At 37.9% G+C, this 57,671-nt stretch carries 58 protein-coding genes (2 of these 58 running past the window's edge); 27 read left to right on the top strand and 31 right to left on the bottom strand.

The window, feature by feature from the left end; all coding sequences use genetic code 11:
* The 13 genes from ilvD to ACUN24_RS25530 form a co-directional block, all read left to right on the top strand.
* A protein-coding gene (gene ilvD, locus ACUN24_RS25470) for a dihydroxy-acid dehydratase (protein ID WP_445565025.1) crosses the window boundary here: on the top strand, window positions 1–172 show its final stretch. 1,511 nt of this gene lie to the left of the window's left edge; the window shows 172 of its 1,683 coding nt (coding positions 1,512–1,683); the start codon falls outside the window, past its left edge; it ends in the stop codon at window positions 170–172.
* Window positions 173–219: 47 nt separating this feature from the next.
* Window positions 220–789 carry an ORF6N domain-containing protein gene (locus tag ACUN24_RS25475; protein ID WP_445565026.1) on the top strand — a complete coding sequence of 190 codons (570 nt, stop codon included), beginning with the start codon at window positions 220–222 and terminating at the stop codon, window positions 787–789.
* Window positions 790–810: 21 nt separating this feature from the next.
* The gene (gene ilvB / locus ACUN24_RS25480; RefSeq protein ID WP_445565027.1) at window positions 811–2,562 is read left to right on the top strand and encodes a biosynthetic-type acetolactate synthase large subunit; all 1,752 of its coding nucleotides are present in this window, start codon (window positions 811–813) and stop codon (window positions 2,560–2,562) included.
* Between the two features lie 130 nt (window positions 2,563–2,692).
* Window positions 2,693–3,331: an acetolactate synthase small subunit gene (gene ilvN / locus ACUN24_RS25485; RefSeq protein ID WP_445565028.1), complete on the top strand. Its 639-nt coding sequence runs from the start codon at window positions 2,693–2,695 to the stop codon at window positions 3,329–3,331.
* A 98-nt stretch (window positions 3,332–3,429) separates the two neighbouring features.
* Window positions 3,430–3,828: a glyoxalase superfamily protein gene (locus ACUN24_RS25490; RefSeq protein WP_090499005.1), complete on the top strand. Its 399-nt coding sequence runs from the start codon at window positions 3,430–3,432 to the stop codon at window positions 3,826–3,828.
* Window positions 3,825–4,286 (top strand): DinB family protein, encoded by a 462-nt coding sequence (locus tag ACUN24_RS25495; RefSeq protein WP_445565029.1) that lies wholly within the window; start codon window positions 3,825–3,827, stop codon window positions 4,284–4,286. Before ACUN24_RS25490 ends, ACUN24_RS25495 begins: the two co-directional genes overlap by 4 nt.
* A gap of 327 nt (window positions 4,287–4,613) precedes the next feature.
* Window positions 4,614–6,095 (top strand): ketol-acid reductoisomerase, encoded by a 1,482-nt coding sequence (ilvC, locus tag ACUN24_RS25500; RefSeq protein WP_445565030.1) that lies wholly within the window; start codon window positions 4,614–4,616, stop codon window positions 6,093–6,095.
* Window positions 6,096–6,201: 106 nt separating this feature from the next.
* Entirely contained in the window at window positions 6,202–7,608 is a 1,407-nt protein-coding gene (gene leuC, locus ACUN24_RS25505) for a 3-isopropylmalate dehydratase large subunit (RefSeq protein ID WP_445565031.1), read from the top strand.
* Window positions 7,609–7,691: 83 nt separating this feature from the next.
* Window positions 7,692–7,985, top strand: a complete 294-nt coding sequence (locus tag ACUN24_RS25510) for an antibiotic biosynthesis monooxygenase family protein (RefSeq protein ID WP_193420532.1) — start codon at window positions 7,692–7,694, stop codon at window positions 7,983–7,985.
* 78 nt (window positions 7,986–8,063) lie between these two features.
* Window positions 8,064–8,651 (top strand): 3-isopropylmalate dehydratase small subunit, encoded by a 588-nt coding sequence (leuD, locus tag ACUN24_RS25515; RefSeq protein ID WP_445565032.1) that lies wholly within the window; start codon window positions 8,064–8,066, stop codon window positions 8,649–8,651.
* Between the two features lie 114 nt (window positions 8,652–8,765).
* The gene (locus tag ACUN24_RS25520; protein ID WP_445565033.1) at window positions 8,766–10,229 is read left to right on the top strand and encodes an ATP-binding cassette domain-containing protein; all 1,464 of its coding nucleotides are present in this window, start codon (window positions 8,766–8,768) and stop codon (window positions 10,227–10,229) included.
* 142 nt (window positions 10,230–10,371) lie between these two features.
* The gene (leuB, locus tag ACUN24_RS25525; RefSeq protein ID WP_121284576.1) at window positions 10,372–11,463 is read left to right on the top strand and encodes a 3-isopropylmalate dehydrogenase; all 1,092 of its coding nucleotides are present in this window, start codon (window positions 10,372–10,374) and stop codon (window positions 11,461–11,463) included.
* A gap of 10 nt (window positions 11,464–11,473) precedes the next feature.
* Window positions 11,474–12,634, top strand: a complete 1,161-nt coding sequence (locus tag ACUN24_RS25530; protein WP_445565034.1) for a 2-isopropylmalate synthase — start codon at window positions 11,474–11,476, stop codon at window positions 12,632–12,634.
* Between the two features lie 60 nt (window positions 12,635–12,694).
* On the opposite strand, the gene ACUN24_RS25535 is transcribed toward ACUN24_RS25530, so the two are convergent.
* Complete coding sequence (locus tag ACUN24_RS25535; RefSeq protein WP_445565035.1) at window positions 12,695–12,931, bottom strand: hypothetical protein; 237 nt, start codon at window positions 12,929–12,931, stop codon at window positions 12,695–12,697.
* A gap of 52 nt (window positions 12,932–12,983) precedes the next feature.
* Between ACUN24_RS25535 and ilvA the strand changes: the two genes are divergently transcribed.
* Together ilvA and ACUN24_RS25545 are read left to right on the top strand one after the other, a co-directional pair.
* Window positions 12,984–14,234 (top strand): threonine ammonia-lyase IlvA, encoded by a 1,251-nt coding sequence (gene ilvA / locus ACUN24_RS25540; RefSeq protein WP_445565036.1) that lies wholly within the window; start codon window positions 12,984–12,986, stop codon window positions 14,232–14,234.
* A gap of 137 nt (window positions 14,235–14,371) precedes the next feature.
* The gene (locus ACUN24_RS25545; protein WP_445565037.1) at window positions 14,372–14,722 is read left to right on the top strand and encodes a cupin domain-containing protein; all 351 of its coding nucleotides are present in this window, start codon (window positions 14,372–14,374) and stop codon (window positions 14,720–14,722) included.
* A 176-nt stretch (window positions 14,723–14,898) separates the two neighbouring features.
* On the opposite strand, the gene ACUN24_RS25550 is transcribed toward ACUN24_RS25545, so the two are convergent.
* Window positions 14,899–15,459 (bottom strand): DUF4230 domain-containing protein, encoded by a 561-nt coding sequence (locus ACUN24_RS25550; RefSeq protein WP_445565038.1) that lies wholly within the window; start codon window positions 15,457–15,459, stop codon window positions 14,899–14,901.
* 137 nt (window positions 15,460–15,596) lie between these two features.
* Here ACUN24_RS25550 and ACUN24_RS25555 point away from each other — a divergent pair, with 137 nt between their 5' ends.
* The gene (locus ACUN24_RS25555) at window positions 15,597–15,968 is read left to right on the top strand and encodes a hypothetical protein (protein WP_445565039.1); all 372 of its coding nucleotides are present in this window, start codon (window positions 15,597–15,599) and stop codon (window positions 15,966–15,968) included.
* Window positions 15,969–16,105: 137 nt separating this feature from the next.
* Here the strand turns inward: ACUN24_RS25555 and ACUN24_RS25560 are convergent, their stop codons facing one another.
* The 16 genes from ACUN24_RS25560 to hemA form a co-directional block, all read right to left on the bottom strand.
* The gene (locus ACUN24_RS25560) at window positions 16,106–17,098 is read right to left on the bottom strand and encodes an ABC transporter ATP-binding protein (RefSeq protein WP_445565040.1); all 993 of its coding nucleotides are present in this window, start codon (window positions 17,096–17,098) and stop codon (window positions 16,106–16,108) included.
* 172 nt (window positions 17,099–17,270) lie between these two features.
* Window positions 17,271–18,056: an outer membrane beta-barrel protein gene (locus ACUN24_RS25565; RefSeq protein ID WP_193420520.1), complete on the bottom strand. Its 786-nt coding sequence runs from the start codon at window positions 18,054–18,056 to the stop codon at window positions 17,271–17,273.
* Between the two features lie 105 nt (window positions 18,057–18,161).
* Entirely contained in the window at window positions 18,162–18,917 is a 756-nt protein-coding gene (locus ACUN24_RS25570; RefSeq protein WP_445565041.1) for a hypothetical protein, read from the bottom strand.
* Window positions 18,898–19,467, bottom strand: a complete 570-nt coding sequence (locus tag ACUN24_RS25575) for an RNA polymerase sigma factor (protein WP_025146912.1) — start codon at window positions 19,465–19,467, stop codon at window positions 18,898–18,900. Before ACUN24_RS25575 ends, ACUN24_RS25570 begins: the two co-directional genes overlap by 20 nt.
* Window positions 19,468–19,940: 473 nt before the next feature.
* The gene (locus tag ACUN24_RS25580; RefSeq protein ID WP_445565042.1) at window positions 19,941–21,098 is read right to left on the bottom strand and encodes a hypothetical protein; all 1,158 of its coding nucleotides are present in this window, start codon (window positions 21,096–21,098) and stop codon (window positions 19,941–19,943) included.
* Window positions 21,099–21,287: 189 nt separating this feature from the next.
* A complete protein-coding gene (locus ACUN24_RS25585) occupies window positions 21,288–21,848 on the bottom strand; it encodes a CopD family protein (protein WP_445565043.1) in 561 nt (186 codons plus the stop codon).
* Window positions 21,849–21,864: 16 nt separating this feature from the next.
* Window positions 21,865–22,152 carry a type II toxin-antitoxin system RelE/ParE family toxin gene (locus tag ACUN24_RS25590; protein WP_445565044.1) on the bottom strand — a complete coding sequence of 96 codons (288 nt, stop codon included), beginning with the start codon at window positions 22,150–22,152 and terminating at the stop codon, window positions 21,865–21,867.
* Window positions 22,140–22,319, bottom strand: a complete 180-nt coding sequence (locus ACUN24_RS25595) for a hypothetical protein (RefSeq protein ID WP_445565045.1) — start codon at window positions 22,317–22,319, stop codon at window positions 22,140–22,142. The genes ACUN24_RS25590 and ACUN24_RS25595 overlap by 13 nt, the downstream gene beginning before the upstream one ends.
* Window positions 22,320–22,408: 89 nt before the next feature.
* On the bottom strand, window positions 22,409–23,434 hold the full coding sequence (gene hemE, locus ACUN24_RS25600) for a uroporphyrinogen decarboxylase (protein WP_121283714.1): 1,026 nt from the start codon (window positions 23,432–23,434) through the stop codon (window positions 22,409–22,411).
* 203 nt (window positions 23,435–23,637) lie between these two features.
* Window positions 23,638–24,153 carry a hypothetical protein gene (locus ACUN24_RS25605; protein ID WP_445565046.1) on the bottom strand — a complete coding sequence of 172 codons (516 nt, stop codon included), beginning with the start codon at window positions 24,151–24,153 and terminating at the stop codon, window positions 23,638–23,640.
* Window positions 24,153–24,857: a response regulator transcription factor gene (locus ACUN24_RS25610; RefSeq protein ID WP_025146905.1), complete on the bottom strand. Its 705-nt coding sequence runs from the start codon at window positions 24,855–24,857 to the stop codon at window positions 24,153–24,155. Before ACUN24_RS25610 ends, ACUN24_RS25605 begins: the two co-directional genes overlap by 1 nt.
* A gap of 8 nt (window positions 24,858–24,865) precedes the next feature.
* Window positions 24,866–25,732, bottom strand: coding sequence for a sensor histidine kinase (locus tag ACUN24_RS25615; RefSeq protein ID WP_445565047.1), 867 nt, complete (start codon window positions 25,730–25,732; stop codon window positions 24,866–24,868).
* A gap of 108 nt (window positions 25,733–25,840) precedes the next feature.
* Window positions 25,841–27,211, bottom strand: coding sequence for a glutamate-1-semialdehyde 2,1-aminomutase (hemL, locus tag ACUN24_RS25620; RefSeq protein ID WP_445565048.1), 1,371 nt, complete (start codon window positions 27,209–27,211; stop codon window positions 25,841–25,843).
* A 97-nt stretch (window positions 27,212–27,308) separates the two neighbouring features.
* Window positions 27,309–28,277, bottom strand: coding sequence for a porphobilinogen synthase (gene hemB, locus ACUN24_RS25625; RefSeq protein WP_445565049.1), 969 nt, complete (start codon window positions 28,275–28,277; stop codon window positions 27,309–27,311).
* Window positions 28,278–28,475: 198 nt separating this feature from the next.
* Window positions 28,476–30,056, bottom strand: a complete 1,581-nt coding sequence (gene hemC / locus ACUN24_RS25630) for a hydroxymethylbilane synthase (RefSeq protein WP_445565050.1) — start codon at window positions 30,054–30,056, stop codon at window positions 28,476–28,478.
* A gap of 344 nt (window positions 30,057–30,400) precedes the next feature.
* On the bottom strand, window positions 30,401–31,627 hold the full coding sequence (gene hemA, locus ACUN24_RS25635; protein ID WP_445565051.1) for a glutamyl-tRNA reductase: 1,227 nt from the start codon (window positions 31,625–31,627) through the stop codon (window positions 30,401–30,403).
* 135 nt (window positions 31,628–31,762) lie between these two features.
* Between hemA and ACUN24_RS25640 the strand changes: the two genes are divergently transcribed.
* The 3 genes from ACUN24_RS25640 (at window position 31,763) to ACUN24_RS25650 (ending at window position 33,697) form a co-directional block, all read left to right on the top strand.
* Entirely contained in the window at window positions 31,763–32,119 is a 357-nt protein-coding gene (locus tag ACUN24_RS25640) for a DoxX family protein (protein WP_445565052.1), read from the top strand.
* A gap of 300 nt (window positions 32,120–32,419) precedes the next feature.
* A complete protein-coding gene (locus ACUN24_RS25645; RefSeq protein WP_445565053.1) occupies window positions 32,420–33,247 on the top strand; it encodes an alpha/beta hydrolase family protein in 828 nt (275 codons plus the stop codon).
* 9 nt (window positions 33,248–33,256) lie between these two features.
* Window positions 33,257–33,697, top strand: coding sequence for a UPF0158 family protein (locus ACUN24_RS25650; protein ID WP_445565054.1), 441 nt, complete (start codon window positions 33,257–33,259; stop codon window positions 33,695–33,697).
* Here ACUN24_RS25650 and ACUN24_RS25655 read toward each other — a convergent pair.
* The 8 genes from ACUN24_RS25655 to ACUN24_RS25690 form a co-directional block, all read right to left on the bottom strand.
* Window positions 33,694–34,032 (bottom strand): hypothetical protein, encoded by a 339-nt coding sequence (locus tag ACUN24_RS25655; protein WP_445565055.1) that lies wholly within the window; start codon window positions 34,030–34,032, stop codon window positions 33,694–33,696. The genes ACUN24_RS25650 and ACUN24_RS25655 overlap by 4 nt on opposite strands.
* 20 nt (window positions 34,033–34,052) lie before the next feature.
* On the bottom strand, window positions 34,053–35,327 hold the full coding sequence (locus tag ACUN24_RS25660; protein ID WP_445565056.1) for a mechanosensitive ion channel family protein: 1,275 nt from the start codon (window positions 35,325–35,327) through the stop codon (window positions 34,053–34,055).
* Window positions 35,328–35,635: 308 nt separating this feature from the next.
* Window positions 35,636–37,621, bottom strand: coding sequence for a (E)-4-hydroxy-3-methylbut-2-enyl-diphosphate synthase (ispG, locus tag ACUN24_RS25665; RefSeq protein ID WP_445565057.1), 1,986 nt, complete (start codon window positions 37,619–37,621; stop codon window positions 35,636–35,638).
* 96 nt (window positions 37,622–37,717) lie between these two features.
* A complete protein-coding gene (locus ACUN24_RS25670) occupies window positions 37,718–39,067 on the bottom strand; it encodes an alpha/beta fold hydrolase (protein WP_445565058.1) in 1,350 nt (449 codons plus the stop codon).
* Between the two features lie 570 nt (window positions 39,068–39,637).
* Window positions 39,638–40,276 (bottom strand): RDD family protein, encoded by a 639-nt coding sequence (locus tag ACUN24_RS25675; protein ID WP_445565059.1) that lies wholly within the window; start codon window positions 40,274–40,276, stop codon window positions 39,638–39,640.
* A gap of 194 nt (window positions 40,277–40,470) precedes the next feature.
* Window positions 40,471–41,454 (bottom strand): LiaF transmembrane domain-containing protein, encoded by a 984-nt coding sequence (locus tag ACUN24_RS25680; protein WP_445565060.1) that lies wholly within the window; start codon window positions 41,452–41,454, stop codon window positions 40,471–40,473.
* A 5-nt stretch (window positions 41,455–41,459) separates the two neighbouring features.
* Complete coding sequence (locus ACUN24_RS25685; RefSeq protein ID WP_445565061.1) at window positions 41,460–42,155, bottom strand: PspC domain-containing protein; 696 nt, start codon at window positions 42,153–42,155, stop codon at window positions 41,460–41,462.
* Between the two features lie 20 nt (window positions 42,156–42,175).
* Entirely contained in the window at window positions 42,176–42,865 is a 690-nt protein-coding gene (locus tag ACUN24_RS25690) for an SDR family oxidoreductase (protein ID WP_445565062.1), read from the bottom strand.
* Window positions 42,866–43,012: 147 nt separating this feature from the next.
* Between ACUN24_RS25690 and ACUN24_RS25695 the strand changes: the two genes are divergently transcribed.
* The 7 genes from ACUN24_RS25695 to msrA all read left to right on the top strand — a co-directional run bounded on the left by ACUN24_RS25695 (window position 43,013) and on the right by msrA (window position 48,083).
* The gene (locus ACUN24_RS25695; protein ID WP_121283731.1) at window positions 43,013–43,747 is read left to right on the top strand and encodes an MlaE family ABC transporter permease; all 735 of its coding nucleotides are present in this window, start codon (window positions 43,013–43,015) and stop codon (window positions 43,745–43,747) included.
* Entirely contained in the window at window positions 43,747–44,499 is a 753-nt protein-coding gene (locus ACUN24_RS25700; protein WP_086547603.1) for an ABC transporter ATP-binding protein, read from the top strand. The genes ACUN24_RS25695 and ACUN24_RS25700 overlap by 1 nt, the downstream gene beginning before the upstream one ends.
* A 24-nt stretch (window positions 44,500–44,523) precedes the next feature.
* Entirely contained in the window at window positions 44,524–44,769 is a 246-nt protein-coding gene (vapB, locus tag ACUN24_RS25705; protein ID WP_445565063.1) for a type II toxin-antitoxin system VapB family antitoxin, read from the top strand.
* Complete coding sequence (locus tag ACUN24_RS25710; protein ID WP_445565064.1) at window positions 44,769–45,158, top strand: type II toxin-antitoxin system VapC family toxin; 390 nt, start codon at window positions 44,769–44,771, stop codon at window positions 45,156–45,158. The genes vapB and ACUN24_RS25710 overlap by 1 nt, the downstream gene beginning before the upstream one ends.
* A complete protein-coding gene (locus ACUN24_RS25715) occupies window positions 45,155–46,036 on the top strand; it encodes a class I SAM-dependent methyltransferase (RefSeq protein ID WP_445565065.1) in 882 nt (293 codons plus the stop codon). The genes ACUN24_RS25710 and ACUN24_RS25715 overlap by 4 nt, the downstream gene beginning before the upstream one ends.
* 90 nt (window positions 46,037–46,126) lie before the next feature.
* Window positions 46,127–47,176: a hypothetical protein gene (locus tag ACUN24_RS25720; RefSeq protein ID WP_193420497.1), complete on the top strand. Its 1,050-nt coding sequence runs from the start codon at window positions 46,127–46,129 to the stop codon at window positions 47,174–47,176.
* A 364-nt stretch (window positions 47,177–47,540) separates the two neighbouring features.
* Complete coding sequence (msrA, locus tag ACUN24_RS25725; protein ID WP_445565066.1) at window positions 47,541–48,083, top strand: peptide-methionine (S)-S-oxide reductase MsrA; 543 nt, start codon at window positions 47,541–47,543, stop codon at window positions 48,081–48,083.
* Here the strand turns inward: msrA and ACUN24_RS25730 are convergent, their stop codons facing one another.
* The 5 genes from ACUN24_RS25730 to ACUN24_RS25750 form a co-directional block, all read right to left on the bottom strand.
* On the bottom strand, window positions 48,084–49,172 hold the full coding sequence (locus tag ACUN24_RS25730; protein WP_445565067.1) for an acyl-CoA dehydrogenase family protein: 1,089 nt from the start codon (window positions 49,170–49,172) through the stop codon (window positions 48,084–48,086). It lies immediately after the preceding gene.
* Between the two features lie 21 nt (window positions 49,173–49,193).
* Window positions 49,194–49,853, bottom strand: coding sequence for a nicotinamide riboside transporter PnuC (gene pnuC / locus ACUN24_RS25735; RefSeq protein WP_445565068.1), 660 nt, complete (start codon window positions 49,851–49,853; stop codon window positions 49,194–49,196).
* A gap of 359 nt (window positions 49,854–50,212) precedes the next feature.
* On the bottom strand, window positions 50,213–53,110 hold the full coding sequence (locus ACUN24_RS25740; protein ID WP_445565069.1) for a DNA gyrase/topoisomerase IV subunit A: 2,898 nt from the start codon (window positions 53,108–53,110) through the stop codon (window positions 50,213–50,215).
* A 1,940-nt stretch (window positions 53,111–55,050) separates the two neighbouring features.
* The gene (locus ACUN24_RS25745) at window positions 55,051–56,739 is read right to left on the bottom strand and encodes a PNGase F N-terminal domain-containing protein (RefSeq protein WP_445565070.1); all 1,689 of its coding nucleotides are present in this window, start codon (window positions 56,737–56,739) and stop codon (window positions 55,051–55,053) included.
* Window positions 56,740–56,948: 209 nt separating this feature from the next.
* Window positions 56,949–57,437: a cytidine deaminase gene (locus tag ACUN24_RS25750; RefSeq protein WP_445565071.1), complete on the bottom strand. Its 489-nt coding sequence runs from the start codon at window positions 57,435–57,437 to the stop codon at window positions 56,949–56,951.
* 109 nt (window positions 57,438–57,546) lie between these two features.
* Between ACUN24_RS25750 and ACUN24_RS25755 the strand changes: the two genes are divergently transcribed.
* On the top strand, window positions 57,547–57,671 hold the beginning of the coding sequence (locus ACUN24_RS25755) for a translocation/assembly module TamB domain-containing protein (RefSeq protein WP_445565072.1). 4,906 nt of this gene lie beyond the right edge of the window; the window shows 125 of its 5,031 coding nt (coding positions 1–125); its start codon is at window positions 57,547–57,549; the stop codon falls past the right edge of the window.

Below are 57,671 nucleotides of genomic sequence, written 5' to 3' on the forward strand. Positions count from 1 at the left end.
TTTGATTGATGCCGTAAATAACATCATCAGTTTACAGGTCAGCGAAGAAGTGATTGCCGAGCGTAGAAAAAACTACGTTCAGCCAGCATTAAAAGTAACAAAAGGTGTTTTATATAAATATGCTAAAACAGTTTCAGACGCAGCAAGTGGTTGCGTAACTGACGAATATTAAAATCAAAAAATCATCCCTGGATTAGTTGATTACTAAAAAAACAGATTATGCAAATAATTAAAAGTATTCAGAATAGGATTTATGAAATCCGGGGAGAAAGAGTCATGCTCGATTTTGATTTGGCATCACTTTATGAAGTTGAAACAAGGGTATTAAATCAAGCGGTTAAACGAAATATAAAGCGTTTTCCTGAAGATTTTATGTTTCAGTTGACATCAAAAGAATGGGAAAGTATTCAGTCACAATTCGTTACTGCATATGAGAAAATTAATTCATCATCACAAATTGTGATGATGAATATGCCTCAAAACAGAACCGATAAATATTTGCCTTATGTCTTTACGGAGCAAGGTGTTGCCATGCTGAGTGGCGTTTTGAAAAGTGATAAGGCAATTAACATGAACATTGCCATTATGAGAGCCTTTGTTGATGTTCGGAAAATTTTGCTGAAGCAAAGCAATCTTAATGAACAATTAACAGAAATTAAAGAACGGATTGGTGAACATGATGTTCAGCTTAACGAACTTTATGATGCCATGGAAAATTTAATAGGCGAGAAAATTGCTCAATTAAAATGGAACGACAGACAAAGAATTGGGTTTAAAATTAAAGAATAACAGAATCGCAAAAACATAACTATGGAAACTGCACAAGATACAATACAACAAACCGAGGCAAAAGCAGAAACCTCAAAAACCTTATTTAAAGGGACAGGCTCTCAGGTTTTGTTGAATGGATTAATTGAAGAAGGTGTTACCACCATTTTCGGTTATCCTGGAGGAGCTATCATGCCTATTTATGATGCCCTTTATGATTATGCCGATAAATTAGAACATATTTTAGTCCGCCATGAGCAAGGCGGAATCCATGCAGCTCAAGGTTTCGCCAGAGCAAGCGGCAGAGTTGGTGTTTGTTTCGCAACCAGTGGGCCCGGCGCAACCAACCTGGTTACTGGTTTAGCAGATGCACAGATAGACAGTACACCGTTAGTTTGTATTACCGGACAGGTTTTCGCTCACTTATTGGGAACAGACGCTTTCCAGGAAACAGATGTGATCAATATTACCACTCCGGTTACCAAATGGAACTATCAGGTTACTGATGCCAAAGAAATTCAGGAAGTATTAGCAAAAGCTTTTTACATTGCTAAAAGTGGCAGACCAGGTCCGGTTTTAATCGACATTACAAAAAATGCGCAGTTACAATTGGAGGAATTTCCTGAATATGTAAAATGCAATCATATTCGCTCTTATCGCCCGAAACCAAAAGTTAGGGTTGAATATATTGAACAAGCAGCCGAATTAATCAATTCCGCAAAAAAACCGTTCATCCTTTTTGGACAAGGTGTTATTTTGGGTAAAGCTGAAGAAGAATTTAAAGCTTTTATCAATAAATCAGGTATTCCTGCTGCATGGACAATCATGGGCGAAGGCGCTATTCCAACTTCACACCCCCTAAACGTAGGTATGTTGGGTATGCATGGCAATTACGGGCCAAACGTGTTAACGAATGAATGTGATGTCCTAATTGCCATCGGTATGCGTTTCGACGACCGCGTGACTGGCCGTTTAGATAAATATGCCAAACAAGCCAAAGTAGTACATTTAGATATTGATCCTGCTGAGATTGATAAAAATGTTAAAGCTGAAGTTGGGGTTTGGGGCGATTGTAAAGAAACGTTACCTCTATTAACCAATTTGGTTAACGAAAATAAACACGAAGACTGGTTAGCCAAGTTCAGAGATTATAACCAACAGGAAATAGACCAGGTTATTACTCCAGAGCTTTATCCAACAAGTGATGAAATGACCATGGGCGAAGTATTGCGTAACATCAACGAAATCTGCGGTGGTGATGCTGTTATCGTTACCGATGTTGGTCAGCACCAAATGGTAGCTTGCCGCTATGCTAAATTCAACAATACCCGCAGCAATATTACTTCTGGTGGTTTAGGTACCATGGGCTTTGGTTTACCGGCCGCAATTGGTGCTAAATATGGTGCTCCCGATAAAACCGTTATCGCCATTATTGGTGATGGAGGTTTCCAGATGACGCCTCAGGAACTGGGTACCATTATGCAGTTTGGTGCAGCCGTAAAAATCCTGATTCTGAACAACCGCTTTTTGGGGATGGTTCGCCAATGGCAACAGTTATTTCATGATAAACGTTATTCTTTTGTTAATATCACCAGCCCTGACTTTGTGGCTTTAGCAAAATCGTATTATATCGAAGCGAGCAAAGTTGATGAACGTGCAAACTTAAGACAGGCATTAGAAACCATGATCAACCACGAAGGTTCTTACCTATTAGAAGTAATGGTTGGTAGGGAAAACAACGTGTTCCCAATGGTTCCGCAAGGAATGAGTGTAAGCGAAATCAGATTGAAATAAGAGTGGAAAGGTAAAGCTAGCGTAATCGTCATCTCGACTGTAGCGCAGCGAAAAGGAGAGATCTTTCTTTAACAACATTTAAAGATTTGTCCACAAGGTCGAAATGACGAATAGGTAAAAAGAAATTATCATGAGTACTGAAAATACATTAGAACATAAAATAGATAAAGCCGATTTAGAAGGTAAGCAGGAATACACCATCACGGTTTATGCCGAGAACCGCATTGGTTTATTAAACAGGATTGCGATTATTTTCTCTAAAAGGAAAATCAACATCGAAAGCTTAAATACTTCTCCATCAGAAATTGATGGGATACACCGTTTCAATATCGTTATCCAGGAAGGTTACGAAGTGGTGAGAAAGCTGGCTCGCCAGATTGAAAAGCAGATTGAGGTATTAAAAGTTTACTTTAATACCAACGACGAAATTATCTGGCAGGAACTGGCACTTTACAAGGTTTCGACAGATGAAATTGCCGAAAAAGTAACTGTAGAGCGTTTATTACGTCAATACGGTGCAAGTGCAGTAGTAATCCGTAAAGATTATACTGTTTTTGCAGTAACCGGTCACCGTGAAGAAACTGATGCTTTGGTAAAAGCTTTAGAACCTTACGAATTAATTGAATTTGTGAGATCTGCAAGAGTGGCCATTATTAAAGATAGCGCCGGTTTCCACGAAAAACTAAAGGAATTTGAAGCTTTCGAACCTGGTGAAGAATTGGTAGAAAATGAATTTTTAGAAAAAGGAGAGAAAATCTTTACGATGTAGTATAAAGGTAGAGGGTAGAAAGGTGGAAGGTAAAAAGCATCATGCTTAATGATAACTGCGAAAACCTTAGTGCCCTTTACGGTTAAAACAACTTTAATATGAAATGCAATAAAACCATACCGATTTTAAGAATATTCGATTACGATAAAGCAATCGAGTTTTATGTAAACTGGCTTGGATTTAAAATAGACTGGGAATACCCCTTGGAAAAGAATTCCCCGGTTTATATCCAGGTTTCATTGAACGGTCTTGAACTTCATTTAAGCGAACACCATGGAGATAGCGCCCCTGGTGCGCACGTTTATGTTGACTGTGTAGGTTTAAAGGAATTCCATAAAGAAATAACAGCAAAGAATTACAAATATAATAGACCAGGCTTAGAGGAAACTTTTCATGGAACCTGGGCAGTAACCGTAAACGACCCGTTCTTTAACCAGATTACTTTTAACGAAGAGCGAAACGAAGCTGAAAATACAGAGATTAAAGAAAAAATATGAACGAAGTATTTGATTTTATAATAAACTCACGCAAGGCGTTTATTAAGTTAATAGATGATTTAACAATCGAAGAATTGAATAAAATTCCCGATGGTTATAACAATAACATCATCTGGAACTTTGGCCATATTGTAGTGAGCACACAAACGCTTTGTTATGTCCGTACAGGTGTATTGCAAGATGCTACATCGGTAAAATTTAACGAGTATTATAAAAAAGATACAAAGCCAACTTATACAGTAACAGAGGAAGAAGTAGCAGAATTGAAGGCCATTGCACTAGAGAGCATTGAAAAAATAAAAGAAGATTATGCTAATGGAAAATTTTCAAGCATCACTCCTTTTACAACAGCTACCTATGGCGTACAAATGAATAGTATAGAAGAAATTCTAATCACTACTATTGGTCATGATAATATACATCAAGGTTATGCATGGGCACTGAAGAGACATATATAAATGGATGAGGGTTTTGAAAAACAGACCCAACTAAAATAAACCCGATAGCAGTAAAAATTTGGCTGTCATGCTGAGCATAGTCGAAGCACAGCCCAAATTTTACGAATAGCGGGACTGAAACAACCGAAGAGCACAGAAACTTGCTTTTCAAATAAAAATCGGTGAAATCACTAGATCTGTGTAATCAAACCGAAGGAAAAAATGATTCGTGAAGACACGAACCATGGCGATTAAAGAACAAATAAATAATAATTAAATAAATTGATTTGAGGCAGGAAAATCCTATAATCCTTAAATCCTGGTATTAGAAATTAACCAATAAAAACAATGGCAAATTATTTTAACACATTACCTCTTAGAGAAAAATTAAACCAATTAGGTGTTTGCGACTTCATGGACAGTTCTGAATTTTTAGATGGCGTTAGCGCATTAAAAGGCAAAAAACTGGTAATTGTTGGTTGCGGTGCACAAGGCTTAAACCAAGGTTTAAATTTAAGAGATAGTGGTTTAGATGTAAGCTACACTTTACGTAAGGAAGCAATTGAAGGCAAACGCGATTCGTGGAAAAATGCAACTGAAAATAACTTCACAGTTGGTACTTACGAAGAACTAATTCCAAATGCAGATGTAGTAATTAACCTTACTCCAGATAAACAACACACTGCTGTTGTAAATGCAATTATGCCTTTAATGAAAGAAGGTGCCACTTTGTTATATTCTCACGGTTTCAATATAGTGGAAGAAGGTATGCAGATCCGTAAAGATTTAACCGTGATTATGGTTGCACCTAAATGCCCGGGTAGTGAGGTTAGAGCGGAATATGTTCGTGGTTTTGGTGTTCCTACTTTAATTGCAGTTCACCCTGAAAACGATCCTCAAGGTAAAGGATTGGCACAGGCTAAAGCTTATTGCGTAGGTACAGGCGGTCACAGGGCTGGTGTATTAAAATCATCTTTCGTAGCTGAGGTAAAATCAGATTTAATGGGCGAGCAAACCATTCTTTGTGGTTTATTGCAAACTGGCTCTATCTTATCATTTGATAAAATGGTAGAAAAAGGAATCGATGCAGGTTATGCCTCTAAATTGGTGCAATATGGTGTTGAGGTTATTACCGAAGCCTTAAAACAAGGTGGTATTACTGCAATGATGGACAGGTTAAGCAATGTAGCCAAAATCAAAGCTTTCGAAATTTCTGAAGAATTGAAAGACATTATGCGTCCATTGTTCCAAAAACACCAGGATGATATTATGAGTGGCGAATTTAGCCGTACCATGATGGAAGACTGGGCAAATGGTGATAAAAACTTGTTAAAATGGAGAGCTGAAACTGGTGAAACTGCTTTTGAAAAAACGCCTGCTGGTGATGTAAAAATCGGCGAGCAAGAATATTTTGATAACTATACGCTAATGGTTGCATTTGTTCGTGCCGGTGTTGAATTGGCTTTCGAAACCATGGTACAAGCTGGTATCAAACCAGAGTCTGCTTACTACGAATCGTTACACGAAACACCACTTATCGCCAACACCATTGCACGTAAAAAATTGTTCGAAATGAACCGTGTTATTTCTGATACTGCTGAATACGGTTGTTATTTGTTCGATCAGGCTTGTAAACCACTTTTAGGTGATTTCATGAAAAAAGTAGATACTGATTTAGTTGGTAAAAACTTTAACGAAGGCAAAGATGGTGCTGTTGACAACAGAAAATTAATTGATGTTAACGAAGCTATTCGTTCTCACCAGGTAGAGCAGATTGGCGCAACGTTGCGTAAAGCAATGACTGCAATGAAAGCGATTAAAACAGCATAAAAACAAAAAGAATGTCATCCTGAGCCTGTCGAAGGAATTCTTTTTGTTTCTATAACGAAAAAGTCTTCGACAAGCTCAGATTGACAAACATTAAATAAATAACAAAATGTCAAAAACATTAGTAGAAAAAATTTGGGATGCTCACGTTGTAAAAAGTGAAGAAGGATTTCCTGATATTTTATACATTGATACACACTTAATACACGAGGTAACCTCTCCGCAGGCATTTGATGGCTTACGCAAAAGAGGATTACCTGTTTTTCGTCCAAAGCAGACTGTAGCAACTGCCGACCATAACGTGCCTACGTTAAATCAGTTATTACCAATCAAAGAAGAGCTTTCGCGCTATCAGGTAGATATGCTCACGAAAAACTGTGCAGAATTCGGCGTAGAACTTTATGGCTTAGGCCATCCTTTTCAAGGTATTGTACACGTTATCGGTCCGGAGTTGGGCATTACCTTACCAGGTAAAACGATGGTTTGCGGCGATAGCCATACCTCTACGCATGGTGCTTTTGGTGCCATTGCATTCGGCATCGGCACTTCGCAGGTAGAGCAGGTTTTCGCAACACAATGTTTATTGCTGTCGAAACCTAAAACCATGAAAATCGAGGTAAACGGCGAGCTTGGAAAAGGTGTTGGTGCAAAAGATATTATCTTATATATTATTGCCAAAATATCTGCAGCGGGTGGCACAGGTTATTTTATTGAATATGCAGGGTCGGCAATTGAGGCTTTAAGTATGGAAGCTCGTATGACGATCTGTAACATGAGTATTGAAATGGGTGCACGTGGTGGGTTAATTGCACCAGACCAAACCACTTTCGATTACATTAAAGGAAGAGAATTTGCTCCTGCCGGTGAAGAGTGGGATAAAGCCTTAGCTTACTGGAAAACATTATATAGCGATGCTGATGCCAAATTCGATAGCGTGTTAACTTTCGATGCTGCAGATATCGCTCCAATGATTACCTATGGTACTAACCCGGGAATGGGCATGGGTATTCAGGAACATATTCCGGCAACTGGTACACAACCAGAAAAAGAAAAACTTTCGTACCAGAAAGCGTTAGATTATATGGGCTTTGATGATGATTCTTCATTAATTGGGAAACCGGTTGATTATGTGTTTATCGGAAGCTGCACCAACTCCCGCATTGAAGATTTACGTGAAGTGGCTGATTTTGTTAAAGATAAACGCAAAGCGGATAATGTTACCGTTTGGATTGTTCCAGGATCAAAACAGGTAGAGCAACAGGCCAAAAACGAAGGTTTGGATAAAATTTTCGAAGCCGCTGGTTTCCAGTTACGCGAACCAGGTTGCAGTGCGTGTTTAGGAATGAACGAAGATAAAATCCCGGCAGGTAAATATTGTGTATCTACATCGAACAGAAACTTTGAGGGTAGACAGGGACAAAATGCACGTACCTTATTGGCTAGCCCGCTTACCGCAGCAGCAGCAGCAGTAACCGGAAAAATTACCGATGTGAGGGATTTTCTGGAGAAAGCTTAAAATAAATGTCATGCTGACGAAGGAAGCATCTGCAAACTAAGAAACAGATTCTTCGTTCCTCAGAATGACAACTTTTAAAATATATGATACTAGAAGTTGCCATATTAAATGTAAAAGCCGGATTATCGGCTGATTTTGAAAAAGCTTTTAGCGAAGCACAAAAGATCATTTCTTCGATGGAAGGTTACATTTCGCATCAGCTTCAGAAATGTGTAGAGGTAGAGAACAAATATATCCTATTGGTAAACTGGAAAACACTGGAAGCACATACCGAAGGTTTCAGAGGATCGGCAGAATACCAGGATTGGAAAAAGTTATTACATCACTTTTATGATCCTTTTCCAACAGTTGAACACTTTACCAAGGTAGAAGGCTGAAGGTTATAATAAATATTAAATCAATGAAATCACCCCAATCGGTGAAATCATTTAAATCTGTGTAATCATCATTAGAAAATGAAAAAATTCACAAAATTAACATCGGCAGTAGTGCCTTTAAACATAGAGAATATTGATACCGACCAGATTATCCCTGCAAGGTTTCTAAAAGCGACTACACGCGAAGGTTTCGGCGAGAACTTATTCCGTGATTGGCGTTATGAAAACGATAACCAACCGAAAGCTGATTTCGTGATGAATAACCCAACTTACAGCGGTCAGGTTTTAGTTGCCGGAAAAAACTTTGGTTGCGGTAGTAGTCGTGAGCACGCTGCATGGGCTATTCAGGATGCAGGTTTTGATGCCGTAATCAGCAGTTTCTTTGCCGATATTTTTAAAGGGAATGCCCTTAACAATGGTTTACTACCTATCCAGGTAAGCGATGAGTTCTTGGCGCAGATATTCAAAGCAGTTGATAACAATGCAAAATCAGCATTAGAAGTTGATTTAGAAAATCAAACAGTAACGATTATAGAAACTGGTGCTCAGGAATCATTTGAAATCAATCCTTATAAAAAATCATGTTTAATAAACGGTTATGATGATATCGATTTCATTTTAAACCAGAAACAATTAATTGAAGAATTTGAAGAAGGCCGAGGGTAGAAAGGCTGAAGGCTTGAAAAGCTAAAAGACTAAAAGTAGAAAGACTAAAGAAAATACTAAAATTTATTACACTAGGATGCGTTTAGGTGTCTCAGGTGGTGAAAAATGAAAAACATGACAGAGCATTTCGTCGACGTCCAAAATTTAAGCTTAAAGTTTCAGCAAAAAGCTGTGCTAAGGGATTTGAATTGGACCATTGATCCAGGCGAAAATTGGGTATTGGGTGGAATTAGTGGAAGCGGAAAAACCTCTTTAGCTAAAATCATTGCGGGCTTACAAAGTGCACCTGGAGATGTAAAAATTTATTTTGACCGCGAAAGCCTATTACCTGCTGAAACCTTATTTGTAGAAAGCTGGTATCAGTTTAAAAACTTAGAAGGTGTTGCCAATTTTTATTACCAGCAACGTTATACCAGTCAGCAGGCTAAAGAAACTTTAACTGTTCATGCCGAACTGGTTGGTTATGGTAAAGAAAAAGGGCTTCATTTTGATCAGGTTGAACCGGTTTTAGAAGCTTTGGGTTTTGCAACATTTGCCAGTTCACAATTGATCGAATTATCCAGCGGTGAACATAAAAAATTACAACTGGTAAAGGCGCTCTGGTTAAAACCTCAGTTATTAATTATCGACCAGCCGTACACGGGTTTGGATGTAGCTTCGCGCAAGAACTTAAACATGCTCTTGGACAAAGTTGCCGAAGAAGGTGTTCAATTGATCTTAATTTGTAATGACACCGAACTACCAGGCTGCATCAATTCTTTCGCTGAAATAAGAGATGGCCAATTAGTTAAAGTAGATTCTTTAGAAAGTTCAGCTACCGAAATCTATTTAAGAGAAATTCCGGATTTCTTAAAAGAATCTCCTGTTTACAGTTCTGAAGATATTGTAAAAATGGTTAATGTAAACATTAGCTATGGCGAAAAACAGGTTTTAAAAAATATCAACTGGGAAGTTAAGGCCGGAGAAAAATGGCTTTTGCAAGGACATAACGGTTCAGGGAAATCGACCTTACTGAGTTTAGTGAATGGCGATCATCCACAATCTTATGCCAATGAGCTTTATTTATTTGGCAACAGGCGTGGAAGTGGTGAAAGCATTTGGGACATTAAACAACATATCGGTTTAATATCCCCAGAATTTCACTGGTATTTCGATCCAACCGCTACTGTTTGGCAAAGTATCGCTTCTGGTTTTTATGATACTGTAGGTTTGTTCCAACAATTGCCCTATACCAAAAGCATACAGGTTGATGAACTGGTAGAATATTTTGGACTAACCGAAAATAAAAATGAATTATTAACCGCACTTCCACTCGGCAAACAGCGGCTGGCATTGTTAGCGCGGACGATTATAAAACATCCTGAATTATTAATTCTGGATGAACCTTGCCAGGGCTTAGACCAACAGCAAACGAAACATTTTAACCAGTTGGTTGATGAATTATGCAGCAATGGAATGACCTTAATTTATGTTGGCCATTTTGAATCGCAGCTGCCAACCTGCATAGAAAAAAGAATATTGTTAGAAAAAGACGGGGTAAAAGTCGTCGAAAGTTTAAACACAGAAATATTAAGCTGATGCAAAATTAACCACAGATAAAAAGGATGAACACAGATAAAAATCTAATGATTCGTGAAGCCACGAAACGTAGCAGACATAAATCTGTATTTATCGGTAAAAATCTGTGGTAAAAACGGCAGCAGCAAAAGAGGAGTCAATAATGAAGAAGAACATTTTAGTAATACCTGGAGACGGTATCGGACCCGAAGTAACCACTTGGGGAAAAACAGCATTAGAAAAAATTGCTGAAATTTTTGGCCACGAATTTACGTTTGACGAAGCTTTAATGGGCCATGCGGCTATTGAAGTTACTGGTGAGCCTTTGCCGGATGAAACTTTAGAAAAAGCAAGAAAAAGCGATGCTATCCTTTTCGGAGCAATTGGTCACGCCAAATATGACAATGACCCAAGTTTAAAAGTTAGACCAGAACAAGGCCTTTTAAAAATCCGTAAAGAACTTGGTCTCTTTGCCAATCTCCGCCCGATATTACTATTTGACGAACTTCTTCAGGCATCGAGCATTAAACCAGAAATTTTAAGAGGCACCGATATTTTATTCTTCCGTGAATTAACCGGAGATGTTTATTTCGGAGAAAAAACACGATCTGAAGATAGAAATACTGCTTCTGATTTAATGATTTACCACCGTTACGAGGTTGAGCGTATTGCACATAAAGCTTACCAGGCCGCTCAACAACGCAACAAAAGATTGTGTTCGGTAGATAAAGCAAATGTTTTAGAAAGCTCACGCTTATGGCGCGAAACCGTTCAGGAAATTGCAAAACAATACCCTGATGTAGAAACTGAGCACATGTTTATCGACAATGCAGCCATGCAGTTAATTAAAAATCCTAAAAAATTCGACGTGGTTTTAACGGCTAATTTATTTGGGGATATTTTAACCGATGAAGCTTCGCAGATTGCGGGCTCAATGGGCATGCTGGCTTCGGCATCTGTTGGCGAAAGTACCGGTTTCTTTGAGCCTATCCACGGTTCTGCGCATGATATTGCAGGTAAAGATTTAGCTAATCCATTGGCCTCTATCCTATCGGCAGCTTTAATGCTGGAAATTGGTTTCGGTCTTAAAGAAGAAGCAAAATTATTGGTTGATACCATCGATCAGGTATTGAAAGAAGGTTTCAGAACCCATGATATTGCCGATCAAAACACAAACCGTTTCAAAGTTTTGGGTACAGCCGAAATGGGCAAATTGGTTATTAAATTCTTATCACAAAAATTAATCACTTCCTAACCTTAAGATTATGATTCACGACCCAAACAAAGTTTATATTTTCGACACGACATTGCGTGACGGTGAGCAGGTTCCAGGCTGCCAGTTAGATACAAACCAAAAAGTAGAAATCGCAAAATCACTTGAGCTTTTAGGAGTTGATGTAATTGAAGCGGGTTTTCCGGTATCTAGTCCAGGAGATTTTAACAGCGTAATCGAATTATCGAAAGCGGTTACCAACCCAATTATCTGCGCTTTAACCCGCGCAAATAAAAATGATATTGATGTTGCTGCAGATGCTTTGCGTTATGCAAAAAGACCGCGGATCCACACTGGGATCGGTTCATCTGATTTCCACATTAAGCATAAATTTAACAGTACACGCGAAGAAATTTTAGAACGCGCTGTTGAGGCAGTAAGGTATTCGAAAAAATTTGTAGAAGATGTTGAATTCTACGCAGAGGATGCCGGCCGTGCCGATATTGAATTTTTAGCTAAAATGGTTGAAGCAGTTATTGCTGCAGGTGCAACTGTGGTTAATATTCCGGATACCAACGGTTATTGCTTACCAGACCAATACGGTTCTAAAATCCTTTATTTAAAAGAAAACGTAAAAAATATCGATAAAGCCATTATCTCTGTGCATTGCCACAACGATTTGGGCTTGGCTACAGCCAATTCTATCGCAGGCTTACAGAATGGTGCCCGCCAGGTAGAATGTACCATTAACGGAATCGGAGAGCGTGCAGGCAATACATCTATGGAAGAAGTCGTCATGATTTTGAAAACGCACAAAATTTTAGGTTTAAATACCCAGATTGATGCGACAAAATTCTATGAAATGAGCCACATGGTAAGAAACCAGATGAACATGCCGGTACAACCGAACAAAGCAATTGTTGGTGGAAACGCATTTTCACACAGTTCAGGTATCCACCAGGATGGTTTCTTGAAAAACCGCGAGAACTACGAAATTATTAAACCTGAAGATGTTGGTTTCCCTGATGCTACCATTGTATTAACGGCAAGAAGTGGTCGCCATGCTTTAAAACATCACTTAGACCGTTTAGGCCATAAATTAGAAAAAGACCATTTAGATATTGTTTACAAACAGTTTTTAGTTTTGGCTGATAGCAAACAGGGCATTAACGATTACGATTTAAACCAATTGGTTGCTTTGCACCTAGCGTAAAAGCTGGAAGGGTAAAGACTAAAGCTAAAAGCGAACGGCCTAAAGGCTCAGGCTTTGTCGTTAAGCGGGTGGCGTTCTGGTTTGACGCACCGACTCCGCTTTCCTAAACCTGATAGTAGTGGAAATACTTTTTAATTGCAGCAACCTTGGATACACTGTAATGCTGAGGCACGAAGCATCTGCAACCGATGAAACAGATTCTTCGTTCCTCAGCATTACAGTGGTTTTAAAAAGATTGGAACGAATAGCAGGACTGTAATAACCGAAAAGTACCAAACCCTGCTTTACAAAAAACATAAGAGGATATCGGTCTTGATACTTGATTCTCTCTATACCTGATACTACAACAATGAATACTACAACACCGAATACACTGGATTTTAAATCTGCATCAGAAAGGCTCAAAGGCGTGGTAAAACGTACCCCACTTGAGTTTAATGCCGGCCTTTCTTCTCACTACAACGCAAACATTTATTTAAAAAGAGAAGATTTGCAGATCGTGCGTTCTTATAAATTGCGCGGTGCTTACAATAAAATCAGTTCACTACCTCAGGAATCGTTAGTTAACGGTGTTGTTTGTGCAAGTGCAGGAAACCATGCACAGGGTGTGGCTTATTCATGCAAAAAACTCGGTATCAAAGGTGTTATTTTTATGCCAGAAATTACCCCAAAACAAAAAGTTAAACAAACTTATATGTTTGGTGGCGATAGTGTAGAAGTCATTTTAGTTGGCGATACTTTCGACGATTGTTTAAAAGAAGCGCTGGCCTATAGTGCCGATAAATCGGCAACTTTTATTCCACCTTTCGATGATGAAAAAGTAATTGAAGGACAGGCAACAGTTGGTGTAGAAATTTATGAAGACCTTCCTGATTTAGACATTTTGGTAATGCCTGTTGGCGGTGGTGGTTTGGCCTCGGGCGTGAGTGCCTATATGAAAACCGTAAAACCTGATGTAAAACTGGTTGGTGTTGAGCCGCTGGGTGCACCATCAATGGTTACAGCCATGGAACACGGTGGCCCTTATACTTTAGAAGAAATAGACCGCTTTGTGGATGGTGCAGCTGTAAAAAGAATCGGCCACATTACTTACGAATATTGCAAGGAACTTCTTGATCAGATGCATTTAATCCCTGAAGGAAAAATCTGCACCACCATTTTAAAGCTGTATAACGAAGATGCCATTGTGGTAGAACCTGCTGGCGCACTATCTATTGCTGCATTAGATCAGCTGAGAGATCAGATTGCAGGCAAAACGGTAGTTTGTATTGTTAGCGGTGGAAACAACGATATTGAGCGCATGCAGGAGATTAAAGAGAAATCTTTACTATTCGAAGGGCTAAAACATTATTTCATTGTACGTTTCCCACAGAGACCAGGCGCTTTAAAATTATTTGTAAACGAGGTTTTGGGTCCGCAGGATGATATTACTCGTTTCGAGTTTATTAAAAAAACGAACAAAGAAAACGGCCCTGCATTGGTGGGCATCGAACTTTCGAACAAAAACGATTATGCAAGTTTATTACAACGCATGAAAGATTTTAAATTTGAAATTATTGAGTTGAACCAGGATCAGACTTTGTTTGAATATTTGGTTTAAATTATTTAACTGCGAAGAGCGCAAAGTTTTTCGCTAAGCACACAAAGCATAATTTAATTCCTTTGTCATCCTGAGCTTGTCGAAGGACAATTAAAGTGTTTCGACAAGCTCAACATGACACTTCTTAATAGAGAACAATGAATTTCAAAGACTTAAGCAACAAAGCATTAATTTCGGATAGCGATATCGACTGGGAAGATTTAGGAGCAGGCGTTAAACGCAAAATTATGGCTTATGATGACAACCTGATGTTGGTTAAAGTAGAATTTGAAAAAAATGCTATCGGTACTATTCACAACCACCCTCATCTTCAAATGAGTTATGTAGCAAAAGGAAGTTTTGAAGTGAGTATGGGCGATGATAAGAAAATTTTAAATGAAGGCGATGTTTTCTTCGCTCCATCAAACGTATTTCATGGTGTAGTTTGTTTGGAGGCCGGCCTATTGATTGATATTTTTAATCCACATCGGGAAGATTTTTTGAAATAAGACCGGTGATCGTCATTTCAAGTGGAGTACAACAAAATTGAGAACCACGGAGTGATCAGCGAAGCTAAACCTATCTTGAGGTAGATCTCTCCGCTCCACTGCGTTCCGGTCGAGATGACGACATTAGGTGTGAAGATCGCTAGGAACCTTACACCCTCAACCTTACACCTTAAACCCTACTCAAAAGTAAACCTCACATTTTTATAACCCAATCCTTCAATAATGGGCTTAAGCACGGTTGTCGCATTGGTTTTCGTCTGTGCTAAAATACTCGATTTTTTAACTTCTGCAGTAATTTGTCTTTCGGCTGCTTTATAAGCTTCGTCTACTAAACTGGCCTCCCGGAAGAAAGCCATTTTCGTATCGTAAACACGGGAGTTTTTATGGTCGATTTTTACGTAACAGATTTCGGGCTGTGGTAAATTTACTACAGCGGTGTCCGCATCGATATCAATATCTTCGCGGGTAATTTTTGTTAAGTCGATACAGCCTACTGCTTCGGCTTTAACAATCAATAAAACACTCGCTTCAGGTAAAAAATCTGTTTTATTTTTGTGCTCAAGAACATCGCTGATCTGATACCTTACCAGCTCTAATTTGCCAATAGCCTCAATTTTCTCTACCAAAAGCTGATGTTTGCTTTCTACAGAGGTATTGATACTAAACTTTTTGGAAATAAATAAGTATCCTGCAACAATTAAAATTAACCAGGGTAAGAGGCGAAAAAAGAGCTTCATATTTTAAAAAAATAGGGTACCAACATTTGTGTATTTAATCTGTTGCACAATAATTAATCCATAAATCTCCAATTATATTTTTTTTGGCAGAAGATTTGTAATACCAATATCACACACACAAATAAAAACTAATCAACATGAAAAAATTTACCATCTTAATGCTTTGCATTGCCACACTAGGTCTGGCTTCTTGCAAAAAAGAAACACTTGTTCAACAAACAGCTCCTAACAGAACAGTTGTGTTTGACGTAACTCCTAATAAATGGGTACTTGAAAACGGCAGATATTATCTTGACCTAAATATTCCAGAAATTGATGATATTAATTTCTACGATGAAGGAATATTGATTTATTCAGCAACTCCAAATTATACAAATTATTATCAACTGCCGTATGGCGACATGGATTATGAAGCCCACATTGGCGGAGTTTCAATTAGTAGAACAACACTTCCAACAACTCCTGTAAGAATAAAAGTTGTCTTAGTTGCAGCAGAAAATGTAACATAAAAAATTTAAGATTTAAAACTCTAAAAAACGACTGATGTTCAGCTGGACGTGGTCGTTTTTTTATGTCTTATTCCTAATCTAAAAATTATAAGTACAGTTATAATTTTTGTCAAAAACCACAAAAGTTATAATTACGATTAAAACTCCAAAAACCGACTAATATTCAATTGAACATGGTCGTTTTTTTTATGCTCTCCCCTGTTCAACTGTAAGGCCCGAACGCTAACGCCATTTCTTTCTAAGAGCAATTCGTCATAAAATCCTTTATAGTAAACATCTTTTACTTCAAAACGTCTGCTGCTCCAATTGTTGCTAATTTCTGCCCATTCCGGATAAAAAACCACATTTCCTGCAAAAGTTTTTAAGCCTATTTTCTCTGCATCCCCACGAGACAAAACAACTGCATTACCTAAAATCTGAGCAGTATAAATGTGTTTTGGATTTTGATAAATATCTATAGGCTTACCAGTTTGTAAAAGTTCGCCATTTCGCAAAATCAGTAATTGGTCGGCAAGAAATAAACCATCAGCAGGGTCGTGAGAGACAAGAATAACAGTTACGCCAGTTTCCGCAGCAACACGCTTAATATCTGCCCTAAGTTGGTTTTTAAGTAAAGCATCAACCTGGCTAAACGGTTCGTCTAAAAGTAAAACCTGTGTATCGGCAACCATGGCCTTTGCTATGGCCACACGCTGTTGTTCCCCACCACTTAACTCGATGATTTTTTTATTTTGCAGCGGTAAAATCCGAAGGTGCTCCATGATCTGAAGTGTTTTTTCAGCTTTGGTTTTTAAATCGGTATTCGATAGCTGTGAGGCAATGTTGTCGTACACTTTCGCATAAATATTCAGCGAAAAATCCTGTGTTACCATTTTCATCTGCTTGTGGCCGGGAATCAGTTGTTCATCAGGACCTTTAACCCTTTGGTCTTCGAAAAAGATTTCGCCCTCATCGGTTTTTAACAGCCCATAGATGGATTTTAATAAGGTTGATTTTCCGCTACCGCTCTCGCCGATAATGGCAACTACATCACCTCTTTTAATGTCAAAACTTACATTTTTGATTCCACCGGCCTGTTCTGCCTGGTATTGCTTGGTTAAATTTTTAACGCTGATTATGGTATTGCTCACGTGGTAAATATAAAGCTTAAAGCAGAAAGACTAAAGCTTAAAGCAAAATGTTTTTACGCAAAAAATCCTGTCTCGCTTAACCGAAACAGGATCTGTTCATTTGGTGTGTATTGAACTTTTAACCTCTCTGTCCTTCGGACATCTCTCCTGAAGGAGAGAATTAATCAACTCGTTAGTTTAGTCCGAAAGTAACCCCGAAACTCATATTCTTTAAGCCAGCTTGTTGAGCGGTAGTAAACATGTCGTTAAAGTAATATTTGGTAAACAATCCTATACCTCCGTAACCAAATCTAACTGTACCTCCGTAACGAACCGATTGAAAGTGGTAGCTATCATATTGTTTTTCTTTACCACGTTCTTCGCTTATCTGTTTAATTTTTCCATTTAGCAAAAAGCTAACCTCAGGACCTAAAACCAGGTAAAATCTTTTACCGTTTTTGTTTTCGCTGGTACGGAATTCGAAGTTTAATGGAATATGCACGTAACTGCTGGAGAAACGGTTTTTAGAGAAATGTACTGGTGATTGATCAGTATAAACAAACTCGTTAGAATTTTTAGCGATCGTAATGTCTTTTCTTAAACGGATTAAAGTCCAGTCAAATCCTCCTGCTACATAAACTTTAAAGTTAGAATTAAAACGGTAGCCAAACTGTAAAACATCAAAAGAGAATGTACTGGTTTTTCCACCTTTGTAATCTAAAAAATCATTATTAGGTGATAAATTAAAACTTCCATTGTCTATCAATCGGGAAAATCCCCAATCAACCCTGGTAAAAGTAATTCCGCCCACGAAGCGGCCTTTTTTTGCTGAATCTGCTGATTTTGTAGTAATCATAATACCATGACCTTCACTATAATCCATTTTCTTTTTGGTACTATCTTGTTGTGCAAAAGCACCTGGAGCCATAACACCGGCAAGCCCGCTTACCAAAAGTGTTGTAAATATTAGACGTTTCATATCTGTGTGTTGTTGAGTTATTAAATGAGTGAATTATTGAATGTTGTAAAGTTTAAATGTTGAATACTGCTAACTAAAAACTGTTAATTGTAAACTGACAACTGTTTACTTCTTATTGCGTTTACCTATTTTAAACGGACCGATATTGATTGATGACAAAGAAGAGTCATCATCATCAGTACGGAACTGAATTAGCTTATCTTTTCTTTTATCCATTTTGTTAACAATCAGGTTTACTACATCGCCAACGTTGCGGATACCTTTATTGTTCTGTTCGTTTTCGTTAACAGGATCATCCGTTTTAATCGCTGTAGGGTTAGCAACTATTACCGTTTCTTCTTTAGGTTGCAGAATCGCCTCTTCGATTTTCGTTCTAATATCTTTTTTAGGCTCTTCAACTTTAGCCACGGTGGTTTCTTGCTTTTGCATTTCAGGGTCCATAATTATCCGCGGTTGCTCTAAAGCAGGTTTATCTTGTTTCATCTTTGTTTTGGCAATAGCCCTTGCTGGTTTAGCCTCAACTGGTAAAATTGGTGCAACATCTTTAACGGGTTCAACTACTACAGGTGGCTGATCTTTTACAACTGGTGTTTCCACTACTGGCTTAGGCTTTTCAATTGTATTATTGGCTAATTGTTTACCCTCACTAGTATTATTCTGCTGTTGATAAACCAAAATCCCAATTGTAGCGATAAGCAAAACCGCTGCAGCAGATAACCAATAAATTGGTATGATTCTTTTTTTATTCGGTGTTATTTCGCTTTCTATATTGCTCCATAAATCTCTCGAAGGTGTTACTTCCGCGTCAGCAAAAGCATCTTTAAATAACTGATCAAAATCTTTATCCCGTATAGGTTGCATAACCAAATCCCTCCATTTTTATAATTTCTTCTTTTAATATTGCCCTTGCTCTCGACAGTTGCGATTTACTCGCGCCTTCTGAGATCCCAAGCGTTTCTCCAATTTCTTTGTGCGAATAACCTTCAATTACGTACATGTTAAAAACCATGCGGTAACCATCTGCCAGTTTTTGTATCACTTTCATTAAATCCTGCATCCCTAAAGTACCAAAATCAAATCCGGTTGATGGTTGCTCGTAAGCCTCATCTATTTCTACCACATTCAGGCTTCTTAAATTTTTACGGTAACTTTCAATCGCAGTGTTCACCATCACCCTCCTAATCCAGCCTTCAAAAGAACCATCGCCCCTATACTCTTTTATTTTCTGGAAAATTTTAATGTATCCCATCTGCAGCACATCTTCTGCCTCCATTCTATCTTTGGCGTAGCGCATACAAACGGCCAACATCTTCGATGCAGTTTGCTTGTAAAGCAGTTCCTGCATCTTCCGGTCGCCGGCTTTGCAGCCTTCCATCAAATCGTTTATCGTATAGCTTCGCGTCAATTTCATTGTGTGTTTGTATATAGAAGATGGGCAATTACAAACAATGGTTGCATGAGGAGAGAAAAAAAGTTAAATAAAGTTAAATTTAGAAATTTAGCTATTGATTATCAGATAGTTATATTTAAAATAATTTTTAAGAAAGATATAGATTTTTGATTTGAAAAGCAAAGACGGGAGCATTTTTGAGGTGTTAGTCCCGCTATCCGCTGCAATCTTTTTTATACTTCTGTCATGCTGAGGCACGAAGCATCTGTTTCATCGGTTGCAGATGCTTCGTGCCTCAGCATGACAGTATATTCAAGGTTGCTACAGAAAAAAGGATTTCCACTGCTATCGGGTTTAGCAGGCAGGGACTTCCGAAGTTTCAAAGGGAGTTGGGCGCAGGGGTAACTTCGGAAGTCTACAAACAACAAACCCCGCAGGTTTATACCTTGGGGTTTGAAATGATATGAGTTTAGCAACCCTAAACCTTACACCTTTTACCTCTCAGCTTTCTTCACCTTAAACAATTTGAAATCCTGTTTATAGGTCAAAAAGAAGGAATGGTTAAACTGAAGTTGTTTATCGGTATGATCAAGATCGATATGCGGTTCGAAACGAACATCAAGATATAAATGCGGAATTAATTCTTTTTGGTACGCATAACGCAACGAAACAATGTTTCTTGAACTTTGCCTCAAGCCCGGACTGTACAGGTTATCTGAAACCGATTCATAAAGAGGCATACCTTTAATTGAAATAAAGTTATTGCCCTTCCAGTAAGAGGCCACTAAACTGCCCCACTTACTTTCTACCCCGGCATTTAACCATAAACCAAAACCACCTTGGTAAGCCCTTCTTTTGTCAGGAGAGAAATCTTTGTAAACGGCAATATAGTTATCAGTATATACCTTTTTAATATTGGCATTAATGTCTTTATGCAGCTTTATACCTGTTGCGCCATTAAACATGGTGGTAATTGGGATTTCTTTTAAAACATCAATTTGTCCCCCCTGGTGGAAAGCCAAAAACTGCGCAGGAATACTTAACTTCCAGTCATCATTTTTGATTAAGAAACTTTCGGTTGATAAACCACCAATAATCTCTTCTTTAGCCGGATCACCTTTGTAAATCATTTTTTGCCAGGCAATCCAGGCATCTAAGGTAAATTTCTTACGCTCAACCAATAATTGCGTTCCATATTCAATCGGCGTAGTTAAAGTTCTTTCGAAATCGTATAAAGGTTCAATATATTTATGCTGAATGTTTCCTTCTAAACTACCAAAAATTAAAGTGAGGTTACGCTTATGGTATTTTACGCTAAACAATGGTTTGGCATCAGAAATCCCGTTCCGCCCGAAATCTTTTCTGATAAAAGCACCAGCAGTAATGGCCAGATTAGGATGTGCGTAATAAACAATTTGAGGTTGCAACTGTGTTCCGTACAGGGTATAACCGTCATGAAAATCGTTGGTATACTCGTAATTACGGACGTAGTTTAAATTGTAGAAATTGAAGTGAACCTCATTAGTTAAGCTGCTATCAGGACGGATCCTGTTTTCGAAGGCTGATTGATTAAACTGTGCCGAAGCAAAATAAGAACTGAAAAGAAAAGTTATTAAGATTAAGGCCATTTTCTGACCTGTAGTTGTAAACATGAGCTTGGATTTTATCGCCCAAATTTAGAATAGTTTTTCGTTTATTTAACCGCAAAGAACGCGAAGTTTACGCAAAGGAAACAAAGTTAACATAGGCTGACCACCAAGGCACAAAGGACACAAAGTTTTTTTGACACCTTTAATTACAAACAATATTCTTTGTGCATTGGTGACTTTGTGGTTTAAAGATTATTCGCCACTTTTTTTACGATAATTTTTATACAGTTTAACTGCAATCATGATGGCCATTGCTACGCCCATTATGCCAACTAAACCGTAAATCCAGTTAATGGCGCTTTTAAGAATCACAACAAATACAATGGCAATCATAAATATAGTAGCCAATTCGCGCCATAACCTCAACTGAAAGCTAGTTAGTTTGTACTGATCGTTTTTAAGCTGTTTAACGATGTTTTGACAAATGAAATGATAAATGAGTAAGCCAACTACAAAACCTAGTTTTACCCACATCCAATCGGCTTGAAGCAGGCCTTGATTTAAAGTTAACATAGCTGCACCTGCCAAAACAGAAATAATCATGGCCGGAGTAGCTATAATTTTCCATAAAGTAGCCTCCATTTTAACAAACTGTTTTTGAAGGATACTTTTTTCAGGTTCAGGTTTATCGTTTGCTTCTGTGTGGTAAATAAAAAGACTTAAAATATAAAATAAACCAGCCATCCAGCTAATTACAAATACAATATGTACTGCTTTGAAATATTGGTAAAATTGCAATAATGTTTCGATCATTTCCGTATCTGAGGGATTATAAAAAAGGCTGAGCTGCATGATGAACGGTAATGATCTCTATTGTATCAATCTCTTTATCAAAAAAATAGATGATCCTATAATTCCCTTCTATGAGTTCACGAATGGATTCATGATCTCTTTCAGGAACAATCCTTCCCAATTCAGGCATTTCCTTTAAAATTTTAGGCTTGTTAAAAAGCCTTTTTATTAAAGCTGCAGCAAAATTATCAGAATACTGACTATGAAAATTGGCAATATTATTTAAATCATCAATGGCTATTTCAGTCCAAACTATTTTAGCCATCTTTCTAATTTTTTCTCGGCTTGCTCTTCAGAATAGATTTTTCCAGTTTTAACCTGATTCAAGCCAACATCAATCTTTTGAAGTAATAAAATTCTTTCTATCAATTCATCTGCAGAAAACTCATCTGGCATCTCTTTCAATGTGTCTATAACTTCAATCTTCTTCATTAGAAAAATTTATAATAAGTTTAGTCCTTATATATCCAAATATAACAATTTGTGATCACCGTTCAAAGTCCCTTTTGGGGATTTAGCCCTTAATACCTAAACTCTTTTACCACTTCAATGGCATACTTCACATTATCGAAAGGAATATCTGGCATAATACCATGACCTAAATTGAAGATAAATCCTTCGGTACCGCGCATACGTTCGAATAACTTATGGATCTGTGCTTTAATTACCGCTTTATCGGCATATAAAATATGTGGATCTAAATTTCCCTGAACAGCAATACCAGCTGGCAAAGCATTTTTAATGTTCAGTAAATCAGCATTCCAGTCAACAGAAATCACATCTGGTTTGGCTTCTGCCATAATCGGTGCAAAAACCGAACTTCCTTTACAGAATGAAATCACCGGAATATCTTTTCTATTTAAATTGGCAATAATTTCCTGGATATAACGATGCGAAAACTCTTGATAATCATTCCATGATAAGGCAAGCGCCCAACTATCGAAAATCTGAACAGCATTTACGCCGGCAGCAATCTGAAGGTTCAGATAGTCGGCCGTTACTTTTGCAATTTTAGCCAAAAGTTTATGCGCCAGTTCTGGTTGGTTGTGTATAAAGAGTTTGGTTAATTTAAAATCTTTAGATGAACCTCCTTCAATTAAATAACTCATTACTGTAAATGGTGCACCAGCAAAACCGATCAAAGGAATATCTCCATTTAATCTTTGCTGGATCACTTTAATGGCATCAGCTACATACTGCAATTCGTCAAGACAATCAACATTTAGGTTTTCAATATCCTGAGCTGTACGTACAGGATTTGCAAATTTAGGACCAACACCTTGCGTGAAACTTAAATCGCCTCCCATGGCCTCTCCGGTTACCAAAATATCACAGAATAAAATCGCGGCATCAATTCCCAATAAATCAACAGGTAACATAGTCACGTCGGCTGCAATTTCGGGAGTCTTACACATCTCTAAAAAAGAGTATTTGTTTTTAATTTCCCAATATTGTGGCATAAAACGACCTGCCTGACGCATCATCCACACTGGCGGGCGTTCGGTTTGTTTTGAAAATGCAGCGTCTAAAAATAAGTTATTCTTCATGATTTGTATCTGGTGTCTCACTACGCGTCATGCTGATCCGATAGCTATCGGATTTATTTCAGCATCTTTTTTTAGATCCTGAACTGAATTCAGGATGACGAATGGCTTAAATTTAATTGGGCAAAGGTATTAAATAAAAAAAAAACGAAGTACCTTTTTATTCCTAAACTGGTGCTTCGTTATTCAAAATGACAATATTAATATTATAACTTGCTTATTTCTCTTTCGATTTTAACGATAATGTCTTTCGAACGTTGCGATTCGGCAAGTTCCTTAGCCAATTTAGTATAAGCTTCGGCCTTTTCCCTGTCTTTCTTCCGCAAAGCGAGATTAGCCAAATGGATCAGCACATACGATTTCTCGTTTTTTCCGCCCACCGGAAAACGACTCGCCAACTGAAAGTGATATTCAGCCTTATCGTATTCTTCTTCCTTCAAAGCCATATTGCCTTGCATAAATTCGTAATAACCCCTTCGGCTTTTAGCTAATCGTTCTGGCTTAACCACCTCTGCCAATAAGGCTTTGGTTTTACCGAATTCGTTATTTTTGAAATGTTTCGATGCCATCAAAACTGAACTGTGCTTAAAATGGCTCCAAACAACAAAAGCAAATAACAGCCCTGAGACAGCGGATAACTGGTATTGATTGTAAAAAATACAAACCAACGCAGCCAGCACAAAAACCGCCATTAAAGCATATCTGCCTTTATTATTGTACATTAATGACTATCAGTGAATTTATAGCCTACACCACGGATGGAGTGGAAATAAACTGGATTTTTTTGATCTGGTTCGAAATACTTACGGAACGTTAAGATGAAGTTATCAATCGTTCTGGTTGATGGATAAACATCATAATTCCAAACGGTTTCTAAAATCTGCTCTCTCGAAACTGCATCATTTTTACGCTCGATCAACAGTTTCAGCAACATCGTTTCTTTTTTCGTTAAAGGAGTGATGGTACCATCATCATGTTTTAATTCGAAAGAATTAAAATAGATTGTTTTATCCCCGATTTTGTAAGAATTCAATTCTTTTAAATCGTCAGATTTTAAACTGCGTTTAACCAAAATACCCACACGAAGAATTAATTCTTCTAAGTTAAATGGTTTAACCAAATAATCGTCAGCTCCTTTTTTCAAACCTAAAACACGGTCTTCAGAAGTGTTTTTAGCTGTTAAAAACATAATCGGAACTTCTGCATTCTCTAAACGGATTGTTTCGCAAACCTGGAAACCATCCATTTCAGGCAACATTACATCTAAAATAATCAGATTGAACCGTTCTTCTTTAAAAATTTTAAGAGCGGTTTTGCCATCTTTAACGGCGTGAACTTTATAACCCTCAAGTTCGAGGTTTAATTTGATAGCATCTAACAAGTGGTCCTCGTCTTCTACCAATAGAATTCTTAATTTTTGTGACATAATTGAGATTAACTAAATGTTACTTCAAAAATACTTCCTTGAGGCAAATTGTCTTTTACTGTAATATCTGCATCATGGTATTGTAAAACCTCTTTCACAATAAACAAGCCTAAACCTGTTCCTTTCGCTTTTCTGACATTCTCGTTACCAACGCGGTAAAACTTATCAAATATCAACATTTTTTCGGCATCTGAAATACCAGGCCCTTTATCTATAACACTTAAGTGAATATGACCATCTACTTCGTTTAAATGCACATTTATCTCATCACATGGACTTGAATACTTAACTGCATTCTCAATCAAATTAGTTACAACTGACGATAAGGCAAATTTGTCACCCATTATCTGCAAATTTGGCTGAATTTGCGCACTTATTAATTGTTCGTTTCCACAAGAGTGAACCTGAAGTCGATCTGTAATTTTATAAACCAGTTCTGAAAAATTAAATTCCTCTTTCGGAAAGCTATACGAACGATTTTCAATCTTAGTGGCCAATAACATATTCTCGACCAGATCATCCAAACGCTCAATATCTTTTAACGAATTATTTAATAAGGAGATTTGACGTGCTTTATCCAAATCCCGTTTAACAATAGTTTGAATAGAAAGTTTTATGGCAGCTAAAGGTGATTTTAACTCATGAGTGATCGACATTAAAAAGTTCTGTTGCTGTTCTCTTAATTTATCTTCACGTTTTAAGGATTGATGGAGAAAGTAGCCACCAATACAAAGCAAAAATACAAATACCGATCCTTCACCCATAATCATCGTCATGCGACTGGGTTGCAAACGCACCACCAATGTTCCCCATGAAATGAGCTGAATCATCGCATAAAGCAATAATGCGTAAAATATAATTATAGATTTCTTCATTCCCTTCGGGTTGATTACACAGATGATTTGATTACACCGATTATTTTTCTCCATGGTTCGTGTCTCCACGAACCATCATAATTCATTCTATCGTGGGATAAAAAACCTTTACTTCTTAAACACCAAATCTAATGCTTCAAAAATAGCTCTTTTCGCTTTCTCCAACTCGATCTTCGTATGTGCTGAAGATACGAAACCAACTTCATATCCCGATGGGCCTAAGTAAATTCCTCTATTTAATAATTCACGGTGCATCACTTTGAATTTCTCCATGCTGCTGGCATCAATATCATCAGCAGATTGGATTTTATCCTTATCGGTAAAAGCAAACCAGAAGATAGAGCCAATGGTAAATACTTTAAATTTATAATTACGCGCGGTAGCAAAACGCTGAATACTGGCTACAAATTCCTGTGCCTTATTATTCAGGTCTTTGTAAAAACCCGATTTATTTAATTCTGTTAAAGTGGCAATTCCTGCAGCCATAGCTACCGGGTTTCCTGATAACGTTCCTGCCTGATATACACCGCCATCAGGGGAAATATGCGCCATAATTTCAGCTCGTGCACCATACATACCAACGGGTAATCCACCACCAATGATTTTGCCATAAGTAACAATATCAGGCGTAACACCATAATGTGCTGCTGCTCCTTCAAAGCCTACCCTGAAACCAGTAATTACTTCATCAAAAATTAAAAGCGAACCATTATCAGTACAAATTTTACGCAAAAAATGAATGTATTCTTCATCCTGCATAATTAAACCGTTATTCGCCGGAATTCCTTCAATAATTACCGCAGCAATCTGATCTTTAAACTGAGCAAAAGCTTGTTCGATAGCTGTTTTATCATTTAAAGGAATCACAATGGTTTCTTCAGCAAAAGATTTTGGCACACCTGCTGAGGAAGTTTCGCCAAAAGTAACCAGACCAGAACCCGCTTTAACCAAAAGCGAATCGCTATGGCCATGGTAACAACCTTCAAACTTTAAAATCTTATCCCGACTGGTAAATCCGCGTGCCAAACGTATGGCCGACATTACCGCTTCGGTACCTGAACTCGTAAAACGGATTTTCTCAACAAAACGGTTGTTTTTAATAATCAGCTCAGCCAATTCATTTTCTAAAGCCGTTGGCGCACCAAAGCTCATACCATTCTGCATCACCTCGGTAACTTTTTCACGGATTTTAGGATTGTTATGTCCTAAAATTAGTGGGCCCCAGCTACCACAGAAATCGATAAATTGATTACCGTCGGCATCCCAGATAAAGCAGCCATCACCTTTTTCGATAAAAAGTGGCGTACCATAAACAGATTTAAAAGCCCTTACCGGAGAATTTACCCCACCAGGGAAATAAGTTTTTGATTTCTCGTACAGTTCCGCGGATTTTAATCTAGAAATATCAGGTTTACTTCCTGTATTTACCGGAATATCGGCTTCGTTGCCTGAAAACATTTTCTTTAATGAATCTAACATTTTTATTAAGCTAAAAGCTGAAAGACTAAAGCTTAAAGCGAAAAGTAAAGCGCTATAAAATAGCTTTGGTCTTTTGGCTTTAAGCTTTCAGCTCAAATTACATCCAATTGTTATTTAAAATATCTTTAATGTGGTAAGTGGTAATAATGCTTGCACCTGCACGGGCGAAGGCATGCATCGTTTCCATTACTACTTTTTGTTCGTCTATCCAACCGCGTTCCGCAGCTGCTTTTACCATGGAGTATTCGCCTGATACATTGTAAACAGCAATGGGTAAATTGGTGTCCTGTTTTAACCTTTGGATGATATCCAGATAAGCTAATCCTGGTTTCACCATTAACACATCAGCGCCTTCCTGTTCATCCAGCTGCGCTTCTCGTAAAGCTTCCAGCGGGTTTCTGAAGTCCATCTGATAAGCTTTTCTATCGCCTTTGCTTGGTGCGCAATCTGCAGCCTCCCTAAACGGACCATAGTATGCTGAAGCAAATTTTGTAGCATGACTCATGATGGCGGCATTTACAAAACCGTTTTCATCTAAAAGATTACGCATAGCTTCAATCCGGCCATCCATCATATCCGATGGCGCAAACATATCAGCACCAGCTTCGGCATGCGTTAAAGCCATTTTAGCGATTACCTCTACCGTTTTATCATTTTGAACATAGTCGTTTTCTAAAATACCACAATGGCCATGACTGGTATAAGAACAAACGCAAACATCGGTAATTACATATAAATCATCACCGAATTGTTTTTTCAACTCGCGCACCGCGGTTGGCACTAAAGAATGATCATGATAAGCTGATTTTGCATCTTCAGATTTTTCGTCGCCAACGCCAAAAAGCATTATTTTGTTGAGCCCTTTTTTTATTCCAACTTCAACATCTTTTATCAAAGTATCAACCGAATAATGGTTTACACCTGGCATTGCATCAATGGCATGGGTAACATTATTGCCCGGCACAACGAAATAAGGGTATACAAACATATCTTTCGATAACCGGGTTTCGGCTACCATCTCTCTCACTAACGGATTTTTCCGTAATCTACGCGGACGATTTAACATTTTTTTTGTATCAAGTATTTAGTATCAGGATTTGAAGTATCGAGTATCAAGACCTGAATATCTTTTAATTTTTTCCTTACGGGGTGATTACACAGATTTTTGGATTTCACAGATGATTTTCCACCGAGGATAATCAGCTTTGCGCTTTAGTCTTTCTGCCTTTTACCTTACACCCTAAACCTTCTACCTTTCTACCCTCTACCTTACTTCTATTCCAAAAACCGCTTCAGCCAATCCAATTTCATCAGGTGAGTACGGCAAAGTATATTTCACGCCCATTTCATCAAACTTCTTACCTGTAGAGTTTCCTATTGCAATTACCTGCTGGCCTGGTTCTAATAAATTATCTGCGAAATATGCATCAACATTTGAAGGGCTGGTAAAAATCAGCACATCGGCATAACTTTGGTCGATATCTTCTTCGATTACAGTTTCGTAAATCGGCAGATCGATTACTTTAGCATCAGCTGGTAATGATTTCTGAATAGACTGCAACGAATCCTGTGCTCTTGGAAATAATATTTGCTGACCGCTAACCAATTTTGCAAAATCTTCAGCTACTTCAGTAATATCGCCACTTTCACCAACAAAATCAGCAACATGACTAAATTTACGTAAGGCATCTTCTGAACCTCTTCCCACCACACCAAACTTTGTTTTCTTTGGCAGTACCGGTTTTAAGTTGAAAAAATATTCAACACTGTTGCGACTACTGAAGAAAACCCAGTCTACATGTTTCAAAATAAACTGATCTAAAACAGTTACTATCGGGAACGTCCGAATTAATGAACGTCCTTCTATTTCAATATTATTATTTTCTAATGCCCTACGGAAATAACTGTGCTCACCGATTTCCCGTGAAATGAAAACCTTTGCCGGCTTCTTTCTTTCTGTATTAAATTTGCTTACAATTTTTTCGGCTAAACCTTCGGTACTTTCTGCACGCAAAAACAAACGTTCAGGAAAATGATCGGCGGTTTCGGCTTTTGAAGTCCAAATTTCGAATTTTCCGTTTTCCTTTCTGCAATAACAGCCTAAAGGCATGTGGCAGCCACCTTCAAAAAGGTTTAAAACCTTACGTTCTAAGTTTACTGTTTCCGCGGTCTCCGGATCATGCAGTTTTTGAAGTGCATCAAAAAGTTCAGTATCGTTTTCCCTGATCTGAATAGCCAAAGCGCCTTGTGCGGGAGCAGGAATAAACTCAGTGGTTTCCAATTCTTCCACATGTAAATCACTCACATCAAGATTTAAGCGCTTAACACCAGCTTTTGCAATCAGAATGGCATCGTAATCTTCATCACGGAGCTTTTGGATACGGGTGGGTACATTCCCACGGAGATCCTCAACCTCTAAATCAGGACGTAAGCCCAATAGCTGAGCTTTGCGGCGATTGGATGAAGTACCAACCATTGCGCCTTTTTTTAACGATAGCTTCTGCGAAACATCTACACAATCTTTTAAAATCAAAAGATATTCACTTGCTTCCTCTCTTGGTGGTAAAGCCGCGATAATTAATCCTTCGGGATGTGTAGTGGGTAAATCTTTAAGGCAATGTACAGCCAGATCAATTGTTCCACCCAAAAGTTCTTCTTCCAATTCTTTGGTAAAAAAGCCTTTGCCTTCCAGTTTATCTAATCTTAAATTCAGGATTTTGTCGCCCTGAGTTTTAATGATTTTTATTTCCGCTTCTATTCCAATTACAGACAATTCATTTTTTATATGATTTGCCTGCCATAAAGCCAGGTCGCTACCGCGTGTTCCAATGGTTAATTTCTTCACTATAAAGGTTAAATGAGTTGCAAATTTAATTTAATTAGTGGTTTATACCATGAATTGTTTAAAAATGAGACAGTGAGGTTACAGAAGAGATAATTTAAAGGATTTCTGTGACATTAGGAGACTAGTTTATCCTATTCGTGGTAAGATGTTACCATCTTACACTAATCCCTTTGATAGGCTAAGTCAGGTGACAATACCCGAATTCACTATCCTCCAGTATAATGATAAGAAATTCGTTATGGGAAATGCCTGGTAAAAGAAAGATCCTTCATTTCATTCAGGATGACACAACCGAAGAATGATAAAAAAGAGAAATTAAACTTGGTGTTCTTTGCGGTTAAACCTTAAGATTGGTTAACCAGGATTTCTTTAGCCATTATCATCGGAACGCTGATGTATTTTTTCTCCATGTAGTTCATAACACGTTCTAAAACTTCACGCGAGGCTTCATCCATTTGACCAATTTCATCTGCAAACACGCCATTTATGGCTGTATTTTTGATTTCTTTAATCTTCCTTGGCACTTCCTGCATTGCCAGTTCGATTCGGCGCTGTTTTAAAACAGAGAAAAATTCGGTAATGTTATTGCTAATAATTTCTTCGGCATGCACCAATTCGTTATAACGTTCCTGGATATTTTTGCGTGCCACCTCTTTCAGCGATTCGACTTCAATATAATGTACAGGATTGTTATGGATTACGGCAGGTGTAACATCGTTTGGAATGGCTAAATCTACTATTACCTTTTTGCCTTGATCGCCATTTAACAGCTTAGCGTACAACGCTTCGTTAATAATCGCCTCTGTTGAGCCCGTACAGGTAATGATCACATCAAATCCTTCATTAAAATCTTCAAGCGCTGCTAAAGGATAAGCTTTACCACCTAACTCTACGGCCAAAGATTCGGCCTTTGAAAACGTACGGTTGAAAATTGAAAAATTGGAGTATTTATGTTTGTTGAGGTATTTTGCAATATTCTGATTGGTTTCGCCCGCGCCAATAATTAAGATCCGCGAGTTGCCACACATATTTAACTCTTTTAGCTTGCGGTAGGCCAATGAAACAACAGAAACCGGATTTTTCGAAATATTGGTGTGTGTATAAACTTCTTTTGCAGTTTTAACAACACGATCCATAATCATCCGCATGTAATCGCCAGTAAAACCAGCATCCCGGCAGTTTTCGTAAGCTTTACGGATTTGTGCAAGGATTTCCTTTTCGCCAACGACCAAACTCTCTAAAGAACATGATGTTCTGAGCAAATGGTTAAAAGCTTCTTCGTTTTCGTACACCGTAACATTATCCAGGAAACGCTCCATAAATTCAGGAGGTAATCCCATGTCTAAAACAGTAAGAAACCTGGTTACAAATTCCTTGTCGGTTTTCTCTTTAGTAAGGAAAACAAACTCCACGCGGTTACAGGTTCCGATATAGAAAATTTCGCTAACGGGAAGTTCTGCCTGAACATTCTTCAACCTGCTATCTAAACTCTGATCACAAATAACTAATTTCCCTAAAGATTTCAGGTCGATGTGGTGATGCGTAAAAGCTATTACTTTTAAATATTCCAAGTGCTTCCGTTATTAACTATTATCGGGATACAAAAGTAACATGGTGAAGGCATGTGACTGTCATTAACCTGTAATTTACATCAATTTAGAACGGTTTTAAATAACAACCTTCTAAGATTAAACCGTATATCGATCATGATAAACAGACCAATTTATAAAATTTTTCTCTGTGTTTATGCCCTTTTTTACGTTCTGGCAGGATGTAACCACTTTTTATCCACTACAGTCTATTACGGCATTATGCCAAAATGGTTGCCTGCACATGGATTTTTAATTTATTTTTCCGGAGTACTAGAAATCGTTTTTGGTATTTTATTATTGATTAAGAAGACGAGAAAGCTGGCCGCTGTGCTGATTATCCTGATGTTAATTGCCTTTATGCCTGCGCATATCTACATGATCCAGAAGGCACCTTTTATATTGGGTAAAATATTGGTAACGCCGTTTATAGCGTGGGCGAGGTTACCTTTTCAGCTCTTGTTTATTGGCTGAGCATGGTATTATCATAAGAAAACAACCTGACGATGCCTTTTTTGAAAAGCAAAACCTGTATTTCATTTTCAGAGTTAGTCCCGCTATTCGTTACAATCTTTTTGTGAATGTCAGTCTGAGCCTGTCGAAGACCCACATCAAAAAGTATTTTCACGCCTATCAGGTTTAGAGAACATTGTCCTCTGATTCTATGAACGGTTTTCATAGCGCCTGCACAACAACAATATCATCAAGCCAATAAAAAACACACAACAAAATTAGATTTTGTAGGTTTATATTTTATACCAATTCCTTTAAACTATGATTACACAAAGCAATTTTAGCCTTAGCGGTGCTGACGGAAAATTAATTATCGGAGACATCACTTTTGATGAAAAAAATCCAAATACGCCCATCATACTCTTTATACATGGCTTTAAAGGTTTTAAAGATTGGGGGACTCATAATCTAGTGGCCAGGCATTTTGCCAGCAATGGTTACCGTTACATCAAGTTCAATTTATCGCATAGCGGCGTGCCGGTTGATGACCCTAAAGATGTAACCGATATGGATGCCTTTGCCAGCAATACGGTATCAAAAGAACTTTTTGATTTAAATGCGGTACTCGATTTTATTGAAAAAGCTTACGGCGCAAACACAAAAGTAAATTTGATTGGCCATAGTCGTGGCGGTGGATTATCCATCATAGCGGCTGCAAACGATTTAAGGATCAACAAACTGATTACCTGGAGTGCCATTGCCGATTTTGCCAGCCTGTGGAAAAAAGAACAGGAGGCAGAATGGAAGAAGAATGGCAAAATATTCGTCACCAATGCCCGTACCAAAGAGCAAATGCCATTAAACGTGAGTTTATTGGAAGATTTAGAGGAAAATGCAGCAGCATTAGATATTTTAGATGCAGCAAAACGGATAAACGTTCCCTGGTTAATTATCCATGGCGATGATGATGTAAATGTTCCTTTTGAAACCGCAAAGACCTTGGCAGAAGCCAATCCGGGCAGCAGGTTGGTTAAAATTGAAGGTGCTAATCATGTGTATGGTGCAACGCAGCCTTATACCAGCGAAACTTTACCACCACTATTGTTTAAGGTTTGTGAAAAGGTTTTGGTATTTTTGGGGGAAGAATAATTAAATGTTATGACTGCTTTAACCTCAGAACAAATTAAAGAAATTGCAGACACAATCGATTGCGGTTTTGTATGCCACTGGAACATTAAAAATAACAGACTGATTTTTATACCAAACGATGAGGGCTTTGATCCTGCCTACAATGATGCATGGGACGAGGATATAAAAGAGTTAAAAACAAATTCAAGTGAGTATAAGGAAATTGAAAAACCAGATTCGACTGAGTCTTTTAGATTTATGGAAGATTTCACAGATGAGCTACCCGATAATACACGGATAAAAGTTACACTAATCGAGGCACTTAATAAAAGAAAGCCTTTCAGAGAATTTAAATATGAAATAGATAATTCAGGAGATTACCGACAATTGTGGTTTGATTTTAAAAATCAAAAAATGATTGAGTATGTAAAGGACCGAATAGATTATATTATTAAATACGAAACTGATTAATGCTTCTTTTTGAATTTTAGTAGTGGTTTCATATCATTAATTATATTCTGTTCGTGTAAATATTCTGGAATTCCGTATTCTAAGGTGAGGTTAAAATGTTTAGCAATTTCGTCCAACTTTTTTGTAGTTGCTTTAATTTCTCCCTCAAACCAGTTGTTCCATGCTAACAATATAGCTTCTTTATCTTTTTCAAATCGATAAAGATCAAAGTCAATTCCTTTGTCAAAGATTCTCTCATCATATTCAGCAGTCAATACCCAACTACTCTTCTTTAAGAATTTAATCACTGCATAAAATATTTCAGTTTCAACATTTGTAGCAATTTTTATTTCCATGTTATTCAAACTTGAAGACGTTAATCATCCCCTCTCCTTACAAAATTACGCATATCACTACCACTAGGGCTTTGGAAAATTTCAAGATCAAAGTATGGTACGGCAGCCAATAAATGATCGAAGATATCGGCTGCTACTTCTTCAAATTTCTTCAGCCCTTTTTCTTTCGAGAAAACATAAATCTCGATAGGCAATCCGTTTTCTGTTGCCTGCAGTTGGCGTACCATAAAGGTTAAATCGGTATTAATATGTGGATTACTTTCGAGGTATTTCTCTGCATATACCCTAAAAGTACCAATATTAGTCATGTGGCGACCATTAACCAGATTATTGGGATTAACTGTATTTTCTGCATTATACTGCTCAATAAATTGCTGCGTTTCTTTCAGGTAATCTTTCAGAAAGTCTATGCTTTGCAACCTTCCAATCAATTCATCGTCGCAGAATTTAATACTCGAAATTTTAATATTGATGTGTCGTTTGATCCTCCTACCCTCACTTTCTTCCATGGCACGCCAGTTCTTAAAAGATTCACTTACAATGGCATAACTGGGCACAATAGTTACCGTTTTATCCCAGTTTCGCACCTTAATAGTGGTTAAATTAATTTCAGTTACTTCACCGTCGGCGCCATATTTTTCTACCGTAATCCAATCGCCTACCCTAACCAGATCGATGGCGCTCATCTGTACCGAAGCTACAAAACCTAAAATCGGATCTCTGAAAACCAGAATAAAAACTGCAGTAACTGCTCCAAAACCACCAAATACATACAGGGGTGATTCACCTAGAATAATTGATAGAATTAACACGAAACCAACAATATAAAACACAATTTTGGCTACCTGTTTGTAACTCCTTATGGGCTTATCGGCATATTTCTTTGATGATTCCATGATGGATACCAAAGCATTCAGAAATGCATTTACAGCAAACATTACGGCTAAAACCATGTAAATTTTAGCAAATATTAAAGCATAAAATAACCCGTTTTTAAAATCGATAAAAAGATAAGGAACAACATTGTGAATAATGTATGCTCCAAATATTAGGGCAAATGCCCTAAAAACCCTAAACTCGAACAACGCATTTTGCCAATCGGATTTGGTTTTTGCACTTTTTACCACCCCTATAAAAAGCTGTCGGGTTAAAAATATAGTAATGTATAGAAATAAAATAACACCAAGCAGCCCAATAAAAAAGTAAGAATACATGAGTTCGCTACCGGCAAGGCCTTTGCCAGCGAGCAAGTTTCTAAGTTCACTAAACAGGTATTGAAACTCGGGGATATTCATCAAGGCAATTTAGTATTTATTGGTCATAAAATTTAATGGTGATCTGGTTTTTGTCATTCTGAATGCAATGAAAGAATCTGCTAAATCTTCGGTCTGTGTCCCCACAGGCCAAAAATAAACGAGTAATTATAATTGTGATCTGTGGGGACACAGACCACGGAATAAGAATATTGCTGCTGTTAAACCGTGCTAGTATTAATAATGGCAGTAGTTTGTAAGTCAGTCGGTGCTACCAGGATATAGATTCTTCGCTTCGCTCAGAATGACAGTATAGTGGTTTGTGGGGACACAAACCACGGCGCGCAGTATTAATTATTAACCTTCTCTACCCAGTTCCCATCACCTTTAATGATATCGATCAGTTCATCCAAAGCATAAGCCGTAGTTACATTTTTCTTGACCACCTCTTTACCACGGTATAAAGTAATTTTATCAGGTCCAGTACCCACATAACCATAATCGGCATCGGCCATTTCGCCGGGGCCATTAACAATACAGCCCATAATACCAATTTTAATTCCTTTTAAATGATCGGTACGCGATCGGATGAGTTGTGTGGTTTCTTGTAGATCGAAAAGTGTTCTTCCACAACTTGGGCAAGAAATATATTCCGTTTTACTGATCCTTGTACGGGTAGCCTGTAAAATCCCGAAACTGGTCGAGTTGATCAACGAAAGATTTTGTCCTTTTGCATCAATCCATACCCCATCGCCAAAACCATCAGTAAATAAAGCACCAAGATCGGTTGCGGCGTATAGCATTAAATGATCAGCATCTGCATCCTGGTATGTTCTTTTAATAATAACGGGAATCTGAATGTTTTTCTCCTGTAAAGCAACAAAAAATGCCCTTTGTTCCGCCATGCCATGTGCTGCAGAAGTCTCTAGGACTAAAACAACTGTACTGTCCAATTGTGGAATTGTTGTATTGTTAAAATGTTTTGAATCAATTTGTAAAAAATTCAAAAATTCATCTTTAACATCTGCAGAACCATATTCTGCAATTGTAAATAAAGGATGGCAATTGTTTCTATCGTTAAGTTTTAACCAGGTTTGATAATTATAAACCTGTTTTAAATTACCTGGGAAAGAGAAAGATGGCAGGTTATCTCCTAAATAAGCTAAATCGCAAGCCTGATCGGCCAAGTTATACTTATCTAGACCTGCGCTGTAATTGTAACCAACCGAACTTAAGAAATAGGGATCTTTTAAATTTTCTTTCGAAACATCAATCATCACTACCGGATGGTGATGCCCGCCAATATGTTGTACAGGAGTGGTAACGCGGCGGTTGTATTCGTAGGGACTATAAGTTGGGAGTTGAGCGTTGGGAGTTGGGAGTTTTGCATGCGACTCAAAACTCTGAACTCCAAGCTCCAAACCCCTTTTTGAGTATCGGTCTGCCAAAGCTTTAGCTACGGGTGCTTCAAATTCAGGATCTTCGGTTAGGGAAACACGGATGGTATCGCCCAAACCATCTTCTAATAGAGTACCAATGCCAACGGCCGATTTAATACGGCCATCTTCTCCATCACCAGCTTCAGTAACACCTAAATGCAAAGGATAATTCATCCCTTCTTTAGCCATGGTTTCTACCAATAAACGATATGCCTGCACCATCACCTGGGTATTGCTGGCTTTCATCGAGATCACCAGGTTATAATAATTCTGGTCTTCGCACATGCGGATAAATTCCATTGCCGATTCTACCATTCCTCTCGGGGTATCACCGTAATGGCTCATAATCCTGTCAGATAGTGAACCATGATTGGTACCGATGCGCATGGCCGTACCATACTCTTTACAGATTTTTACTAAAGGGATAAACTTTTTATAAATCCTGGCCAGCTCTGCATTATAAGCATCCTGTGTATATTCTATATTTTCGAATTTCTTTTTATCGGCGTAATTACCGGGGTTAACACGCACCTTTTCTACAATTCGGGCGGCCATTTCGGCAGCATTTGGTGTAAAATGGATATCGGCAATTAGCGGCACATTATATCCGCGGAAACGCAGTTCTTTTTTAATATTGGCAAGATTTTCGGCTTCTTTAATGCTCGGCGCAGTAATACGCACATATTCGCAACCCGATTCTACCATACGGATCGTCTGTTCTACAGTACCCAAAGTATCCATGGTATCGGTGGTCGTCATGGATTGAATACGGATCGGGTTGTGCCCTCCCAATGCAATATCACCAATATTTACTTCCCGGGTTAAATACCTCGAATAAGTGGTTAAACTGTTGCAATATCCGCCAGCCAGATCATGTTTTGCCAATATATTTTCCATCTGTTTGCAAAGATAAGGATTGTTGGAATGTTTTAAGTTGGAATGTTGTAAAAGATGCTGGTTAGCAAAGTCAAAAACTCTTACCTGTAACAGATATTACTGGTTTAAAAAAGTGAGTACCTCATTATTAAATTCGGAAACCTTTTCTACAGGCACATAGTGTGAAGCGCCCTTAAAAATAAAAAGTTGCGATTTAGGAATATTAGCAGCTATAAACTTGGTGTGCTTTTCTAAAATCATATCTTTTTCGCCTGCCATTACCAACACCGGAGCTTTAATCTTTTTTAGATCTAAAGCCGTAAGATGTGGCTCCGTTAATAACATGGTAAATAATTTAGCCTGATACTTTGACTGAGCATCTAATTTCGTTTTTAAGCTTTCAATAGCCTTGCGAACTTCTTCTAATGTGCTGGTTGAAACGGCATCATTTGGATTTGTACAGACACCGGTAACGGCGAGTTTATTTATGTATTTGGGGTATTTAGCAGCCATAATCAATCCCGTATTTCCACCATCGCTCCAGCCTAAAATATTCGTTTTATTGATATGCAGAGAATCTAGCAGGGTTTTCATATCTTCAGCATACAGGTCATAGGAAAGTGGACCTGTACTAGAATCAGTGCTTTTCCCCTGTCCTCGGGTATCTACTGCAATAACTTTATATTTTTTTGAGAACGCTTTTATCTGTTTTTTAAAAACACTGATGGATTGGCTGTTTCCATGTAGTAGTAAAAGTGGCTCGCCTTTCCCATAGATTTCATAATATAATTCGGCATCTTTCACTTTCACCCTACCTGACGCGGTAATATTGGCACCATAATTAATGGGCTTTGGAGGATTGGGGTTATAACCGGTCTTAATTTTCGCCTGGCTGATATCTATCCCGTCAATCAATACCTGAACATCATCAATCCACATCTTACCTGGACCATATAACAAAGGAAAAAGATTAATTGTTGTAGCCTCTTTTTGAAGCGGCAATTTAAGGCTATATTGCTTCCAGTTTTGTGTTCCGTATATCCTCTTCGCTAGTAGATTGGTAAATTGTAACTTGTCATTATCCTCATCATCAATTCTAAATGGAAAATCTGCATGGCCGGTAACATGCTCTAATTTAAGATAAAATCTGATTTCTACTTCCTTCCCATCAAATTTTGCAGGAATAATTAAGCTAGACATGGCATAATTTGATTCAACATCTTGGGCAATATTTTCTATCAACAAGGAGTATTTGCCTGTATATTTTTGGGTTGAATCGATTTCAACCTTATATCCACTTTTGGTTGTTCCCGTATTCCATCCAACAGAAGACTTAGAACTAGGGATTATTTTTTCGAAACCTAAATTATATTCATCCTTAACAGGTTTTAACGAATCTGATGATGTTTGGCAAAAAGAACTAAATTGATAAAAAGCAAAAACAGCGGTGAGAAATATACGTAGCATATTAGATTAATTTTACTAAAACTAATCAATAGAATAATAGCTTAATTCATATTTAACATCTTTTAACTGAAAGCAGAAATTGAAATTGGGCTATTTTTTTTTAACGGTGGGTGGGTTTGGCATCATTGCACAGGCCTAAGTTTCATAAACGGGATGGAAGCGGCATCCTTTGGCTGTCAGCTTGAGGGTTAATTAATTGTTTAAAATCAATATGAGTGACATATAATTTTCTTCTCTTGTCCCAGGGCGCGGTCTTGCCTCGGCTCGCCGCCGCCGAAGGGCTCTTTCTTTTTGGCATCAAAAAGAAACAAAAACTGCCGGCTGAAAATTTTTCTTTTGAAGCAAGTTGTGAGGCCAGAACAGTGCAGCCCGAAAAATTTGTTAGGCCGGATTTAAGTAGAACGGGGATATCGTGCTACGGCCTAGCTGGGCGGAAATGCTAAAGCAATTAAAATGTTGATTAATAATGATTTGCAAAATAACGTCAATGATAGCATAGTCGAAGGACAGCAAAAGATATAGCATACAGCCCGGGTAACGAAAACAGATGCATTAACCAAGCTTTTCCAATTAAATTAGCCTGTCTTTTATTACTAAAGTATTTGCGGCTATATCATGCCAGCATTGGTTTTTCTTATTAAGAAAACTGTATAGATAGCCAAAGAAAACAGGAATTACCGATAATATTTTAGAAAAATTCCTGACCAAGGAAATACCGAAAGAAACCTGGCTTCCTTCTAAATCAGTTACTTTAATATTGAGGAGTTTTTTACCAATGGTGGCCTGACTGGCTGACGCCTCTGCAATACTGCCATAAATGAGTTTAATGATAAATATGGATGGGAATGGGATCAGAAAAGCCATAATCCGCTGATCTTTACCTTCAATAAAAATATAGCTCGTTAAAATAATGATGCTATATATTCCAAAAATAATAAAATGATCAATTACTGATGCTAACAGTCTTTGATCAAAAGCGGCGAAATATTGCGGTGCAGTTTTTTGATAGCTAAAACCTAAAAGCTCACGCAATTCGGGAATTGCATGAGCTTCTTTATAATCGTCCATTCCGGGCTTACGTATAAAAGTATTTGCTGTGATGTTTAAATCTTTCAGTTCGCTTAAATTATACGAGCCTTGAGGCTTACCATTAATTACAACTATATATACTTTTTCTTTATCAGGATTCATTGGATTATAAGATTTCAAGATCAGCGTTTTATAAAAGTTAGACCGACTAAAGCCTTACACCCTCCACCTTAAAACCTTCTGCCTTTATATCAGGATTCATTAGAAAGGATCAGGATTGTTTGGATTTTACGATTGCAGGATCAAAGCCCTATTAAGACTCCAGGTAGCGAAGTCTAAGCCTTACGCCCTCCACCTTAAAACCTTCTACCTTCCTAATATCTGCTTACTTCAAAGTTACTCAATCCGCCATCTAAATTGATAAAGATTTTTTTGGTTGAGCTTTTATAATTTGAGGTCTCGTAAACTCCATCGCTCAATTTCTCAAATCCGTCGAAATCTTTAGCTGATAAACCTGTTTTGGTTCTAATCCTGCAGCCTGAGTTAGTAGGAACTTTGATTTTAACATCAGCTACACCCGATTTTACGATTACATCGGTTATTGGCAATAAATCTCCGAACGTAATATCAAGAGCTGCAGCCCCACCATCAAATCGAAAAGTACGTACTTTGTAATTGGCAAAGTCAAAGTTTGCTTCGCCAGCCCCCAGTTTCATCAATATATCCCAGTTGGCTTCTTTATTTAATTTGAAGTTAACATCGTTACCACCATCACCAAAATTCCATTTATTCTTTTTATCGTCCATTTGGAAAGTAAGCACGGTAGCACTATCAGTAAGGACTTTCTTTAAAGAAAAGTTGCCATGTTTTTTCTTTACATCTGCATTGATCAACTCAGCTGTTTCACCATCAAGATTAAAAGAGATGCCACCTCCGGAAATATTTAATACCGTTTTTTTTGCATTATCTGTAGCTACAAATGGCTCAGACAAACTTAAGTGATTATATGACGTGTCGTTATCATTATCATCGTCGTTCTCATCATCATCGTTGTGATCGATATTTACGTCAATATCCTTTTTGAAATGACGTCCCCACCAATTCCCATGTTCTGGCACCTGCTGACCTTTATAAAAAAGAAACGACAGGGCCACCACTAAAACACCAATAGAAATGATGCTGCCAGTTTGCGAATTGTTTTTATTAAACAGGATATTTAAGCCTGCTATAATTAAGAATACCGGCCAAAAGCTCCAAACGTTGCGCCAATAAAAAGTGATTACACCAAAGTTTTCGAGTAGAAGTACACCGCCAATAAAAAGCAGGATAATACCCCAGATTAATCTATCTAATTTCATTTTAATTATACTTGAGGGTTAGCGGATGTTGAATTATCATCTTTGTTAACTGGTGTTGCAGGTTCATTTTCTGCAATGGTTTCAGAAAAATCAGCTGCTTTTTGTTGCTCAGCTTCCTGTTGGTGCTGAAAAGCCGCCCAATCGTTCTTTCTTTTTGATTTAGCTATAATACTTATGCCTAAAGCAATAAATATTAACGGCCACATGTACTTGAATAAGTTGCGGATACTAAACCAATCAGGGATAAAATCCATTTCGCGCATCAGGAAAAAACATCCTACTACGAGCAACACCAATCCGCCTATAGTACGACCAGTATCATTAGATTTATTGAATTTTTCGAAATTTGGCTGTGTTTCAAAAGGTGTTTTCTGTGTACCGTCGACAGGTTGTGTCCAATTCTGATTTCCCTGATTAGCAGGTCCTGCAAAAGGATCGGCTGTTCCAAATGGTTGTGGATTTGGGTTTTTAGTACCGAAGTAATCATTAAATTTCGAGAATCTTGCCGCCGGATCGTTATTAACCGGAACAATAATCCACATGATAATATAGGCAATCAAGCCACCTCCAGCCATAAATATTGCCGATAATGCAAACAATAACCTAATTATGGTAACCTCAACCTGCATGTAATCTGCAAGTCCCGAAGCTACACCAGCAATCATCTTATCGTATTCGTTTCTAAAAAGCTTCTTTTCCATAACGTTGTTCATTTTTGTGTTTAAAAATCAAGCGGAGTAATCAAAACCTCATCTACATTTACCCCTTTACTTAAGTTTAAAATGGTAAACAAAGTTTCTGCAATATCTTCTGGCTGTACAAATTTTTCATCCGGAATTGTTGTTCCCTCCCAGGATGAAGTTTTAGTAGAGCCGGGCAAAAATGCAGTTACTTTAACATTGTGAGATGCTAACTCTTGCCGCAATACATGATTAAGACTTAACATCGCTGCTTTTGTTACACTATAACTGCCTCCATTTTTTACAGGTACTTTACTAGCAACTGAACAGATGTTGAATATATGGCCTCGCTGGGCTGAACGCATTTTTTTTCCAAAAAACTTACTGATGTAATAACAGGCATTTGTGTTTAAGTGCTGTTGCTTTTCGAAGGTTTCGTCATCCTCATCTAGCATGCTGCCAGGCAAAAAGATCCCCACGTTGTTTACTAAAACAGTTACGTGATCAAAATCTACATCGGTCGAGTTTAAAAAAGCATACACTTCTTCTTTAACCGAACAATCTGCCACATGGGTAAAAATAGCATTCCCATAAGGGGTTAGGTCTTCCCGAAGCATTGAGAGTTCATCTAAACCCCTCGCTACCAAAACTAAGTCGTACCCGTTCTGGGCAAATTTAGTCGCAATGGCTCTGCCAATTCCTTTGGTTGCACCCGTAATTACAGCTTTCATTATTTATGGTTTAATTTTTGTTAACAAAAAACCATATTTATATTCAAAACCACGAATATTTTTACAATTAGCAAAGCGCTCCAACTTTTTTATCGTTTCTTTGTAGTAGTATAGAACGATCATTTAAATTAAGCAAATACATACGGAATGAATTTTACCAATTTCGGCAGATACATCCTGCTACTCAAGTCTGTATTCAGAAAGCCGGAAAAACTGAAAATATACCTGAAAGAAATCGCCAAACAAATGGATTATGTTGGTGTAGGCTCTTTAGGTTTAATTGCTATTATCTCTACTTTTATCGGTGCAGTAATGACTTTACAAATTGCTTTCCAATTGGTTAGTGATTTTATTCCAAAAACCATTATCGGTTCTGTAAACCGTGACTCCAGTATCTTAGAGTTAAGCCCAACTATTAGTGCAATTGTATTGGCAGGAAAAATAGGATCAGCCATTTCATCAGAAATTGGTTCGATGCGTGTTACCGAACAGATTGACGCTTTAGAAATTATGGGTATAAATGCACCTGGGTATTTAATTCTTCCTAAAATTATTTCGGGCATAACCATGGTACCGATGCTGGTTATTATTTCAATGTTCCTAAGCATTACAGGCGGTTATCTGGGCGGCTCACTATCAGGCGCGGTAACCCCTGCCGAATACATTCAGGGTATTACCACTGATTTTAATCCTTATACCATCGTAGTAGCACTGGTAAAAGCTTTCGTATTTGGATTCATCATTACATCAGTTCCGGCGTATGAAGGTTTTTATGTTCGTGGCGGTGCTTTAGAAGTTTCGCAGGCCAGTACCAGAGCAGTTGTAATTAGCTGTATCTCTATTCTTGTTTGCGATTATTTAGTTACTCAACTTTTATTGTAATGATCGAAATTAAAGATATTTATAAATCTTTCTCTGGAAATGATGTATTGCAAGGTATTTCAGGAAAGTTTGAAGAAGGTGTAACCAATTTAATTATTGGTGGTTCGGGATCGGGGAAAACAACTTTACTGAAATGCATGGTAGGTTTGCATCAGCCAGATTCGGGCTCGGTATTGTACGATGGCCGCGATTTTACACCGATGACTTACGAGCAGCGTATTGAAGTGCGTAAAGAAATTGGCATGTTATTTCAAGGCTCTGCCCTGTTCGATAGTATGACCGTTGAAGAAAACATCATGTTTCCATTAAACATGTTTACTGATCAGAGCAGAAAAGAAAAGCTGGAAAGAGTTGATTTTTGTTTAGAACGGGTAAACCTTGCGGGTAAAAACAAATTATTCCCGGCAGAATTATCTGGTGGAATGAAAAAACGTGTTGGTATTGCACGTGCCATTTCTATGAATCCGAAATATTTGTTCTGTGATGAGCCTAACTCAGGCTTAGACCCAAAAACTTCGATCGTAATTGATGAGTTAATTCAGGAAATTACCGAAGAATATAAAACCACCACCATTGTGGTAACACACGATATGAACTCGGTTATGGGTATCGGCGATTACATTTTGTTCTTACACGAAGGAAAAAAATTCTGGGAAGGTAGTAATAAAGAAATTGCACATACCGATATTAAAGAACTAAACGATTTCGTATTCGCCAGCCGCTTCATGAAGGCTGCAAAAGATAAGTTTTAAGAAAATTCTTATATTTGTTTAGTTATGACAACGGCTACAAAAAATATCATTCACAAATTGGAAACCTTACCAGAAAGCATGGTAAACGAGGTAGAAGATTTTATTGATTTTTTAAAAGTCAAACATTCGAAGAGCTTTCCTAAATCGGAAAGTGAAAAAACAAATATTGTCGAAGAACCAAAAAGCTTATATGGCGCTGCAAAAGGTACAATTCTTTATATTTCTGATGATTTTAACGAGCCATTAGACGAGCTAAAGGATTATATGTAATGCGTTTTTTATTAGACACACACATATTTCTATTTTTTATTAATGGAGATAATGCTATTTCTAAAAAGATTATAGAGATCATAAACAATCCTGATACTGAAAAACATATCAGTATTGTTAGTATTTGGGAAATCACAATAAAGCTAAATATTGGAAAACTGAAGTTAAAAGATGATATAAACTCCATTTATCAATTACTCGATAAGTATCAGGTAAAAATTATTCAGCCTTCTAAAGATGATTTTATTACTTATTCTAAACTACCCTTAATACATAAAGACCCTTTTGATAGGCTTATTATTTCACAAGCAATAGCTAATGATTTAACGCTGATAACTGATGATCAATATATCAAAAGCTACCCAAATTTAAAGTTATTTAATACATGATACAATTACTTGCCCCAACCCATTGGAAAGATTATGAACTGATTGATTGCGGGGATTTTGAAAAATTAGAACGTTTTGGAAATGTAACCCTTATCCGTCCTGAGCCTCAGGCGGTATGGAAAAAAACATACTCAGAACAGGATTGGAAAAAAACGGCCAACATCACTTTCAGGGGCCGTTCGGCTACTTCGGGCGAATGGGTAAAGAAAAATCAATCTATTCCTGATCGTTGGCATGTAGAATATAAAAATGATGAAGTGGCCATTAAACTCCGCTTAGGTTTAACGTCTTTTAAACACGTGGGCGTATTCCCGGAGCAGGCAGTAAACTGGGATTTCATCTCTTCATCGATTAAAAAATTTAAAACGCCACAGCCAAAAGTTTTAAATCTTTTCGCCTACACCGGTGCGGCATCGCTAATTGCGAATGCAGCAGGTGCAGAAACCACCCATGTAGATTCGATTAAACAGGTGGTTACCTGGGCAAATGAAAACCAGGAACTTTCGGGATTGAAAGATACCCGTTGGATGGTTGAGGATGCCCTAAAATTTGTAAAGAAAGAATTAAAAAGGGGCAAAAAATACAATGGTATTATTCTAGACCCACCAGCTTATGGCCACGGCCCTAATGGCGAAAAATGGAAACTCGAAGATCATATCCAGGAAATGATGCAGGATGTAGTACAATTATTAGATGAAAAAGAACATTTCTTAATTTTAAATACCTATTCCCTTGGTTTTTCGTCTGTAATTGTTGAAAATTTAATCCGTACTTCTTTTCCTGGGGTTAAAAATCTTGAGACGGGAGAACTTTATTTACAGGCTACATCAGGCATTAAATTGCCATTGGGCGTCTTCGGTAAATTCTGTAATGTGTAAATGTTAATTACTTTATTTTAAACTATCAGATTTCCGTCCTACTTTCATCAGTCCGGAAAAAGACTAAATTTTAATTATCTAATATATTCTATGAAATTCCCTCAATTAGCAGGCACCCTAATACTTGGTTTTGCCGCAATCAGCTTATTTGCCAACTGTAATTCAGATGGTAAGAGTAGTGGCGGCATTGGTAAAATCTTCTCATCTGATACTACTAAAAAGAAAACCGACTCGACCGTAAACGTAATGAAACCGGTTGATCCAAAGCTTTACGATTCGTTAGTAAAAAAACTGGCAAACGGAGATACTACTGGAAGATGGCCAGTAAAAAAACAACCATATCCTTTAGCTGGGGCTATTTTACCGTTTAAACGCATTGTTGTTTATTATGGAAACCTGCATTCGAAAAAAATGGGAGCCCTTGGCGAATATGCACCTAAAGAAATGTGGAAACGCCTAAATGCAGAGGTTAAACATTGGGAAAAGGCTGATCCTACTACCCCTGTACAACCAGGATTACACTATATTGCTGCAGTGGCAAGTGGAACACCAGGGAAAGATGGAAAATATATTAACAGGATGGGAAATAAACAGATCGATTCTGTTTTAAAAATTGCCAAAATGCAACCCAACACAATTGTATTTTTAGATCTTCAGGTGGCTTTAAGTACTATAAAAGCAGAATTACCGCACATAGAAAAATATCTTGAACTGCCTTATGTACATTTAGGTATCGACCCGGAATTTTCAATGAAGGATGGTTCATTACCTGGCAGAAAAATAGGGACTTATGATGCTGCCGACGTAAATTATGTAACGCAGTACCTGGCCGATATTGTTAAAAAACACAATCTTCCTCCAAAAGTATTTGTATTGCACCGCTTTACAAAGAAAATGGTAACCAATTCAGCTAACATTAAATTACGTCCTGAAGTGCAGGTGGTAATGCATATGGACGGATGGGGCGAACCCGATTTAAAAATAGGCACCTATCGCCACTTTATACAGGGTGAGCCTGTACAGTTTACTGGATTTAAGCTATTTTATAAAAATGATCTGAAGAAAGAACCTAAACGGTTAATGACTCCAGAAGAGCTGTTAAAACTTAAACCAAAACCGATATATATCCAATATCAATAAAAATTGAAGCCTGTAATTATGATTACAGGCTTTTTTATTTGCTTCCAGTTGAAAAAACATATCTAGTCGTAGCGTCATGCTACGACTTTCAAAAAATTAGAAATAATAAATTTCTCAGCGGGATGCTAAGACCAGCGTCTATTGAAATATTTTCTATCTAGTTATAGCGCCGCGCCGAGACTTTCAAAAATTAACGGAAATGTTAAATGTCTTTGCATATCTTACGACAAGATTTATGCTTTATACAAAACACGCCCTCCTTAAAACATACAGGAATAATTAGCATTTAACTGTATTGTAATATCAAAAAAAAGTTTTTTTTTGATTGACCTAAAAATTGGAACAGATTTTATATATGTAGAATATGCAAGTAGCAACATTTGGCGGAGGCTGTTTTTGGTGTACAGAAGCCGTTTTTCAAACATTGAATGGCGTGAGCCAGGTTACATCAGGCTACATGGGAGGAGATTTAAAGCATCCTACTTATATGGAAATTTGTAACGGTGATACCGGCCACGCAGAAGTGGTTCAAATCGTATTCGATGAAAGTGTTATTTCGTTTAGTGAACTTTTACTGGCGTTTTTTAAAACCCATAATCCTACAAGCTTAAATAGGCAAGGTAATGATGTAGGCATGCAATACAGATCGGTAGTGTTTTACGAAAATGAAGATCAGAAAAAACTAACGGAGAAAATGATCGAAGATTTAACCAAACAGCACATTTTCGACAAGCCCATCATAACAGAAATTTCTCCCGTGGCTGAATTTTATGAGGCTGAAGACTACCATCAGAACTACTTTAGCAACAACCATGGAAAACCTTATTGCGCATTTGTAATACAACCAAAACTGAATAAGTTTGCAACTGATTTTAGAGATAAAATCAAACCAGAGTTTTTGGAATAATTAAATTTCGAAAGTAAGTAAAGCATGCTGACTAGCTGTATGAATATCTCTCCAAACCCTGTTAATTTCTGATTCCTTCTTTGCAGCCTCTAGGCCACAGTATGGAAATAAAGTAGCTGCCGATTTCCAGCAGGCATGGACCAGTTTACGGCTGATTGAACTTACCTCGCTTAATTTGTCATCAGCAATTTCTCCATTACTCATTAACTGATTCCAGGACGTCTCAAAAGTATGATAGAATTTTGCACGAAGGCTTAACACTTCTTCTTTGCAGCGGTTAAGTTCATTATTAAAAAACAAGATTTGTGCTTCGCTATATCTCCCTAACCCGGAACGGGAGTAAAATGATTGCTCTACCAGCTTAATAAAATGATTGGTCATGCCTAAACTATTTACCGTTAACGTAGTTTCTGCGAGCTGCAAAAAGGGATAGTCAAAGCCAGAATCGGCTACTTCAATTTGCTGGTTAATTTGAAAGGCACGATTTTCTTCAACCTTTAAATCGCAAACTTCAAAAGCATGGCTCCCTGTGGCTATTAAGCCAAAGTAAGACCAACCGGGTAAAATATTTACTTCCTCTTTTTTAAGGATGAATGACTTAATTTCCGGTTCTCCGTTTTCATCCAGAAAGTCATCACCATTTTCGTTTTTAATAATACAGTTAGCGGTAAATATAGTAGAGTGTAATGCGCCACTGGCATAACTCCATTTTCCATTGAGCAAATAACCAGTTTGCGTTTTAATGGCCACTCCAGTAACAGCACCACTCCCAGCAAAACAAACTTCGGGATTAGCAAAAATCTCTGCGGCCAATTCGGGATTTAAGAACCCTGCAAACCAGCCGGCACCGGCACAAAGTGTAATGGTCCAACCTAAACTTCCGTCGGCTTCTGCTAATTCTTCTTCCAGTCTTAAAATTTCAGGGAGTTTTTTGTTTGGTCCTCCATAAATTTCAGGCACAAAAAGTTTAAACCAGTTTTCCTGATAGGCCAGTTCTAAAATTTCGGGATGAAGCTTACCCATTTTTTCAGAAAGTGCGGCATAAGCTTTTACTTTTTCCTGCCAGGTAGTTGCTAATGTTTCACTCATGTTTTTTTTTATAGAATCTAATTAAGCCAACTTGAGCTTGCTTTTGTTAATGATTTTCTTCCAGTCAAAAAATCCAAATATAGCCACGACGAACAAAAACGTAGTTAAACAGGCCATAAGAGGAAGCTTTTTATGAAACAGCAACGGAATGGCAACAATATTCGAAATATTCAGGAATATCCAGTTTTCTATTTTGCGTTTGGCCAACAGCCACATTCCTGCCCAGGCAGTAGCAGAAACAAAGGCATCTGCAATTGGAACATCCGATTTGGTAAAGAAAATATCTATTTTAGCAATTACAAAATGTTCAGGCAAATTGATTAGAGCGGTGTAGAAAATTCCGAATCCTATTACAGAAATTAAAACAGCTATAAGTAATTCTTTTTTTGTTGACCATAGAACCTCCTTATGGTGATGATTTTCCTGATTTTTCCAAATTAGCCAACCATAAACGCTCATTACCAAATAATAAACATTCAGTACAATTTCTGCATATAAATTCGCTCTATATAGTAAGCTCATCACCAATAAAATAGAAATGATCCCCGTTGGATAAAGCCAGATACTATTTTTCTTCGCTAATAAAACTTCAGATACGCCGAAACCAACAGCCAGCCATTCGATTAATGAGGTGTGTAAAATCTGCTCCTGAAAAAGCTTAAACCAATCTTGAAAATTCATTTGCAATAATTTGCTTTGCAGCCGGTAAAAAAACAATTAGCTACTGTTTTCAGGGCGAAACAGTTTTGTAAATTTTAACCTCTTCCTACGGCGGCATTACCCGCATCAGGTTCATTTAAGGTTGAGGGCTGGAGGGTTGTAAGGTCGAGGGGAAACCCTCTGCCTTCTACCTATCTACCTTTCACCTCAAAATGGGTATAATCTCAGCAAATTAATGGCAACAGAAATTGCAGCATCAACAAGCACCCCTTTGAGCAAGGCAAATATAGGTTTAAAAATGAAATGTTTTGATTGAAATACGAAGAGTTGTCAACTTTCTTGCCAACAGAGCCTTTAAAGTTGACAACTCTCAAGTCTATTTAAAATAAGCCCAACTGCCCCTTATCGTCAATATCGATATCATCCGGATTGGTGATTTCGAAATCTATCTTTTTAGCAAGTTTTTCTTCTACCCCAGATTTTTCTTCGGTTTTAACTTCTTCCTTTTTAACAGGTTCGGCTGCTGGCTTTGTTTTTTCTACCACTGGCTTTTCTACCGCAACAGGTTTTTCTTTTACCTCTGGCTTATCCGCTTTAACTACAGGAGATTCTGCACGTTCAAATTTAGGCTTTGGCTGCGTTGCAACAGCTTCATCCGTAATTGTAGCATCATTGGCTTCAGTATCAGTTGTCGTTTCTTCATTACTAACCGCCTCATTAACCGTTATGCCATCATCCTCATTTTCCTCAACACTGGTTTCTTCAGGTTCTTCAACAGCCACTTCAGGCTCTTCTAATACTACTTTCTGTACATCATGTGGCGATAATCGATTGCCATTTGCTTTTAACCCTTTAACATCAATCAATTCAGCTAGGGTTAAATCCAACGTTTCCGGAATCTGGGTTTTACCTTTTAAAACATCGACGATAATTTTCGCTGCCGGATTTGAAGTAAGGCACAGCAACTTCGATTTCTGCTCCTCGCTTATAAAAATGGTTTTCCTCCCGTTAGCTTGCAGTTCAAATGCAAAACGTTTGATAAAATAGTTTTGTGCTTTGCCTTCAAAATGAACAGCGGCAAAAATCTGTTCAGGATCAAACTTCTGAATCAGGATTAATCCATCATCAAAGTGATTGCTCAGTTCGAAAGAACTTAACTCGTAGTAACCATCTTTATGTACCTGTAAAATGCGGTCATCGCCATCAAATTCACCCAGGTATTTTCCGCGACCATCAACATTTAAGCGCTTTAATAAGTCATCATACCAGATTTTCAGACCCGACAAGGTAGAAACGCCTTTGCTCTTCAGAACGATTTTTTTAACCGGATATTTTGAAATGATATTCCCCTGCGATCCGCGTCCTTTAATGGCTACTTCTGCAAAATCCTGATCGAACTGAAGTTTACGCAATTTAGAATGCGGTTTCAAGGCAACATTCACAATTTCCGCTTCACCATTCGGGTTGGCAGTAAAATATAAAACCTTTGAGCCTTTCGATCCTTTGGTTAAATCGTATTCTTTATCGCGTGTTACCCCAACTACGGCAAATCTTTTAATATAAGATGTACCGCTGGCACCATCTTTATAAACCATGTTGTAAATGGTACGCTCGTCGTTTTTCTTAAACACCTGGGCATGAATAATACCTTTACCTACAAAGGTTTTATCGGCCACCTTGGTGATGATACATTTACCATCTTCGCGGAAAACAATTACTTCGTCTATATCCGAACAATCAGCCACAAATTCATCCTTACGCAAACCAGACCCGATAAATCCGTCCTCACGGTTCATGTACAGTTTCACGTTCGCCAATGCTACTTTCGATGCTTCTACCCGATCGAATAAACGGATTTCGGTTTTACGCTCCCTTCCTTTTCCATATTTACTCAATAATTTCTGGTACCAGGCAATGGCATAATCGGTAAGATGTTTTAAATGGTTTTTAACGACTTTAATCTCATCTTCCAGGTTTTTCATCTGCTCATCGGCCTTTTTCACATCAAAACGGGTGATGCTACTCATTGGCTTATCAATCAGTTTCTTAAAATCCTCTGGTAAAATATCGCGGTAAAGCGATGGTTTAAATGGCTCAAATAAAAGATGTAATACTTCTACAACCTTTTCAAAATTGGTTGAGTTTTCATATTCAGGATTTTTGTACATCCCCTCCTGAATAAATATTTTAAGTAACGAACTAAAGAAAATTTTCTCCTGCAACTCGTGCAAGCGAATCTCCAGCTCTCTCTTTAATAAATTTTTAGTGTGTCTGGTATTTTCAATCAGGATATCGTTCACACTCAAAAAGAGTGGCTTATCACCCTGGATAATACAGGTATTTGGCGAAATCGACACCTCACAGGCCGTAAAGGCATACAATGCATCAATGGTAACATCAGGCGAAATACCCGGTGCCAGGTGCACTACAATTTCTACATTGGCCGCCGTATTATCCTCAATCTTTTTAATCTTGATTTTGCCTTTATCATTGGCCGATAAAATGCTATCGATAACAGAACCCGTTGTGGTACTGAATGGAACTTCGGTAATCACCAGAGTCTTTTTATCCTTCTCCGTTATTTTCGCACGAACGCGGATTTTACCTCCACGCTGTCCTTCATTATAATTCGAGAAATCGGCCATCCCGCCCGTAAAGAAATCGGGCAATATATTTGGGCGCACCCCTTTTAGGGCTTCTATCGAGGCATCCAGTAATTCGATAAAATTGTGCGGCATTACCTTGGTAGCCAAACCCACGGCAATACCCTCAGCCCCTTGTGCCAATAACAAAGGGAATTTTACCGGTAAAGTGATGGGTTCGTTGTTACGCCCATCATAACTCAACTGCCATTCGGTAGTATCTGGGTTAAACACCACATCGTTGGCAAATTTTGATAAACGTGCCTCGATATAACGTGGTGCAGCAGCACTATCGCCAGTAACCGGATCGCCCCAGTTACCCTGCATATCAATCAATAAATCTTTTTGCCCAATCTGCACCATCGCATCGCCAATAGATGCATCACCATGCGGGTGATATTTCATGGTATTACCGATTACGTTGGCCGCCTTATTAAAACGCCCGTCATCCATCTCTTTCAAAGAGTGCATAATGCGTCGCTGAACGGGCTTTAAACCATCGTTAATGTGTGGAACTGCCCTGTCGAGAATTACATAAGAGGCATAATCGAGAAACCAGTTTTCGTATAAACCGTTGATTGGGGTTATGGTATGTTTGTGCTCTTCGTTTACGTTTTGATCTAATTCTTCACTCATTTATTTACAAAAATTGGCAGCCGTAAATATAATAAAAATGATTACACCGAGTGAAGAGAGGTTATTCACATTTTGAGATCTAAAAAGTCGTCATCTCGACTGAAACGAAGTGGAACGGAGAGATCTATCTAATAGATTTCTCGACTGCGTTGCACTCCGCTCGAAAGGACGATCGCTTGGTACCCATCTCTAGAAAATAATATTATCCTATCAGCTGGTGTCTCACCTGCCGAAATATAATTTGTTTTTATTGATTTGGAAAGCAGGTTCCGTAAGTTTTGTTAAGTGTTACTCCGGCTTTCCGTTACGATCTTTTTTTTCCTCCAGCTCGGCTCATGGCCACAAAAAAGGATCTCCCCTGCAATCCGGTTTAGAAAAATAGTTTTGTGCTGCTATTTAGAGTTGCGTGGTGCATACAACCAATCACCCTTTAGAAATTAGTAAAAAGTAAGAATAGCATAAAACTATTGAGCTTATATCATCTTAAATGTCTTATATGGTAAAAAAAAGGCAAGAAAAAGATCCTTCACTGCGTTCAGGATGACAAATCATTTTATCCTATCGGCTGGTGTCTCACCTGCCGAAATATAATTTGTTTTTATTGATTTGGAAAGCAGGTTCCGTAAGTTCTATTAAGTGTTAATTCCGGCTTTCCGATACGATCTTTTTTGACTTCCTGCCCCACTGCTCATGGCTGCAAAAAAGGATCTCCACTGCAATCCGGTTTAGAAAAATAGTTTTGTGCTGCTATTTAGAGTTGCGTGGTGCATACAACCAATCACCCTTTAGAAATTAGTAAAAAGTAAAAATAGCATATAAGCTCTTGAGCTTATATCACCTTAAATGTCTTATATGGTAAAAAAAGATCCTTCATTACGTTCAGGATGACAAATCATTTTATCCTATCGGCTGGTGTCTCACCTGCCGAAATATAATTTGTTTTTATTGATTTGGAAAGCAGGTTCCGTAAGTTTTATTAAGTGTTAATTCCGGCTTTCCGATACGATCTTTTTTGCCTCCAACTCGGCTCATGGCCGCAAAAAAGGATCTCCCCTGCAATCCGGTTTAGAAAAATAGTTTTGTGGTACTATTTAGGGTGACAAAGTGTATACAACCAATCACCCCTTAGAAATTAGTAAAAAGTAAGAATAGCATAAAACTATTGAGCTTATATCATCTTAAATGTCTTATATGGTAAAAAAGAGGCAAGAAAAAGATCCTTCACTGCGTTCAGGATGACAGATCATTTTATTCATCGGCTGGTGTCTCACCTGCCGAAATATAATTTGTTTTTATTGATTTGGAAAGCAGGTTCCGTAAGTTCTATTAAGTGTTAATTCCGGCTTTCCGATACGATCTTTTTTGACTTCCTGCCCCACTGCTCATGGCTGCAAAAAAGGATCTCCACTGCAATCCGGTTTAGAAAAATAGTTTTGTGCTGCTATTTAGAGTTGCGTGGTGCATACAACCAATCACCCTTTAGAAATTAGTAAAAAGTAAAAATAGCATATAAGCTCTTGAGCTTATATCACCTTAAATGTCTTATATGGTAAAAAAAGATCCTTCATTACGTTCAGGATGACAAATCATTTTATCCTATCGGCTGGTGTCTCACCTGCCGAAATATAATTTGTTTTTATTGATTTGGAAAGCAGGTTCCGTAAGTTTTGTTAAGTGTTACTCCGGCTTTCCGATACGATCTTTTTTGCCTCCAACTCGGCTCATGCCCGCAAAAAAGGATCTCCCCTGCAATCCGGTTTAGAAAAATAGTTTTGTGGTACTATTTAGGGTGACAAAGTGCATACAACCAATCACCCTTTAGAAATTAGTAAAAAGTAAGCATATAAACTATTGAGCTTATATTAACTTAAGTGCCTTACATGGTAAAAAGAGGCAAGAAAAATATACTTCACTGCTTTCAGGATGACAAATCATTTAGGTTATTCCACCCCCAGCAACACACCCGAAACATTCCAGGCGCTAGAACTGCCGCCTTCTGGTTTACCCATCGGGATGGTTACTTTTATAGTATGCGTACCGGCTTTTAAATCACCCAAACTTATCCACTCCGGATTGGTAACCGTACCCGGGCACCAATTAGAGCGGCTTAAATCCGACGAAGAAAGTCCACTTTCGAAATTGCCTGAAGCTGGATTCGATAAGCGGTATGATCCGCAATCCTGGCGCCATGGTGTAAAAGCAAATGCCACTTTTTCATCCAGCCAGATGGTATTTTTCCGTGGTACAAACTCATCGCCATTACCCCAGCCGCCATGGCCGGTGGTAATGTATCGCAGTTTCGTATCCTTTAAATCTTTTGTTAAAGTAAAAGAAACTTCCAAACCTTTTTCACTGCTAAACATGGTTGCATATTCCTGTCCGGCCATTTCCATTACATTGGTCGAATTGAATAAAGGCAAAATCACTTCCTTGGCTTCTTTTGGTCTTCCACCATTATGCAGTGTTATATTTAAAGAAACTTTATGCCCGCCTTTATCATAGTTACCAATAAAAACAGCTATCCAAACTTCTTTTCCATTTACCAAAGGAAACAATTCTGAAACATCCTGTCTGTAATAAACTTTATCCGCCCAATTTTTATCCTTCAATTTTAAAGTATTGTATTTACCAACACCAAAAGGAGTAAAAAAGCGCATCAATTCTATAACCGGATTATAATTTGCTGTGGCTACAACGCCCTGGTATTTCTTTCCGTTTCCATTATTATAAACAGGCAGGTCTTTAACAGAATTTTTAAGTGCATCCATTAAACTGATCTGCTTATCAGTCGGGATAATAAATACAGATCCTGTTCTATCGTAAGCATCGCCGTTCGATTGCTCGGTTAAATCGACAAAAACATTAGGATTGGACTGGTATTCGGGAAATTTAACTTTCCTTGCAATTACTGTTCCCCCCGCAAATCGGAATACAGAATCGTTCGATTGTGGTTTATCTATAAAATTAATCGTTTCTTTATCGAATACATTTATAGTCGTGAACCTGCTTTTCCAAAGCAAATCCTTATACGTTAATCCATCCGTTAGCTTAGCACTTATTTTTTGGAGATCAATCGGTTTCGAATTTTTAACTTCCTCGATTTTTACAGCAGTTATAAAGCTATTGCCGTTACGCACCTGCTCTAAAACCAAACCAAGGTTCTGGCCCAAACTGGTTGGCGCAGCTTTTATACCAACATCGGTTGTATACCATAAGTCTATTCGATTGGAGTTAACAACTGTAGTTGCCTTTTTGCAGTTATAACCCAAAATCATTTTGGTTTCGTTGCTCAACTCAAAAGTTTGCTTACCAATTGCAAGGCTATCAGCAGTTGCAATTTGTTTATCTATACCTAAATCGGCAACCTGAAACAAAATTTGCGCAGGTTTAGTAACAATACTCTGTTCGTAAGGATACTTTGCCTTATGATCGAGAATACCAGCATTACTGATTAAATTCTGGCTTGTTGAAGCCAATACCACAGTTGGATTACGGTCTTCTTTTGGCTTCCCATCAGTCGAACGGAAGTAAGTTATCTTATAAACAGCATTACTTTTGAGTACACCCTGGGCATTTACGCCAAAAGAAATAAAAAGGAAAAGTGTAAAGATATAGAGTTGCTTCATCATGGTTAAAAAACGAAATATAAGGATAAAGTCGGAGGTTCGGGAGGTCGAGAGTTGGAAGGAATAATTACATTCTAATAGAAAAATCGTCATTGCGAGGAGGAACGACGAAGCAATCTTACAACTATGGGTTATAGCGAGTGCATTAAGATTGCTTTGGCGGCTGAAAAAGCCTTCTCGCAATGACGACCTGCCGAGAAATACCTCCCCGCCTATCGCTCCAACCGATCTTCTACAAATGAAAAAGGCAGTAAACTCTTTACACTCGGTACTTTTAAAACCTCTCCGTTTAAGCAATAAAAAATCACTTCGATTGGTGCATTTTGCTTACGTTCAAACTCTGCCATCACCTGCAAACAGCCGCCACAAGAGGTAACAGGTTTTAAAATCTCAAAATGATCAGTCTGAGCAGTAATAGCCATGCTTTCAATCACTGCATTTGGGTATGTAGCGCCAATGGTAAAAAGAGCTACACGCTCCGCACAGAGTCCTGATGGATAAGCTAAATTTTCTTGATTGCTGCCCAGAACGGTTTCGCCCGAGGCCAGGCGGATTGCTGTACCTACCCTAAATCTGGAATAGGGGGAATAAGAAGTATTTAAAGCCTGTTCTGAAAATTCACAAAGGGTTCTATCCGCCAATGTTAATTCTGTAATACTTTCGTATTGTTCAAAAGATATATTTAGATTTAATGAATTCATTTGTAACTAATTAGTAAACCGCCAATATTAAATTTTTATAGCGGGCGAACAATTTAAGTTATTTTTTGTATTATTTAGTAAAACGTGCCTTAAAATTAATTTTAGCGGCATGCTTTTGGCATTTATCAAACACCAAACACGCTTAGCTTTGAATAAATACGTACGCAAAAGTCTTAAAATTTTATTGTGGGTAATTGCATCCCTCATCATTCTGGTGGTAGGTGTGGCGCTATC

Source organism: Pedobacter sp. WC2501 (genome assembly GCF_052682415.1).

Coding starts and splice junctions, on each gene's coding strand:
- ACUN24_RS25535 (WP_445565035.1), bottom strand. CDS start 12,931: ATGTTTTTTGTAAAGCAGGGTTTGGTACTTTTCGGTTATTACAGTCCT.
- ACUN24_RS25645 (WP_445565053.1), top strand. CDS start 32,420: ATGATTACACAAAGCAATTTTAGCCTTAGCGGTGCTGACGGAAAATTA.
- ACUN24_RS25740 (WP_445565069.1), bottom strand. CDS start 53,110: ATGAGTGAAGAATTAGATCAAAACGTAAACGAAGAGCACAAACATACC.
- hemE (WP_121283714.1), bottom strand. CDS start 23,434: ATGAAGAATAACTTATTTTTAGACGCTGCATTTTCAAAACAAACCGAA.
- ACUN24_RS25615 (WP_445565047.1), bottom strand. CDS start 25,732: ATGAAGAAATCTATAATTATATTTTACGCATTATTGCTTTATGCGATG.
- ACUN24_RS25565 (WP_193420520.1), bottom strand. CDS start 18,056: ATGAAACGTCTAATATTTACAACACTTTTGGTAAGCGGGCTTGCCGGT.
- ACUN24_RS25730 (WP_445565067.1), bottom strand. CDS start 49,172: ATGAGTGAAACATTAGCAACTACCTGGCAGGAAAAAGTAAAAGCTTAT.
- hemB (WP_445565049.1), bottom strand. CDS start 28,277: ATGTTAAATCGTCCGCGTAGATTACGGAAAAATCCGTTAGTGAGAGAG.
- ACUN24_RS25520 (WP_445565033.1), top strand. CDS start 8,766: ATGACAGAGCATTTCGTCGACGTCCAAAATTTAAGCTTAAAGTTTCAG.
- ACUN24_RS25570 (WP_445565041.1), bottom strand. CDS start 18,917: ATGCAACCTATACGGGATAAAGATTTTGATCAGTTATTTAAAGATGCT.
- ACUN24_RS25640 (WP_445565052.1), top strand. CDS start 31,763: ATGATAAACAGACCAATTTATAAAATTTTTCTCTGTGTTTATGCCCTT.
- leuD (WP_445565032.1), top strand. CDS start 8,064: ATGAAAAAATTCACAAAATTAACATCGGCAGTAGTGCCTTTAAACATA.
- ACUN24_RS25555 (WP_445565039.1), top strand. CDS start 15,597: ATGAAAAAATTTACCATCTTAATGCTTTGCATTGCCACACTAGGTCTG.
- ACUN24_RS25670 (WP_445565058.1), bottom strand. CDS start 39,067: ATGCTACGTATATTTCTCACCGCTGTTTTTGCTTTTTATCAATTTAGT.
- ACUN24_RS25510 (WP_193420532.1), top strand. CDS start 7,692: ATGATACTAGAAGTTGCCATATTAAATGTAAAAGCCGGATTATCGGCT.
- ACUN24_RS25710 (WP_445565064.1), top strand. CDS start 44,769: ATGCGTTTTTTATTAGACACACACATATTTCTATTTTTTATTAATGGA.
- ACUN24_RS25720 (WP_193420497.1), top strand. CDS start 46,127: ATGAAATTCCCTCAATTAGCAGGCACCCTAATACTTGGTTTTGCCGCA.
- vapB (WP_445565063.1), top strand. CDS start 44,524: ATGACAACGGCTACAAAAAATATCATTCACAAATTGGAAACCTTACCA.
- ACUN24_RS25575 (WP_025146912.1), bottom strand. CDS start 19,467: ATGAAATTGACGCGAAGCTATACGATAAACGATTTGATGGAAGGCTGC.
- ACUN24_RS25590 (WP_445565044.1), bottom strand. CDS start 22,152: ATGGCTAAAATAGTTTGGACTGAAATAGCCATTGATGATTTAAATAAT.
- ACUN24_RS25595 (WP_445565045.1), bottom strand. CDS start 22,319: ATGAAGAAGATTGAAGTTATAGACACATTGAAAGAGATGCCAGATGAG.
- ACUN24_RS25650 (WP_445565054.1), top strand. CDS start 33,257: ATGACTGCTTTAACCTCAGAACAAATTAAAGAAATTGCAGACACAATC.
- ACUN24_RS25580 (WP_445565042.1), bottom strand. CDS start 21,098: ATGTTTACAACTACAGGTCAGAAAATGGCCTTAATCTTAATAACTTTT.
- ilvA (WP_445565036.1), top strand. CDS start 12,984: ATGAATACTACAACACCGAATACACTGGATTTTAAATCTGCATCAGAA.
- msrA (WP_445565066.1), top strand. CDS start 47,541: ATGCAAGTAGCAACATTTGGCGGAGGCTGTTTTTGGTGTACAGAAGCC.
- ACUN24_RS25585 (WP_445565043.1), bottom strand. CDS start 21,848: ATGATCGAAACATTATTGCAATTTTACCAATATTTCAAAGCAGTACAT.
- ACUN24_RS25655 (WP_445565055.1), bottom strand. CDS start 34,032: ATGGAAATAAAAATTGCTACAAATGTTGAAACTGAAATATTTTATGCA.
- ilvC (WP_445565030.1), top strand. CDS start 4,614: ATGGCAAATTATTTTAACACATTACCTCTTAGAGAAAAATTAAACCAA.
- pnuC (WP_445565068.1), bottom strand. CDS start 49,853: ATGAATTTTCAAGATTGGTTTAAGCTTTTTCAGGAGCAGATTTTACAC.
- leuB (WP_121284576.1), top strand. CDS start 10,372: ATGAAGAAGAACATTTTAGTAATACCTGGAGACGGTATCGGACCCGAA.
- ACUN24_RS25715 (WP_445565065.1), top strand. CDS start 45,155: ATGATACAATTACTTGCCCCAACCCATTGGAAAGATTATGAACTGATT.
- ACUN24_RS25475 (WP_445565026.1), top strand. CDS start 220: ATGCAAATAATTAAAAGTATTCAGAATAGGATTTATGAAATCCGGGGA.
- ACUN24_RS25545 (WP_445565037.1), top strand. CDS start 14,372: ATGAATTTCAAAGACTTAAGCAACAAAGCATTAATTTCGGATAGCGAT.
- ACUN24_RS25605 (WP_445565046.1), bottom strand. CDS start 24,153: ATGTACAATAATAAAGGCAGATATGCTTTAATGGCGGTTTTTGTGCTG.
- ACUN24_RS25685 (WP_445565061.1), bottom strand. CDS start 42,155: ATGGAAAAGAAGCTTTTTAGAAACGAATACGATAAGATGATTGCTGGT.
- ilvN (WP_445565028.1), top strand. CDS start 2,693: ATGAGTACTGAAAATACATTAGAACATAAAATAGATAAAGCCGATTTA.
- ilvB (WP_445565027.1), top strand. CDS start 811: ATGGAAACTGCACAAGATACAATACAACAAACCGAGGCAAAAGCAGAA.
- ACUN24_RS25660 (WP_445565056.1), bottom strand. CDS start 35,327: ATGAATATCCCCGAGTTTCAATACCTGTTTAGTGAACTTAGAAACTTG.
- ACUN24_RS25490 (WP_090499005.1), top strand. CDS start 3,430: ATGAAATGCAATAAAACCATACCGATTTTAAGAATATTCGATTACGAT.
- ACUN24_RS25530 (WP_445565034.1), top strand. CDS start 11,474: ATGATTCACGACCCAAACAAAGTTTATATTTTCGACACGACATTGCGT.
- leuC (WP_445565031.1), top strand. CDS start 6,202: ATGTCAAAAACATTAGTAGAAAAAATTTGGGATGCTCACGTTGTAAAA.
- ACUN24_RS25550 (WP_445565038.1), bottom strand. CDS start 15,459: ATGAAGCTCTTTTTTCGCCTCTTACCCTGGTTAATTTTAATTGTTGCA.
- ACUN24_RS25495 (WP_445565029.1), top strand. CDS start 3,825: ATGAACGAAGTATTTGATTTTATAATAAACTCACGCAAGGCGTTTATT.
- hemL (WP_445565048.1), bottom strand. CDS start 27,211: ATGTTAGATTCATTAAAGAAAATGTTTTCAGGCAACGAAGCCGATATT.
- ACUN24_RS25745 (WP_445565070.1), bottom strand. CDS start 56,739: ATGATGAAGCAACTCTATATCTTTACACTTTTCCTTTTTATTTCTTTT.
- ACUN24_RS25690 (WP_445565062.1), bottom strand. CDS start 42,865: ATGAAAGCTGTAATTACGGGTGCAACCAAAGGAATTGGCAGAGCCATT.
- ACUN24_RS25680 (WP_445565060.1), bottom strand. CDS start 41,454: ATGAAATTAGATAGATTAATCTGGGGTATTATCCTGCTTTTTATTGGC.
- ACUN24_RS25750 (WP_445565071.1), bottom strand. CDS start 57,437: ATGAATTCATTAAATCTAAATATATCTTTTGAACAATACGAAAGTATT.
- ACUN24_RS25700 (WP_086547603.1), top strand. CDS start 43,747: ATGATCGAAATTAAAGATATTTATAAATCTTTCTCTGGAAATGATGTA.
- ACUN24_RS25695 (WP_121283731.1), top strand. CDS start 43,013: ATGAATTTTACCAATTTCGGCAGATACATCCTGCTACTCAAGTCTGTA.
- ACUN24_RS25610 (WP_025146905.1), bottom strand. CDS start 24,857: ATGTCACAAAAATTAAGAATTCTATTGGTAGAAGACGAGGACCACTTG.
- ispG (WP_445565057.1), bottom strand. CDS start 37,621: ATGGAAAATATATTGGCAAAACATGATCTGGCTGGCGGATATTGCAAC.